Origin of the sequence: Micromonospora sp. H61, assembly GCF_018070325.1 — a bacterium.
In the GTDB taxonomy this organism is placed as follows: Bacteria; Actinomycetota; Actinomycetes; order Mycobacteriales; family Micromonosporaceae; genus Micromonospora; species Micromonospora salmantinae.
In genome coordinates this window covers 1-57,671 of sequence record NZ_JAGPXY010000033.1, presented here as the reverse complement: position 1 = coordinate 57,671, position 57,671 = coordinate 1, and the positions used below count along the sequence as shown (strand labels likewise).

Below are 57,671 nucleotides of genomic sequence, written 5' to 3'. Positions count from 1 at the left end.
GGAGCGCGTTAGACCGTTCAGTCGGCGGCCAGGAAGCTTGACTCGACCTTCGGGATAAACTGGACTTCTCGCAAGTCCTGCGCCTACGGGTCGTTCGATGGCAACTCGAACGAGTGTTCCGATAGCCGGTCCCAGTAGTTTGGCGAGATCCACTGCCCAGCCTCCATGAGTTTGGCTCACCATTGTGCACTGGTTGAAGCCGGGCGTCACTCGCCAGTCAGCGGAGTTCGGTCTACCAGGACGCTGAGTCAGGGATCCGACAGGTGTTGCTGTTGCCTGGATGCTGGTTCGCCAGGCCAAGTCATGGATGATCTTGCGCGGCCCTTATTTATCTACGCAGCCACATGCCTGTCACCCAGCCAAAGGTGCATGAGGGGGCGATGTAGTCGGCGGCGAGGATTTTCATCCTGGCCGAAGGCTCAGTTCTGATCCGCAGAGTGTGCTGCGTCCGGATGGGCGGCCGCCGCTCCCCGGCGGCCGCCCAAGCCTCGGTCAGCTGGCGTAGACCTCCAGCGTCGACAGTTGCCCAGCCGGCCAGCCGGTGTTTCCGGTGACGGCGATCCGCACGTAGCGGGCCTGCGCAGCGCTGAAGGTCAGCGTCACCTGATTACCAGTGGCCGGGTTGAAGGTCCGCCCCGCCGATCCGACAAGCGTGCCGAAGCTCCCCCCATCAGCGCTGCCCTGCACAGCGAGGGTCTGCGTCCGGCTGCCCCACGCCGACGACGGCGGCAGCTTCAGCACCACCCGCCCAACAGTGCGCGACGAACCCAGATCAACCTGAACCCACTGCGGGAACGCGCTGTTGGCACTCTCCCAGTAACTGTTCGCGTCACCGTCGACAACGTTCCCCGACCCGTAGGTCTGGACGTGGCTACTCTCGCTGGTGGACCGACCCCGGGCGAGGTCCGAGTTCGCCGCGGCGTCAGTCGTGACGATGACCGCCGAGGACGCGCTGGAGGTGTTCCCGGCGGCGTCGCGGGCGGTGACGGTGAAGGTGTACGCGGTGGACGGGCTGAGCCCGCTCACCGTCGCAGTGGTGCCCGTGACGGTGGCGACGACGTTGCCGCCCTGGCGCACCTGATAACCCGTCACTCCGGTGTCGTCGGTGGAGGCCGTCCACGCCAGGGACACGCTCGTCGACGTCTTGCCGGTGACCGTGAGGCCGCTCGGGGTGGTCGGCGGGTTGTCCGGGACGGTGGTGCCGGCGTACACCTCGACCTGGGCGAGTTGGGCGGCCGGCCAGCCGGTGTTGCCGCTGATGCTGAGACGGACGTGGCGGGCCGTGGTGGTCGTCAGCGTGCGGGTGACGGTGTTGCCGGTCGCCGGGTCGAAGGCGAAGGCGGAGGCCCCGGCGATGGTGGCGAAGGAGTTGCCGTCGACGCTGCCCTGCACGGTGATGGTCTGGGTGCGCGCGCCCCAGCCGGCGGGCAGCCGCACCACGAGTTTGTTGACCTGGTGGCTGGCGCCGAGGTCGACCTGCCACCAGTGCGGGAAGGAGCCGCCGCCGCTCTCCCAGTAGCTGCCGGCGTTCGAGTCCACCGCGTTCGACGCCGGGAACCCGCCGCCCTGGCTGCTGGCCGAGGTGGGTCGGCCGGCGGCCAGGTTGCCGGTGACCGGTGGCGGGGTGCCGACCATCGGCGGGGTGGGGCGTACGGCGGTGAGCGCGAGTTGCCCCTTGAGCATCCGGCCGCCGTCGGCGGTGATCCGCAGGTAGTAGTCGGATGAGCAGGCGACGCCGTCCTCGTCGAGGGCTCGGATGTTCGCGCCGGCCGGGGTGGTGGCCTGGGTCTCGGACGTCTTGGCGATCTGGTTGCCTTCGTTGTATTCGTCGAACATGGACACGTACAGGCCCTGGGAGCCGAGTCGGACCATGTTGTAGATGTGCCGCCAGTAGAAGTCGCCGTGTTTGCGGTGGCCCCCGGCGAGGTCGCCGGGCATCACGCAGGGCAGGTAGTCGATGCCGCGCGCCGCGCAGTCGGCCATGTCGCCGACGTTGACGTTGTTGTAGTAGGAGTCCAGCTCCTCCACGGTCCTGGCCCGGTAGACCATCCACGGCGAGATCGCGTGGAAAGCGTGGTAGACGTCGAGGAAGCCGGGGCGGGAGTCCTCGATGCCCTGCCGCCACCAGGTGGGCACGCCACCGATGACGTAACAGCCCTGGGCCTTGAACCAGTTGATGACCTCCAGGCAGGGCCCGGGGGTGAAGGGGCGGCTGGGCTCGCTGAAGCCGAAGCCCCAGATGCAGACGACCGGTTTGCCGTTCTGTCGGGCGTACGCGGAGGACGCGGTGTGCGCGGCCATCTTCGTCGTCCAGTCGGTCTTGATCTCCGATTGGAAGGTCAGCCAGTCGGTGACGTCGTACATGATGTAGAACTTGCGGTTGTGGCGCTCGGCGGCGGAGCGGACCTTCTGGGTCATCGCGTCGCGGGTGGGGCCCTCGTCGCCCATCGGGTTGAACCGTTGCAGCGCGGCGGTGTCGCAGCCGTTCTCCTGCATCCAGCGGAAGTGGGTGTCCACCGTCTGCTGGTCGTACGAGGAGAAGAGGGTGGCCGGCTGACCGTTGCCCAGGTTGGGGTACGCGGTGGGGTAGGTGCGGGTGTACTCGCGCATGTCCGGCCAGGACACGATCGTGGTGTTGGCGGGTGAGGGCGGTTGGAACCGGTCGCGGCCCCAGTGCCACCAGCCGCCGATCGGCGCCCCGTCGCCGGGTGCGCTGAACCAGCCCTGGTAGCCGACCGTCACCTTGCCGACCACGTCCCCGGGAGGGCTGGCGGCGTGCGCGGGGCTGGACATGCTGGTGAGCAGCTCGGTGGTGGAGGCGGTGGCGAGGGCGGACCCGGCCAGCACCGATGTGACGAACCTGCGGCGGGAGACCGCCATGACGACCACTCCTTCGGGACGGAAGGCATTGACGGCCATCGTGGCAGCAGTGGATGCCGACCCGCAAGAGTGAGACTGATCTATGAAAATCCCGATCAGATGACGGGAATTACGCGCTGAGCCGTCACTGGCTGACGGCGCGCTCCAGCGCCCACACCGGAGACAGGATCTGACTTGGGGCTTGGCGGCGGCGGGCGTCGCGCACCGTCATCCGTACGCCCTCGATGAAGCCGATCTTCGGGTACCACCCGAGCAGCTCGCGCGCCTTCCTGGTGTCCAGCGCCATGTTGCGCACCTCGCCCGGCCAGGGCAGCGGCTCGTAGCGGGCCACGTTGTCGACGCCGGACGCCTCCCGGACCGTGTCGTACACCTCGTTGACGCTCGTCTGCCGACCCGAAGCGATGTTGACCATGCCCACCCCGGGGTGGTGACAGGCGACCGCGATCGCCTCGGCGACATCGCTGACGTGGACGAAGTCCCGGGTCTGCGTACCGTCGTCGTAGATCACCACCTGCCGGCCCCCGAGCAGCGCGTCGACCATCAGGGACACCACGCCGCAGTCGCTGCCGTCCTGCCGGGGCCCGTAGACATTGCCGAAAACCATCGAGGTGTACGACAGGCCGTGCTGACGCCCGTACCAGTCGAGGTAATGAACGCCGGCGGCGGTGCTGACGCCGTACGGGCTCACCGGGGCGATCGGGTGGTCCTCACGGACCGGCAACTCGTGGGCGGCGACGTTGCCGAAGATGGCGCTGCTGGCCGCGTTGATCACCAGGCGTACGCCGCCGCGGGCGCAGGCGTCCAGCACGTTGACGGTGCCAAACACGTTCACGTCGGCGTCGTACAGGGGTGAACGATGGGCGGCGGGAACGCTCGGCTGTGCGGCGAGGTGCACCACCACGTCCGGCTGCCACTGGTGGATGACCTCGACACCCTCCGGCGTACGGATGTCACCCGAGATGACGTCCGCCTCGGTCAGTCCGCCGATCGCGGCGTCGGCCAGGTTCTCGAACCGGCCGGTGGAGAAGTTGTCGAGCACCCGGACCTGGCTGCCCATCAGCATCAGCCGGGCGACCACGTGGCTGCCGATGAAGCCGGCACCCCCGGTCACCAGCACGCGCCCGGGAATCAGGTCCGTCGGCGGGCCGACGCCGACGGCGGTAACGGGCAGGTCCATGTCGGACTCCTTGGAACGACGGAACGGTCGGCCCGCTGCGGCAACCGGACGGCCGGACACGACCATAGCCCACCAAAAGGCCACCAAACGGACGATCCGTCGAATGTCTTACGTAGAGATATGCGAGGTTAGTACGAATATCCCTGTTTCGCCTATTCATCACGATTGAACCTTTATCGCTAGTACTTTCTCCCCGGGGGGGTGTCCGCCGGCATGCCCTCGGAGCACCGGACGGAGAGGGAGGACGGCGTGTTGAGAGAGACTGCGGGTCCGCCGCCGCGACAACCGGGCGGTGGCGTGATGAGCGCTCCGCTGCTGTCGGTACTGCTGGTCAGCTGGAACACCCGCGAGCAGACGCGACAGTGCCTGGAGTCGCTGGCGTCGACCGCCGATCCCGATCTGGACTACGAGGTGGTGGCCGTCGACAACGGCTCGTCCGACGGCTCAGCCGACCTGCTCGCCGACCAACCCCGGGTACGACTGATCCGCAACAAGCACAACAACGGTTTCGCCGCCGCCGTGAACCAGGCGTACCGCCGGGCGAACGGGCATCTGATCCTGCTGCTCAACAGCGACATCCGGTTCCACCCGGGCGCGCTGTCCCGAATGGTCGACCATCTGCGGGAGCGGCCGGACGTCGCAGGGGTCAGCCCGCTGTACCTCAACCCGGACGGCACCTTTCAGCAGCACTACGTTCAACAGCCCAGCTTCGCCGCCACCATCGCGCTGGTGACCGCGCTGCGTCGGCTGCCTGGGTTCCGCCAGGCGCTGCACCGGTTCCAGATGCGGGGCGAGGACTTCAGCCGTCCCCGGCAACTCGCCTCGGGCAGCTGCGTGCTGCTGCGCCGCACGGTCCTCGGGCAGCAGACCATCTTCGACGAAACGTTCCCCGTCTACTGGACCGACGCGGTCCTCGCGCGGCAGCTCGACCAGGCCGGGCACGAGCTGTGGATGCTCCCGGACGCCGTGGTGACGCACAGCCGGGGCGCTTCCTGCCGGCTGCTCGGGCCGACCATCCGCTTCCGACACCTGTTGGGCAGCCTGGTCGGATATCTGCGGCTGACCCAGCCCCGGTACCGGTTGCCGGTGTTCCGGGCCGCGCTGCTCGCCGACCACCTGGTCAAGCGGCTCTTCGGTCGATCCGTACAGCTGGGCCTGGGCGACCTGCTCGCCGCGCTGCGCGGCGACGTCGGCCCGCTGCCCGACGGTGACACCCGCGACTGGGTGGTGCTGTTCAGCCGGACCCGATGGTCCGTCGACGGGCATTCGACGGTGCTGGGGCAGTTGGCGCCCGGGCAACGGTTGCTCTTCGTCGACCCGCCGGGACGCCGGCCGCGCTGGCGGTGCGAGGTCACCCCGATCGGCTCGGCGGCCTGGCACGCCGTCGCACCGACCGCGCTGCCGCTGGGTGATGCGGCGCCGCTGGTGAACTGGATCAACCGGCGGATCGCGGCCGGCGCACTGCGTGGCTGGCTGGACCGGCACGCCGGCGCCCGCCTGCTGCGACTCGACGACGAGCGCGCCCGCCCGGTGCTCGGCCGCCTCGGCGAGGACGAGTTGCTGCCCGCCGGAGCGCCACGGCCGATGGAACGGTCGGGCCGTGGCTGAGCACAGCGCCGCCCGGCGCCGCGAGGTCGCCACCGGCAACAGCTGGTCGGCACGGGGTGTCCAGCTGCGTTCCCTGTTGGAGGGGTTGCCACGATGAGAACGCCGATCGTCGCGCCCGGTGTGCTGCTCGCCGGTGCCGGGCTGGGCGGCGTGGTCACTGTGGTCACCCTGCTCCCCGGGCCGGTCGGTCTGGCAGCCGCCATCGGCGTGCTGTGTGCCGGTGTGTTCCTGCTCTGGCCCTGGGCCGTGCTGCCGGTCGGCATCATCGGCGGCACGGTGGTCGGCGCCCTGCTCAGCGGCGGTGGCGTACGCGGCTACAACGTGGTGGAGGTGCTGCTGCTGGCCGCTGGCGGCGCCGCGCTGGCCGCGCGTCACCGGCTGGGTTCGAGACGGCCCCGCGACGATGGGGCCGGAGCCAGGCTGGCTCCGGCCCCATCGGTACGCCCGATCCCCGTTACGGGGTCGGATACCGGGTCAGGTAGACCGGAGCGCCGACCTTGGTCATGTCGGCAGCGTCCCCGACGCCGTTGACCACGTGGTCGATCGTGCCGGCGCTGAGGTTGACGGTCATGATGTGGTGCAGCCGCACCCCGGCCCGGTTCGGCACCTCGAAGCCGTTCTCGGTGTGGATCGACGGGTTGTTCTGGTTGAACACGTACACCCCGCCCCCGTACAGGGTGTGGTGACGCACCCGGTCACCGACCTTGTACCCGGCCCAGCCCTCGACCGCGCCGTTCATCCAGTCGGCCTGCGTCGGCGGGTCGTACGGCAGCTCGTTCTGGTAGAGGATCGTGGTGCCGTGCTCGCCGTTCCAGACCGTGTTGTAGCGCTGGAAATGCTCGACGAAGAGGCCGGTCGCGGTCACGTGGTCGCCGTTGATCACGGCCCCGTAGCGACCGGTGTTGGTACGCCAGCGGTCGGTGTCACCGTTGACGCCCTCGGTGAAGCCCTCGACGCCGTGATCGCCGCGCCACACCCAGGTGTGGTCGATGAGCACGTTGTCGCTGTTGACCTCCAGCGCGGTGTTCGTACGCCCGATGTGCGGGCCGCCGACCCGGAAGTACACGTCGGAGAGCGTGGTCGGGTTGTGCGGGCTGCTCGCGTTGCGGCCGTGCTCACGTCCGACCCGCAGCAGGACCGGCGACTCGACGAGGCCGGCGTCGATCGTGACACCGGCGACGACCACCCCGGGGACACCGGCCACGTCCAGCGGGATCGCGCCGTTCACGGCGGTCAGCGTGGCGTGCCCGATCCCCAGCACCACTGTGTTAGCACGCCGGACCTCGATGCTGCGCGCGATGTCGTACGTGCCGGGCGTGAGCAGCAGGTGCTTGCCGCGCGCCAGCTGACTGTTGATGACGCGCACCGAGTCCGACGGCTTGGCGACGAAGAAGTCGCCGATCCCGATGGTCCGCCCCGGCGTGATGCCGTCAGCCCAGGAGACGCCCCGGCTGTCGCGCTGCGCGGCGGGCACCCGCACCTGGTAGCGCCCCTTGCCGTCGACGAAGAGGTAGGGCTTCTCCCGGCTGAGCGGGGTGGTCTGCAGTGTGGTGTACGGCGGGTCGGGGAACGTGGCGTCGTCCGGCGCGCCCTCGACCCCCGCGAACACCTGGTTCCACACCGCGTTGGACCAGCTACCGACCTCGCTGTTGCGGGTCAGCCACTGTTGCTGCGAGCCGTTCGTCGTGGCCGGCAGCCGTGAGTCGGCGATGAACCCGCCGCTGGCGTACTGCGGGCCGGCGGTGCAGTAGTCCATCAGCGACAGACCGCCGCCGCCGATGTTCAGCCGGCGCATCGAGACCGCCTGGGAGACCGCCCAGAAGTTCGCCGACGACCGGCAGTCGTCCTGGCCGGCCGCGTTGATGGTGAGCGAGAGGTTGGACAGGGTGCGCCAGAAGTTGACCAGCGCGAGGCAGTTGCCGGTGCCGCCGTCGGCCAGGCAGCGGTTGTAGACCTCCAGCTTGCCGTTGACTGTGACGTCGGTGGGCGAGGCGCCCAGGCCGGACACCTCGGTGTAGTAGCCGACCTTGGCCTGCAACGGCTGCGCGGCCGTGCCGTACGTGCCGGGCTTGAACAGGTAGGCGTGCCGCTCGGTGCCCATCTCGTTGTCGACCTGCCGGGCGTGCGCCGCGTCGAGGGTCTGCTGGATCTCGCCGACCGGCATGGACGGGTCGAAGATCGTCACGTTCGGGCCGAAGTCGGGTGCGCCGTGCGTCGGGCGGCCGGCGCTGGCCGCCGTGCTGGTCATCGTGGTGGCGGTGGTCAACACCAGGGCGAGCAGAAAGGCGCGACCGGATCTCCGGCGCACGTCTCGGGACGGGGTTGTCATGTGGTTCGTCCTCTCCGCTGGCCGGGCGTACTTCCGGCGCAGCTGGGGGCGGTGAGAGCGCTCTCTGACCCTTGCCGCCGGAGGTTGGGCCGGGCCGGAAGGGGTTGAGATGTTTCTACCCGTTAATCCGCCCACACGCCACGACCACCGGTGGCGAACCTTCGCGCCGGGCCGCGACGCGAGCCCTCTCCCCGCGATCTTGCACTTTCTGCGGGCGTTACGCGGCTTTCGCGGCTTATGGCACTGCACAAAGCGCAAGATCGTGGAGTTTGGTCGGCGCGCTGACGGTTCACTTCGGGTCGCGCGTTACCGGCACTAGGATGACCGCCGTGCAGTTCGGGGTGCTCGGGCCGCTCGCCGTGACCACGGACGCCGGCGAGCCGGTGGTGGTGCCCGGCACCAAGGTGCGGGCGTTGCTGGCCGACCTGTTGGCCAACCGCAACCAGGTGGTCTCGGCGGACCGCCTCATCGACGACCTGTGGGGTGACGACGCCCCCGCCAATCCGGCCGGAGCCCTCCAGGTGCGGGTGTCGCAGCTGCGCAAGGCGCTCAACGATGCCGAGCCCGGCGCCCGCGAGCTGGTCGAGTCCCGGCCACCCGGCTACCTGCTGCGGGTCGACGCGGTCGACGTCGGCCGCTTCGACGAGCTGGCCCGCTGCGCCGACGTCGAGCGGCTGACCGAGGCCCTCGCGTTGTGGCGCGGCGAGGCGTACGCCGACGTGGCCGACGCCGAGTTCGTGCGGGCCGAGGCGGCCCGCCTCGCCGAGCAGCGCCTCGTCGTTCAGGAGCGGTTGGCGCAGGCCCGGCTGGCCCGGGGTGAGCATGACCTGGTGGCCGCGGACCTGGCCGAGTTGGTCGCCAAACACCCGCTGCGCGAAGGACTGCGGGCGGTGCAGCTGCGCGCGTTGTACGCGGCCGGCCGCCAGTCCGAGGCGTTGGAGAGCTACGCCGAGCTGCGGGCCCGGCTCGCCGAGGAACTGGGCCTCGACCCCGGCCCGGAGCTGGTCGCCCTGCACCGCGGGATCCTCGACCAGGACGCCGGCCTGAACGCCCCGCCGAAGGCGGCGGTCATCCGGAACAACCTGCCGGCCCCGCTCGACGAGTTGATCGGGCGGGACGAGGCGCTGGCCGAGCTGCGGGCGCTGCTGCCCCGGCAGCGGCTCGTCACGCTGGTCGGGCCGGGCGGCGTCGGCAAGACCCGGCTGGCCACCGAGACGGCCCGCGCGACGTCCTACCCGGACGGTGTCCGACTGGTCGAGCTGGCCCCACTCCCGGCCGGTGACGCCGGCGTCGCCGAACAGGTGCTCGGCGCTCTGGGCGCCCACGAGGCCGCCGGAACGACCCAGTCCCCCGCCGACCGGGTGGTCACGGCCCTGCGGCACCGGCAGCTGCTGCTCGTGCTGGACAACTGCGAACACGTCATCGAACCGGTCGCCGAGCTGGTCGCCCGGCTGCTGCGCGACGTGTCCGGGGTGAGCGTGCTGGCCACCAGCAGAGAGCCACTCGGGCTGACCGGTGAGCTGCTCTGGGAGGTACCCCCACTGCCGGTGCCGGACGACGGTGACCTGGACGCGGTCCGGCGCTCGGCGGCGGCCCGGCTGTTCGTCGCCCGCGCCGCCGCGCAGCAGCGCGGTTTCCGCCTCGACGGGCAGACCGCGACGGCGGTGGCCCAGCTGTGCCGCCGCCTCGACGGTCTGCCGCTGGCGTTGGAGCTGGCCGCGACCCGGGTCCGCGCGCTGGGCGTACGCGGGGTGGTGGACCGGCTCGACGACCGGTTCCGGCTGCTCACCACCGCGCAGCGGGACATGCCGCCCCGACAGCGGACGCTCACCGCGGTGATCGGCTGGAGCTGGGACCTCCTGGACGAGTCCGACCGGGTGGTGCTCGCCCAACTGGCGGTGTTCCCGGACGGCTGCACCCCGGAGGCCGCCGAACAGGTCTGCCGAACCGACCTGGACGCCCTCGCCCGGCTGGTCGACCGGTCGTTGGTGGTGCTCGACGACTCCGGCGCGGCCCCCCGCTACCGGCTGCTCGAGTCGGTGGCCGCGTTCTGCCTGGAACGCCTCACCGACGCCGACGAGGTACGCGGGCGGCACGCCAGCTACTACACCGAGCTGGCCGAACGCGCCGACCCCGGGCTGCGCGGGGCCGACCAGCAGCGGTGGCTGGCGCTGCTCGACACCGAGCTGGCGAACCTGCGGTCGGCGCTGGCGCACGGTGGCGGGCTGCGCCTGGCGGTCGCGCTGAGCTGGTACTGGTTCCTGCGCGGCCGGCTCACCGAGGCGCGGCGGGCGCTGGCGGTGCCCGGCGACCCGGAGCAGGAGGCCCGCGCGGCACCCTGGCGGGTCGGTTTCGCCCTGTCGCAGGGGGAGGTGATCGCCCCGGACGACGTGCGCGCCGCAGTGGCCGCCGACCCGAGCAGTCACGCCGCGTGGTTCGCTGTCAACGCGCTGATCGAACACGGCGACCTGGCCCTGGTGTCGGAGCTGCTACCCACCGCCGCCACCGACCCGTGGACCGAGGCCGCGGTGCTCACCTCCCTCGCCCACATCGCCCACGCCAACGGTGACCAGGCCACCCTGGAGCGCACCGCGACCCGCAGCGCCGCGCTCTTCGCCGACCTCGGCGACCGGTGGGGTCGGCTCCGGGCGACCGAGTGGGTGGGTGGGCTGGCCGACATGCGCGGCGAGCACGAGCGCGCCGCCGCGCTGCACCGGGAAGGGCTGCGCTGGGCCGAGGAGTTGGCGCTGTGGCCGCAGGTCTGCGCCGAGCTGTCCTGGCTGGCCTGGCTCGCCGTGCAGACCCGCGACTACGCCCAGGCTCGGGAACTGGCCGAACGCGCCTACGATCTGGCGGTGGAGCAGGGCTCGCCCGGCGCGCTGATCTTCGCGGAGATGAGCCTCGGGCTGGCCGCCCGCCGCGACGGCAAGCTCGACCTGGCCGTCACCCACCTCAGCCACCTCGCCGACCTGGGTCGGGGAGAGAGCCAACCCGCGCTCTACCTGCCGATGGTGCTGGTGGAGCTGGGCTACGCGATCGAGCAGGGCGGCGACCCCGACGCCGCGTTGGCCCTGCACATCGAGGCGTTCGAGGTCGCCGAGGCGATGGCGACGATGCGCGACGCGGTCGGCCCCCTGGAGGGGATGGCCGCGGCGGTGCGCTCACCCGAGGTCGCCGCCCGGCTGCTGGGCGCCGCGGCCGCCGCCCGGATCGCCACCCAGTCCCCCGCCGCGCCGGCCGAACGCGACGACACCGACCGGGTGACCGCACGACTGCGGGCCGAACTCGGGCCGGAACGCTTCGACGCGCTGCTCGCCGAGGGCGCGCGGCTGAGCCCGGGCGAAGCCCGGGCCCAGCTCTGAGCGGTGCTCAGGAGGTCACCTTCGGCTGGTACGAGGCGACGATCACGCCGCTCTTGTGCACCCGGGTGTCGACCAGGTCGAACGACCCCTTCACGTCGCTCAGCGGCGCGGTGAGGCTGGGGCCGCCCTCCAGCACCGGGTGGATCCAGAACCGGACCTCGTCCACCAGGCCCGCCCGGATCAGCTGGGCGGTGACCGAGCCGAAGCCGTACTGGATGATGTTCTTGCCCTCCTGGGCCTTGAGCGCGGTGACCGCCTCGACCAGATCGCCCTGGAGCACCTCCGTGTTGTTCCAGGTCGGGTTGGTCAGGGTGGTCGAAGCGACGTACTTCTTGACGTTGTTGAAGTACGCGGCGCCAGTGGTCGGGTCGCTCTCGTCCATGTTCGGCCAGGCGGCGGACATGCCGTCGTAGGTGGCCCGGCCCATCAGCATCGCGTCGGCCTCCTCGGTCTGCGCCCCGGCCAGGCTGGCGGCCTCCTCGTCGAAGTACGGCGCGGTCCACATCGGGTTCTCGATGACGCCGTCGAGGGTGATGTAGGTCGAGTTGATGAGCTTGCGCATCGGGATCTCCTGGGTGTGTGTCGTGCTCTCCGGTGACACCCAGAACTCTGCCGGAGGCCGCTTACGATTCGCTTCAGGTGCCCTTACCCGCGTCGTCGGCCGGGGCCTGCACCGGGTCGGTCGACGGGATCGGCAGCGCCTGCGGGGTGACAGTGCCGCCGCCGGTCGAGTGGGCCGGGGCGGGGCGGTCGCCGCCGCGGCTGTGCAGCCGTCCGCGCCCGGCCGGACCGGCCCGCCGGGTCACCTCGACGGTCACCATCCGCACCGGCGGTGGCGGCGCTGTGAAACGCCCGACGCCCCACCGCACCCAGATCGGGATCCGGCCGGCGTCCGCCTCCGCGCGCAGCTTCTGCACCGTACGGGCCCGGTCGGTGTGGTCGACCTCCACCACGACGGGCGGACCGTCGGGACGGGCACACGCCACGTCGAGCACCGAGTGCCGCTGCTCCAGCGGCGGTGGCAACGGCAGCACGCTGGGCGCGCGCCGGTAGACCCGCCAGCCCTGGGCCTCGGCCCACCGCACCACCGAGTCGATCACCCGCGCGGTGACCTCGTCGGTGTCCAGGTCGACGAAGGTCACCTCGGCCAGCCAGCGACCCAGGTCCGCGGCCAACCGCTCGTCCTGCGCAGCGACCTCCACCGGCGCAGGATAACGCCTCAGCCGACGACGGTCGCGGTCGCGGCGAGGTGCCGGGTCAGCCAACCGGTGGTGGCCGTACGGGCCGCCTCGGCGTTGGTCCGCGACAGGAAGTCGTGCCCCTCCCCGGCGAGCACCAGGTGCCCGTGCGGCACCCCCCGGTCGGCGAGGGCCTGGGCTACCTGCGCCGACTCGCCCGCCGGCACGTTGGTGTCGTTGGCGCCGTGGATCAGCAGCACCGGCACGTCCAGCCGATCGATGTGGGTCAGCGGGGAGAGGTCGCGCAGCAGGTCGGCGTCCCGCTGGGGGTCGCCGTACTTGCTGACGGCGGCGGCGGCGATCCACGGCTCGGTGCCGGCGAAGAAGGTCCGGAAGTCGGAGATGCCGCACTCGGCGACCCCGGCGGCGAACAGACCGGGGAAGTTCACCAGCACCGCGAGGACCAGGTAACCGCCGTAGGAGCGGCCCAGAACGCCGAGCTGGCCGGGCCTGGCGACGCCGGCGTCGACGAGGAAGTCGGCGCAGGCCGCCACGTCGGCGATCGCACCGTAGCGGCCGGCGAGGTTGTCGGCGGCGACGAACGAGCGGCCGAAACCGGACGACCCCCGGACGTTGGGCGCGAAGACCGCGATGCCCTGCGCCACGAGGGCCTGGAACAGTGGGTTGTAGCCGGGGCGCTCCTGCGCCTCCGGGCCCCCGTGCAGGCTGATCGCCGTCGGCCAGGGGCCCTGCCCGGCCGGGCGGTAGAGCCAGCCGGAGAGCGGCAGCCCGTCACGCGCGCGCAGGTCGACCAGTTGCGGCGCGACACCGGCATCGTCAGTGCGCGGGCCGGTGTCCGGCCGCAGCGGGCGCGGCGCCCCGGTCGACGGGTCGACCAGCCACACCTCCCGGGGCTGCACCGACCCCTGCGCGGTGAGGCAGAGCAGGCCGCCGTCGGCGGCGAAGACGGCGTCGCCGAGCACCTCGCCGGGTGCGGTGACGGCACGCTGCACACCGCTGGCGAAGTCGAGCAGGCTCAGCTCGCTGCGCCCGCCGTAGGTGTTCCACAGCAACGCCCCGCGCTGCCCGTCCGCGCTGGGCGTGACGTGTTCCAGCTCGGCGTCCGGTCGCCCGGCCAGCCGGGTCGGCGGCTGCTCCGGTCGGGCCAGGTCGACCCGTACCAGCGCGGCGAGTTCGGAGTACGCGTCGGTGCGGGCCAGCACGCTCGTGCCGTCCGGGCCGAACCAACCCTGGTCGGTGCTGCCCCGCCCGGTATCCGGGAAGAGTCGCCGGCGAACGCCGGTGGCCACGTCGAGCACCTCCAGCCAGCGGGCGTTACGGGGGCCGCGGCGCAGCAGCGCGGTGCCGGCGTCCGGGGTCACGTCCAGGAGGGTGAGCAGGTCGCCCTGGGCGAGCACCCGCCGGTGCCCGGTGGCCGCGTCGACCAGCAGGGCCTGCCCGTGCTCGTCGGTCTCGGTGACCGCCAGCACCGCGCCGTCGGGCAGCCAGCCGGCCAGCGCGGCGCTGCGGCGACCGAACCCGGCGACCTGGTGGCGTCGCGTGCCGTCCGGGCGCAACACCCACAGCTCGGTGCGGGGCGCGCCACCGGGGGCGACGACACAGGCCAACCACTTGCCGTCCGGGGACCAGCTCAGCGCGAGGACCGGCTCGTCGCCGACGGGCAGCGCGACGGGCGGGCCCGCGTCGACCGGGCAGACCCAGACGCCGGGCGTGCCCGCCCGGTCGGAGAGGAATGCCACCTGGCGCCCGTCGGGGGACGGCGCGGGGGCGAAGTCCTCGCTGATCGGCACCGGCGACGACACCGGCCGGTGGCTCGCGGGTCGGGGCCGCCGGGTGGTGCGCGGCGGCTCAATCCGTACGCTCATCTAAACCCCGATCCGCTGCAACCAGAGCTCCAGCAGCCCGAGCTGCCAGAGCGCGTTGGAGCCCAGCGTGGTCCGCTGGGCGTTCGGCGCGTCCAGCAACTCCTCCAGGTAGTCCTTGCGGAACAGGCCCCGCTCGCGCGCCGGTCGGGCGGTCAGCGCGTCCCGCACATCGTCGAGCAGTGGGCCGGAGAGGTGCCGGATGGCGGGCACCGGGAAGTAGCCCTTCGGCCTGTCGATCACCTCGTCCGGGACGATGCCCCGGCTCGCCGCCTTCAGCACCCCCTTGCCGCCCTGCGCCAGCTTCATGCCGGGTGGGCAGGCGGCGGCCAGCTCGACCACCTCGTGGTCGAGGAACGGCACCCGCGCCTCCAACCCCCACGCCATCGTCATGTTGTCGACCCGCTTGACCGGGTCGTCGACGAGCATCACCAGGCTGTCCAGACGCAGCGCCGCGTCCAGCGCGGTGTCCGCGCCGGGCGCGCCGAAGTGCGCGGCGACGAACTCCAGGCTGGCGTCGTGGTCGAGCATCCACTCGGGCGCCAGCTGCCCGCCGAGCACGTCGTGGCGACGATCGAAGAACACCCGGGCGTACGCCTCGACGGCGTCCGCGCGGGCCACGTTGGCCATCGGCGGGTACCAGTCGTAGCCGGCGAGGATCTCGTCGGCGCCCTGCCCGGACTGCACCACTGTGATGCGCTGCGAGACCTCCTCGGAGAGCAGGTGGAACGCGACGCAGTCGTGGCTGACCATCGGCTCGCTCATCGCCGCGATGGCCTGGTGCACGGCGGGCACGAACCGCTTCGCGCCGATGCGGATCTGCTGGTGGTCGGTGTCGAAGTGGCGGGCCATCAGGTCGGAGTAGTGGAACTCGTCGCCGCTCTCCCCCGCCGCCGCCTCGAAGCCGATGCTGAAGGTGGCCAGGCCGGTCTGACCCTGCTCGGCCAGCAGGGCGACGATCAGGCTGGAGTCGAGGCCGCCGGAGAGCAGTACGCCGACCGGCACGTCGGCGACCATCCGCCGTCGTACGGCGGTGCGCAACGCCGCCATGAGCCGTTCCTGCCACTCGTCGGCGGACATGGCGGGGACGGCGCCCCGGTTGAACTCCGGCCGCCAGTAGGTGGTGTCGGTGCTCCGCCCGTCCGTGGTGATCACCCGCACGGTGGCCGGTGGCAGCTTGCGGACCCCGGCGAGGATCGTGCGCGGCGGCGGCACCACCGAGTGGAAGCTCATGTAGTGGTGCAGCGCCACCGGGTCGAGGTCGGTGTCCACGCCACCGGCGGCGAGCAACGCCGGCAGGGTCGAGGCGAAACGCACCCGGCCCGGCCCCTCGGCCAGGTAGAGCGGTTTGATGCCGAGCCGGTCGCGAGCCAGCACCAGGGTGTGCGTGGCCAGCTCGACCAGGGCGAACGCGAACATGCCGTAGAACCGCTCGACGCAGGCCGTCCCCCACCGGTGGTACGCCTTGAGGATCACCTCGGTGTCCGAGGTGGACCGGAAGGAGTAGCCGGCGGCGGTCAGTTCGTCGCGCAACTCCCGATAGTTGTAGATGCAGCCGTTGAAGACCATTGCCAGACCCAGCTCGGCGTCGACCATCGGCTGGGCGCCCGCGTCGGACAGGTCGATGATGCGCAGCCGGCGGTGCACCAGGGCCACCGGCCCCTGCTGCCACCGACCCTCGCCGTCCGGGCCCCGGGAGGCCAGCGCGGGGAGCATCCGCTCGACGGCGGCCAGGTCCGGTGGCGCCCCGTCGAGGCGGAACTCGCCTCCGATACCGCACATGGCACACACCTTTCGTCGGCTGGATCCGCTGGGGGCCGCTGACCGGTCCAGGCTTGGCGGACCGGGTTGCGTCCCGATGACGGGTGGGTCAAGCGTCGGTTACGCCGACGGTTCGTCGGCTCCACCGAGCAGCCAGGTGTCCTTCGACCCGCCGCCGCGTGACGAGTTGACGATCATGCTGCCGGCCGGAGCCACCCGGGTCAGCGCCACCGGCGCGACCTCGGCGGTGTCGCCGAGGAACACGAACGCCCGCAGGTCGACGTGGCGGGGAGCCAGCGCCGTGCCGTCGAAGACCGGGTGGGTGGTCAGCGCGATCATCTCCTGGGCGATCCACCGGTGCGGGGCCGCGAGGATCTGCTCCCGGACGGCGTCCAGCTCCTCCGCCTCGGCACGCGGGCCGATCACCACCCGGTCACCGCCGTACCCGTCGACCGGCTTGAGCACCAGCTCGTCGAGCCGGCCCAGCACCTCGGCCCGCTGCTCGGGCAGCCCACACAGGTACGTCGGCACGTCCCCGAGCAGCGGTTTCTCGCCCAGGTAGTACTCGATCAGCCGGGGCACGTACGCGTACAGCGCCTTGTCGTCACCGACACCGTTGCCCAGCGCGTTGGCCAACGTGAGCCGTCCGGCGTGCACGGCGGCGAGCAGCGGCCAGCCCAGCGGCACCCCGTCCGCGCCAGGCGCGTGCAGCAGCGCCTCCTCGTCCAGCCGCAGGTAGATCACGTCGACCTCGCGGCGGCAGCCCTCGCGGACCAGCCGGACCCGACCCTCCTCCACCAGCAGGTCGCTGGTCTCGGTCAGCGGAACCCCCATCTCGTCGGCGAGCAGCCGATGCTCGAACCACGCCGGATCACCGGGGCCGCTGCTGAGCACCACCACGGCGGGGTCGTCGGCCGCGGCGGGCGCGGCGGCGACCAGCGCCCGGTACAGCATCGCCGGCGTCTCGTCGGCGGGCAGCAGATCCTCCGGCACCGGCAGCTCCGGCAGCACCGCCTGGGTCAGCCGACGGTTCTGCACCGCGTAGCCGATCCCGGAGGGCACCCGCAGGTTGTCCTCCAGCACGTACCAGCCGCCGTCCGGGTCCCGGACGAGGTCGGTGCCGGACACCTGGGCGCGCGTGCTCCGTCGGCCCATCAGCGCCCCGGTCGGGCGCAGCCCGGGTGAGGACTCCACCACCCACGCCGGAACCACGCCGTCGGCCACGACGGCCCGGTCGGCATAGACGTCGCGCAGGAACGCGTCGAGGGCGCGGGCGCGTTGCACCAGGCCGGTACGCAGGGTCCGCCAGTCGGCGGCGGGCACCACCCGGGGCACCAGGTCGACCGGGAAGAGCCGGGTGCTCGCCTCGCCGGCCACGCTGAACGTCACGCCCCGGGCCCGCTGCTCCTCGTCCCGGTCGTGTTCGCGTTGGCGCAGGGCGCCGGCTCCGAGTTGGCGCAGGGCCGCGAGCATCGGGGCGTACGCCGGTTGCGGTCCGGCCGGTCCGAAGACCTCGTCGCCGGCGTCGGCGTACGTGGGCAGCGCCGGCGGTGTCGGCGCACCCGGCAGCGGACCGCGGACCCGGCCCCGGGTCTCGTCGAGCAGCAGGTCGACCACGTCGGCCAACCGGCCCCGTCGCTCGTACGCCCGCCGCTGCCGGGCGGCGGAGCTGCCGCGTTCCAGCGCGTACCGGGTCAGCTCGCCGACCTGCTCCCAGTCCCCGGTCGCCTCCAACTGTGGGCGCAGGTCGGTCACCAGGCGGCGGACCGCCTGGGCGGCCGGCACCGGTCGGGCCGACCGGGGCAGGTCGAGCAGGTCACCTTCCAACCCGGAGCGGGCGGCCCGCCACACGGCGGCGCGCAGCACCGGTGGTCGTACGGCAGTGCGCTCCGCCCCGGCGCGCAGGGCGGCGACCTCCCGCCGGACGAGCGCCCGGAACAGGCCGGTGAGCAGGACGATGGTCTCCACGTCGGCGTTGGCGTCGGTGATCCGCAGCTCCACCGTGGGCACGTGCGCCGACGGCCGGACGTCGAAATAGATCATGGCGGGGTCGGTGATGGTCTCGGAGGAGATCAGCTCGGCGACCAGCGCCTCGTGGTCCGCGGCGCTGGTCACCTCGCCCGGGTCACCGGCGGTGGGCCAGCGCTGCCAGACCAGGGACCGGACGCTGGCATAGCCACTGTCCTGGCCCATCCAGTACGGCGAGCTGGTGGAGAGGGCGAGCAGCACCGGCAGCCACGGCTGGACCCGGCGGGTGACCGCCACCGCCAGGTCCCGGTCGGAGACGCCGACGTGCACCTGCGCGCCGCAGATCAACTGCTCCCGGGCGAGCAGCTGGTACTCGTCGAGCATCCGCCGGTAACGGGAGGTGGGGGTGACGCTGGGGTCGCCGTCGGCGCGCAGCGGCACCGTGCCGGCCGCCACGATGCCCAGACCGGCCCGGTCGGCGACCTGGACGGCCGCCTGACGCAGCCGGGTCAGCTCGGCACGGATCTCGTCCAGGGTGCGGCAGACCGCGGTGTTGGTCTCCACCACGCTGCGGTGCAGCTCGGCGGTGAACGAGGCCGCCGGCAACCGGTCGAGCAACTCTCCGGCGCGGGGCACCAACTCCCGGGTGTGCAGGTCGACGACGTGGAACTCTTCCTCCACCCCGATCGTGGCCAGGTCCGCCGGGTCGCCGTCGTCCAGCGACAGGAGCGGGTTCGTACGGGGGGTGGGCAGCGTCCGGCCGTTGCCGGACCGGCCCACCGGCTCGTCGTACGTCGGCGCGTTCGTGGTGTTGTCGGCCATGGTCACCCCGGTTCGCGTGTCGGTGGTCTCGACTGTCCGACGAGCGTTCCCAGGGTTGGTACCGGGGGTGTTTCCGGCGCGTTAAGGTGACGCGCCCGTTCTGTCCGGGCTGCTCAGCGACGCGGCGCCCGGTACTCGATGGACGCCGCGACCCGATCGGCAGTGGCGGCGCCGAGTTCCCGTTCGGTGAGCCACAGACCCAGATCGAGCCCGGACGAGAGCGCGCCAGCGGTGACCCGGTCACCGTCGTCGACCGCCCGCTCGTCGAGGACTGTGACGTCGTGGGCGCGCAACTCGTCGTACGCGTTGCGGTTGGTGGTCGCCCGCCGGCCGGTCAGCAGGCCGGCGGCGGCGAGCAACAGCGCACCGGTGCACACCGACGCCATCCACCGCGCCGATGGCGCCAACGCCGCCAGCTTCGCCGGCAGCACACCGCGCTGCGCCTGCGCCCAGGCCCCCTCGGGGGCCCGGTTCAGCCATCCGCCACCTGGGACGACCACGCCGTCGGTCTGACCCAGCACCTCGGGCACCTGAAGTTGGACACCACGCATGCTGGTGACCGGCCCCGATCGTTCGACGGCGACCAGCGCCACGTCGAAGCCGGCCATCGACAACACCTCGAACGGCCCGAAGACGTCCAGTTCGTCGAAGCCGTCGAACACCACGATCTCAATTCGCATACGGCCCAGAATCTCCTGCCGACCGGGCGGCGGCGAGTGGCATCCTTGCCATCATGCGTAAGAAACCCGCCACGCATCGGGTCGCCGTCCTCGCCCTACCCACTGTTGTCGCGTTCGATCTGACCATCGCGACGCAGGTGTTCGGCCACGAGGGCCACGGCCGGTACGCGATGAAGGTGTGCGCACTGGACGGTGGTCCGGTCACCACCACCACCGCCGGCCTGGAGCTGACGGTCGCCGCGACGCTCGACGCGCTCGACGGTGCCGACACGGTGATCGTTCCCGGATTCCGCCGTGGCCCGGCACCGCCGCGTGCTCTCGAGGCCCTGCGGCAGGCACACCGTCGTGGCGTCCGCATCGCGTCGATCTGCACCGGCGCCTTCGCGCTGGCCCAGGCCGGTCTGCTCGACGGCCGCCGCGCGACCACCCACTGGGCACACGCCGACGCGCTCGCTCGCGAGCATCCACTGGTGTTCGTGGACGCGAGTGCGCTGTACGTCGACGAAGGCGAGGTGATCACCAGCGCCGGACTCGCCGCCGGTCTGGACATGTGCCTCTACCTCGTCGGCCGCGACCACGGGCAGGCTGCTGCCATCCAACGGGCCCGCCACATGGTCACGCCGCTGCACCGAGCCGGCGGTCAGGCCCAGTTCATCCCGGTCGGCGTTCCGGGTGAGGGCGACGAATTGGCCGGGGTCATCACGTGGGCGAGCGGCAACCTGCACCGCCCGATCACCGTCGCGGACCTTGCCCGGCAGGGTGTGATGTCCAGCCGTACGCTGCACCGCACCTTCCAGAGTCGGTTCCGGATGAGCCCACGAGCGTGGTTGATCCAGCAACGGCTGCGTGCCGCCTGCACCCTGCTCGAGAACGGCGGGATCACCATCGACGAGGTCGCACGGCGTACCGGCCTGGGCACGGCGACCAACCTCCGTGCGCATTTCCAGCGGGCCTTCGCCACCACCCCTACCGCGTACCGGCGGGCTTTCACACAGTGACCCTTCGGCGGTGGCGGTGGCGTGGCCGTGGTGGCGGTCGGTGATGTCGGGGTGTCCCGCCGGCCTGGACACCCCGACATCAGCAGTCTCGATTCGATCAATCCCGGTCAAGCAGGGGCCGGGATCACCTCATGTTCGTCACCACGAACGGCGCGTGGCCGTGCAGGTAGTTGGTCCACCCACCGGTCACCGGCGCCCCCGGGCTGAGCAGATTGGTGGTGTCGGTGCCGACGTCGAGCTTCCAGGCCGTCCAGGAGATGCCGTTCGCCTTCATCCAGTCGATCCAGGACTGCGCCTCCGGCAGGCAGGCCCGACCGTCGAGGCCGCCATCGGCGTTGCTGGCGCCCCACTCGGTGACGAACAGCGCCAGACCCGCGCGGATCGCCGCGTCGCCCTTGGCGCGCAGCGACGCCCCGTGCGTGCAGGAGTAGAAGTGCAGGGTGTACATCAGGTTGGTGCCGGTGACCGGGCTGGCCGCAGCGACGTCCACGTCCTGTGACCAGGTCGGGGTGCCGAGCACGACGATGTTGTCCGGGTCGGCGGCGCGGATCGCGGACACCACTGCCTGGTGGTACGGCTTGATGACGTTGGTCCAGCTGACCTGGAGCGGCTCGTTGTAGGGCTCCCAGATGACGTTGGGCAGGTGGCCGTACCGGCGGGCCAGGTCGCCGAAGAACGCCACCGCCTGGGACTGGTTGTTCTGCGCCTCGTGCGCGTGCCAGTCGACGATCACGTAGACCCCGGCGGTGACCGCGTTGTTGATGATGGTCTCCACCTGCGCGCGCGCCTTGGCCGGATCACTGAGGTACGCCCCGGCCGGCTCCACGCCCATTGCCGCGCGGATCACCTGCAGGTTCCAGTTGTCGCGCATCCAGGTCAACGCGGAGAGGTTCTCGGCGTACGGGGCGGTCTCCCAGTTGAGCCACATGCTGCTGATGCCCCGCAGCTGCACCCGCGCGCCGGACCTGTCGCACATCGTGGTGCCGCAGACCCGCAGTTGCCCGTGCCGCTCGACCGGCGTACCGGTGGTCGGCGGCGGCGTGGTCGGCGGCGGGGTCGTGGGCGGCGGGGTGGTCGGGGGCGGGCCGCCGGCGCAGGACGCGCCGTTCACTGTGCAGTTGACCGGGGTGCCGGTGCCGTTGACGAGGAAGCCGAACGAGGTGGAGGCGCCGGCGGCGAGGGTGCCGTTCCAGGACACGTTGGCGAAGGTGTAGTGGCTGCCCGAGGTGCTCTGTTGCGCGTTCCACGACTGGCTGACGGTCGAGGAGGACGGCAGGTCGAACTCGACCCGCCAGCTGGTGATCGGTGCGGAGGTGTCGTTGGTGACGGTGACCTGCCCCTGGTAGCCGTTGCCCCAGTTGTTCGTCACGGAGAACACGGCTGTCGCCGCGCTGGCCGGCGTGGCGGCGACAAGTGCCACCCCACCGGCGAGCAGGCCGGCGACGGCCAGGGTCGTGACAAGTCTCAGTGTGCGCATACGGAACCCGCTTCGGATCGACGGTGATGGCCTGAGGCGGGGCGGCGCCTGCGCGCAGGATATAGATCAATCCCTATGGGGGCAAGATGGGGGATTGGTCCCCGCGGCGCTCAGGTCGTTGGGCGTACCCGGTAGGCCAGGTGGGTGACGCCGTCGCCCTCGACGACGCTGAACGGGCCGTCCAGCTGAAGTGGCGCGATCTTCAGGTCGGCGAAGAGCGGGATGCCGGCACCGAGCAGGACCGGGACGAGTTCGACGTGCACCTCGTCGAGCAGGCCGGCCTCGACGACCTGGGCGGCGATGGTGCCGCCGTTGACACCGACCTCCTTGTCGCCGGCGATCGCCTTCGCCCGGGCGATCGCGCTCTCGATGCCGTCGGTGACGAAGACGAAGGAGTCGTTCTCGGGTGCCCAACCCTCCGGCACGCTGTGCGTGACCACCACGACGGGCACGTCCAACGGATGCCGGCCACCCCACCCGCTGGTGATGTCGAAGAGCCGCCGGCCGACGACGAGCGCGCCGGTCCGCTCGGTGAGAGCCCGCAGGTGCCGGGCGCTCGTGGCGGAGGTCCGAAAGGTCAGCTCGGGGTCGGCCGTCGGCGTCTCGACGTCGCCGTTCTCGTACCACTGGAAGAGGTACTCGAAACCACCGTGGGACGCGTCCGCGATGTAGCCGTCCAACGACATCGTCGCCCAGGTCGTCACCTTCGTCATCGATCCACTCCTCGGTCCGTGCCGTGTCGACTCGTCGGCGAGGCCGGCTGCCTCCGGCCCTCGACCCATTGTCGAAGCCGGCGCGACCGCCCTCGACCCGTCGGTCGAGCTTCCCCCCAGTGTCAGCCTTGGCCGTCAGGGGCGCAGCGCGTTGAGCACGAGGTCGGCGTACCGGCGCCACACCGCCGGGTCGCGCTCGTCGAGCACGATGAGCTGCCGGACCGCTCCGCAGAGGATTACCCGGATGTCCAGCTCCCCGGCGTCCGGGCGAATCTTGCCGGACGCTCGGGCCGCCGCCACCAGTTGCCCGATCAGATCCAGGATGCGCGCGGCGGGCACCAGCCTGCCCTCGAAGAACGCGTCGGCGAGGACCCGGTCGCGGGCGAGGCGTCCGAACAGGTCGGGCACGAAGGAACACCACTCCCGGTACGCGTCGGCGCCGTCGAGCGCCGCGCGGGTGCGCTGCTCCAGCTCCTGAAACTGCCGCTGGACGACCGCGACGATCAGGTCTTCCTTGCTGGGGTAACTGCGGTACACCGTGGCGCGGCCCACCCCGGCCCGCTCCGCCACCTGCGGCACCGTCACCTGGAGACCCTGCTCGCTGAAGAGTTCCCGGGCGGCGGCGATGACCCGCTCCTGGTTACGACGGGCGTCCAGACGCCGGTGGGGAGCATCCGGGTCGCTCGGCGTCGGTGGGGTCATGGCCTCAGTCTGCCCGCTCGGTCTCGTCGGTCAGCAGCGGCTCGTCGCCGTAAACGGTGGTGAGTTCGACGTCGAGCACCGTGGCCACCCGGCCGAACGACCAGTAGTAGCCGATCACCTGGAGCACCTCGACGATCTCGCGCTCACTGAGGGTGTTCCGCGCCTGCTCGAAGAGGTCGTCGGGAACGCGCGGTGACCGCACCACCTCGGCGGCGAACCGGATGAGCGTCCGGTCGTACCTGGAGAGGTGCGGGTTGTCGGCGTCCCGGCTGCTGATGATCTCCCGGGTGCGCTCGTCGACGCCGGCCGCCTCGGACATCGGAGCATGCTGGGCCGCCACGAACTCGCAATCGGTGTACTCGGCCACGGTGAGGATGACCAGTTCCCGCGAGCGGGCGGGCAGCTCCAACGAGGTGAACTGCGCCCTCGCGAGCTGGATGAAGAGGTTCACCGTGCCGGTCGAGTGGGTCAGCATCTTGACCATCGGGTCGGGCGGCAGGGCGGACAGGACGTCGCGGACGTCGGCCGGAATCGCGTTCGGGTCGGGGTCGGCAAGGCGGGGCATGGCTCTGTCTCCTGCGTTGGTCGTCGAGACGGTTTCAGGCGGGCAGGTCGAAACCCGTCTCGCTGAGGTGGCGGAAGCGGCCGTCCTCGGCGTACGTCCCGAAGATGGCGATCTCCCGTCGGGCGGTCGACCCGTCGGCCAGGGTGATCTCGTAGACGTGTCGTTCGGCGTAGCGGAGACCGTCGCGCAGCTCGTCGAGGACCCGCACGGTGCCGCTGGCGATCTGACCGCGTACCCGGGTCACCATCGCGACGAATCCGGCCCGGTCGAGGGTCTCGCCGTCGCTGCGGTGGGTGTAGTCGGGGGCGTAGAACTCGTCGAGCGCCTCGGTCAGGTCGCGCGTCGGCTCGAAGACCACGGCGCGCAGGGCGTCGCTGATCCGTACCGGATTCATGGGGCTCCTCGTGGGTCGCCGTCGGGCACATCCGGACTCGTAGGTCCGCTTAGCGCCCACCGTACCGGACTCCCGAGTCCACTTCCGGTGAGAGTCGTCACGTGCCCGGGGAGCAGCCGCACCCACCACGGCGGGTGCGGGTCCGCCGGTCCGGTCGTAGCGTGGGGCGCATGCGAACCACCACGCTGGGCAGCACCGGGCCCGAGGTCGGCGTCATCGGCCTCGGCTGCATGGGCATGAGCCACGGCTACGACATCACCGGCCCTCGCGACGACGACACCTCGATCTCCGTCATCCGACAGGCACTGGACCTGGGCGCGACGCTGATCGACACGTCGGACGTGTACGGGCCGTACACCAACGAGGAGCTGGTCGGGCGGGCGCTGGCCGGCGGGCACCGGGATCGGACCGTGCTGGCCACGAAGGTCGGCCTGGTGGCCACCTCCCCCACCGGCGGCCCCGGCAACTCACCGAAGATCGGCAACAACGGCGGTCCAGAGCACATCCGAGCGGCGATCGACGACAGCCTGCGCCGGCTCGGCACCGACCACGTCGACCTCTACCAGCTTCACCGGGTCGACCCGGAGGTGCCCATCGAGGAGTCCTGGGGTGCGATGGCCGAGGTCGTGGCGGCGGGCAAGGCCCGGCAGCTCGGCCTGTCCGAGGTGACTGTCGCGCAGATCGCGCGGGCCCAGGCGGTGCACCCGGTGGCGTCGGTGCAGTCCGAGTTGTCACTGTGGACGCGCGACCCGTTGACCGAGGTGTTGCCGTACTGCGCCGAGCAGGGCATCGCCTTCCTGCCGTTCTCCCCACTCGGTCGCGGTTTCCTCGCCGGCCGGTTCAGCTCGTTCGACGACCTGCCCGCCGACGACTTCCGGCGCGGCCTACCGCGCTTCCAGCAGGACGCGCTGCGCGCCAACCTCGCCATCGTCGCCCGGGTCCGGGAGATCGCCGACCGGGCCGGCTTCAGCCCCGCGCAGGTCGCCCTCGCGTGGGTGGTCGCCCGGGGTGACCAGGTCATCCCGATCCCCGGCACCAAAACCCCGAAGTACCTGGTGGACAACTGCGCGGCCGCTGACGTGCGGCTCAGCGCCGAGGACCTGGCCGACCTGGACGCGCTGCCCGCGCCCGAGGGTGGCCGCTACTGAGGCTCCGGCGGCCCGGCACCAGGCGGCCGGGCCGCCACCGGCGGGCCGAACCTGACCCCGACACCTGGCGAGTAGAGCACGCTGACCGGTGGCCCGACCGGTGCCGGCAGCCCGGCGGCGGCCACCAACTCGTCATCCAGGTGCAGCACCTCGGCCCGGTGCAGCGGCCAGCTCGGATGCCAGTTCGGCAGGTGCAACGTGCGCCCGTACGCCCGGGTGTGCAGCCCCCAGCGGGCGGTGACGAAGTGTTCGAGCGGGGTCGGCTCGGCGATCGGCTCCCCCACCCGCACCACCATCCGGCTCGTCGCGCCCGCCGGCCCCGGCCAGCGTCGCCGGCAGCGGTAGGTGCGACGGTCGCCGTCGCGGTCCAACCGCATCGACGACCAGAGGTACGGCAGGCGCAGCGTCGCCCGCGCCACCAGCACCGGCAGCAGTCGAGACGCGTCGAGCGACCGGAACACGACGGCTCGTCGGCCGGCGTCGTCGACTGAGTAGAGCCGGACGTTCGTCTCCCAGAAGGTGCCGAAGTACGGCATCCCCGGGCCGCGGCCGAAGCCCAGCCCGACCATCCGGAAACCGATCAGGCCCACGTAGCTGATCCCCTGCAGCGTGTCCGGACGAGTGCCGGCGGGCAGCAACGGCGCGACCACCTCCGGAGCGACGGCCCAGTGCAGGAAGGTGAGGTCCTCCCAGCGCTGACGCAGGAGCGCCCAGGGGAACGCCTGCCGGGGCGCGTGGTCGACCGGCTCGGGGTGCACGCTCTCATAGTGGCCCAGGCGGTGGCCCGGCGTGGCCTCAGGCGTGCGGACCGACACTGACGGTGCCGATGGTCAGCGACGCCCTGCCCTCCAGGATCTCGCCGACCCGTTCGACCTCCTCCCCCAACGCCCGCTGCTGGGCGGCGCCGAGCGTCCGCAGCGGCTCGACGGTGACCCGGATCGCGCGGCCGGAGCGGCGTTGATGCCACACGCCGGCGACCACCCCGTCGACCAGCAGCACCGGATAGTTGCCGGCCTGGCCACCGGCGAGCGCCCGCTCGGCGGCGGCTCCGGGAAACACCCGTTCGCGGGGGTGGCAGCCGACGGCGTACGCGTCGAAGTACGGCAGCAGCCGCAACCCGGACGGCCGGTCGTCGGGGAATTCGGTGTCGTCGGCGCTCACCCAGGACCGGGTGCCCTCCACCGTCACCTCGGCCAGGTCCAGCGAGTCGAACAGCGACGTCCCCCACCCCGCCGGCACCCCGAGCCACCGGGCGAACTATGCCGGGGTGGCCGGCCCGTACGCGTGCAGGTAGCTGCGGACGAGGGCGGCCAGGGCGGCGGGACCGGGCATCGGCGCGAAGTCGGGCAGCCACCGGGTCGGGCTGGTGTACGTGCTGGCCCGACCGCGATTCGGGCCGAAGCAGATCACTCCGCCCCGGGTGGCGGCGGTCATCGCGGCGATCCACCGGGGCCATTTGTCCTGGAACGCCTCCATGACCAGGTCACCCGCCCATGGGCCGGTGCGGGCGACGATCTCCTCGGTCAGCTCGGCGGTGGTCAGGTCGGCCTCGGCAACGGCGTCGGCGATGGCCGCGAGGACCTGCTCGGTCTGCCGGGGCGTCAGCAGGACCGCACTGCGCTCCCACGAGGGGGTCGGCAACGTGGTCAGCGCGCCGACCCACATCGGCAGGTCCGCCGCGGCGAGCAGGTGCACGGTCCCGCGTGGCCCACGGGTCTTGACCAGGGTGCGGTCGGTCCACAGTGCCCGGCGCACCAGGGCGCGGGTCGTGCCCGGCACCCGCAGCCCGATGGACAGCTCGGCGGCCGACGCGACCTGGGCGTGCGCGCCGCTGATCGCCGACACCACCTCGGCGACGCGCACCGCGTCCGGTGCCGCGTCCGCCGCCGGCGTGCGGAGCCGGTGCCGCTGTAGTCGTCGGGCGGACACCTGCGCCCAGCTCAGCTCGGTCATCGCAGGCCCTCGAAGAACGCGCGGATGTCCGCCGCGTGCGCCAGCGGCTCGTCCATCGCCACGAAGTGGCTGCCCGGGTTGCCCTGCGGCCAGTGGACGATGGTGTTGTCACGCTCGGCGATGCGGCGCATCAGCGCGGAGCCGCCGCCGTACACACCGGACGGCACCCGCCGCTGGCCCGTCGGCCAGACGAAACCGCCGTCGTCGGCGACGGTGAGTCGCTCGTACATGGGCCACGACGACGTTCCCGAGGTGCCGGTGAACCAGTAGAGGCTCACATTGGTGAGCAGGTGGTCCCGGTCGATGGCCTGCTCCGGCGTCGGCACCGTCATGGTGAACTCCTTGAACTTGTGCATCATCCAGGCCAGCAGCCCGACCGGCGAGTCGTTCCAGGCGTACGAGAAGGTTTGCGGCGCCGCCCGCAGCAACGCGTGATGGTCGACGCCGCCGCTCATCCACTGCTGCATCTGATCCCACTCGGCGCGTTCCGCCACGCTCATGTCCGGCACGTCGGCGGCCGTCGGAAAGCCGAACCCGCCGTCGATGTGCACGCCGACGACCTGCTCCGGCGCCACTGCGGCGACCCGTGGCGCGATGTACGCGCCGAGGTCGCCACCCTGGGTGCCGTAACGGTGGTAGCCGAGGCGGGCCATCAGCTCGGCCCACATCCGGGCGAGCCGGTCGATCGTGAACCCGGCCGGCGGCGCCTGCGAGAAACCGTATCCGGGCACCGACGGCACCACCACGTGAAACGCCTGCGCGGGATCCCCGCCATGAGCGCGTGGGTCGGACAGCGGGCCGATCAGCTCGGTGAACTCGACCACCGAGTTCGGCCAGCCGTGCGTCAGCAACAACGGCAACGCGTCCGGCTCCGGCGAGCGGACGTGCAACACATGCACATCCAGACCGTCGATCTCGGTGACGAGCTGGGGGAAGTCGTTCAGACGAGCCTCGTGGGCCCGCCAGTCGTAACCGTTCGCCCAGTACTCGGTCAGCTCGCGCAGGTACTGCACCGGCACCCCGCGGCTCCAGCCGGTGCCGGGCAACGAGCGGGGCCACCGGGTTCGGGAGAGCCGGTCACGCAGGTCGTCGACGTCCGCCTGCGGGATGTCGATGCGAAAGGGCGTCATGCCGGAAACGCTACGGCCCATATAGGACAGGTTCTGGCACACATCGCTGGCATCCTGGGATCATGTCCGACACCCCCGCCCGACTACTGGGCCTGCTGTCGCTGTTGCAGACGCCCCGCGAGTGGCCCGGCAGCGAGCTGGCCACCCGGCTCGGCGTCAGCCTGCGCACCATCCGCCGCGACGTGGAACGACTGCGCGACCTCGGCTACCCGGTGCAGGCGACGATGGGCGCGATCGGCGGATACCGCCTGGTCGCCGGCAAGGCGATGCCGCCGCTGCTGCTCGACGACGACGAGGCGGTGGCGATCGCTGTCGGTCTGCGCACCGCCGCCGGTCACGCGGTGGCCGGCATCGAGGAGGCCTCGGTGCGGGCGCTGACGAAGCTCGAACAGGTGCTGCCGTCCCGGCTGCGGCACCGCGTCAGCGCGCTGGGGGCGGCCACCGAACCACTGCTCACCTGGGACCAACCGACTGTCGACCCGGAGCACCTGAGTGCGCTGGCCGCCGCCGTCAACAATCGTGAGCAGCTACGGTTCACCTACCGCCGTCGCGATGGCGTGGACACCGAGCGGCTCGTCGAGCCGTACAAGCTGGTGTCGGCGGGCCGGCGCTGGTATTTGGTGGGCTACGACAACGACCGCGACGACTGGCGGATCTTCCGGCTCGACCGGATCACCGACCTGCGGCCCACCCGGGCCCGGGTCGCCGCCCGACAACTGCCGGCGTCCGACGCCGCCTCGTTCATGACGGAGAAGCTGCTTGAGCTGACGCCCGTCTACCGGGCGGTGGTGACGTTGCACGCGCCGATCGAGCGGATGGCGGGCCCGCTCGGTGGCACCGGCGTCGATCTGGAGCCGATCGACGCGACCTCGTGCCGGTTACGCAGCAATGCCGACACTCTGGAGTGGCTGGCGTGGCGCCTGCTGACTCTCGGTTGCGACATGGAGGTGCACGAGCCTCCGGAGTTGATCGTGCACCTGCGGCAGATCGGCTCCCGGGCGACCCGCGCCGCCAGCTCGTCCGCAGCGTAGGACGGCCGACCGGCCCGGGGCACCGGCACGCCGCTGCGCCGTACGCTTGATGGAGCACATGCGTTCAGAACAGGCGTTTCGGGGAGGAACTGGGCGTGACGCAGAGCGACGGGGAGCTGGTAGTGCTCGCGCAGGCGGGAGACGCGGCCGCGCTGGGGGCGCTGCTGGCACGGCACGAGGCCGCGATGCGGGCCGTCGCGCTGAGCGTCCTCGGTTACGGGCCGGACGCCGAGGACGCGGTGCAGGACACGATGGTCGTCGCCCTGCGTCGCATCGGCGAGGTCCGCGACCCGAACGCCGTCGGCCCCTGGTTGCGGGCCATCGTCCGCAACAACAGCCGGATGGCGTTGCGCGGGCCCAGAGCCGTCCCGGTCGCCGAACCCGAGTGGTTCACCCGCCCCGCCGACACACCCACCCCGGAGGAGGCACTGGACCGGGCCGCGATGCGCGACTGGGTGTGGCACTCCATCGGTCAACTGTCCGAACCTGACCGGCTCGTCACCCTGCTGCGGTACTTCAGCGACGCGTCCTCGTACGAGCAGATCGCGGCCGTGTGTGGCGTGCCGGTCGGCACCGTCCGCAGCCGCCTCAGCCACGCCCGCCGGGCGCTCGCCGGCGGCCTGCGGACGGCGGCGGACGCCGCGCACCCGGACGTCGCCGCCTCGAACGACTCGCGGTGGCGGGAGGGCCAAGACATGATCACCACGGCGATGGGCGGCGACTTCGAGCGGGTGGTCCACGAGAGCTGGTGGCCGGACGCCGAGATGATCGTGCCGGGCGGTCCGCGCGGTGGCCGTGACCTGGCCATCAACGGTATGAACCGCGACCTGACCGCCGGGGTACGTCAGCGGCTGCGCAACGTGGTGGCCAGCGGCGACGTGCTGATCTGGGAAACCGACCTGATCAGCCCACCCGACGACCCGGAGCACTGCCCACCCGCGGCGCTGTGGTTGCAGGTGCTACGCGAGGGCCGGGTGCGCCAGCTCACCCTCTTCCATCCCGTCCCCGCGCTGGTCTGAAAAAACTTCTCCGACCGAGCGAACTTTCCTCCCGACCCGCGCATCTGGTCCGCGTCATTGCATCAGTCGCCGTGTCGGCCGACGCCGCGCGGGTCTCGGATCGGGAGATAGTTCATGGGTTTCACCAGCCACGACGCCAGCGCCCTCGCACCCGGCGCCCACACGTTCACAGTGGATGGCGTTCGGCAGGTCTACCACGTCGCCGGCACCGGTCCGGTCTGCGTGGCGCACTCCGGCGGCCCGGGCATCGAGTGGGCCTACCTGCGGACGCCCAGCCTTGAGACGCACTTCACAATGGTCTACGTCGAGCCGGTGGGCACTGGCGCGTCGGGGCAGCTCGACAACCCCGACAACTACCGTCTCGACACGTATGTCCGGTTCCTGCACGCCGTCGTCGAGCACCTCGGCGAACCCCGGGTGTACCTCCTCGGGCACTCGCACGGCGGTTTCGTCGTCCAGCGGTACGCGCTCGCCCACCCGGACCGGATCTCCGGCCTCGCCCTGTACGACACCTCGCCCGTCACCGGCGCCGAGTTCTGGGGCGAGGCCATAGCCGGCCTCGCCGCCTACCCGCAGCGGCACCCGGACCGGCCGGAGGCGGCAGCGGTCCCGGCTGCCTTCGCGCAGATCGGCGGCGCGACGGACGACGAGTCGTTGGGGGCCGCTCTGCGCGCCGCCCTGCCGGTTTACTTCGCGGACTTCTGGGGCCGACAGGACGAGTTCGCCCCGTTTCAGGCGGCCGTCCGGATCTGGGCGACGCCGGCCGGCGCGCAGGACCCCACGCCCTTCGACGTGCGGGAGAACCTCGGTGAGATCACCGTGCCCGTCGTGGTGATCGTCGGGGCGTACGACTTCATCTGTGGCCCTCGCTGGGCCGAGCAGTTGCACGCGGGGCTTCCGGACTCGCGGCTGGTGACGCTGGAGCGAAGCGGACACTTCGCGCACATCGAGCAGCCGGTGGAGTTCACCGACGCCGTGGCGGAGCTGCTGAAGCGGTGACCCACAGTGGCACCGCCCGTCCCGAGGTCCGTTCGTCACAGCGGGCAGACCTCGGCGGGCGGACGCGTTGCATGGTCATAGGCTGAGCGCTTTGCTGCACCGTGACGAAGAGGAGACCGCCGTGAGCCAGACCGAACGGATGGATTCCGTCGACGAGTGGAACGTCGCCGAGGACGACGGGGTCCTGGACGCCTCCGACACCCTCGACGACGACCGGGTCGGCGACCCCCTCGACACCGGCATCATCGCCGAGGACCACTGGACGGCGGCAAACCGGTTCGGCACCACGCCGGCCGAGGAACGCGCGGGCGAGTCCCTGGCGCAACACCTCGCCCAGGAGGTGCCAGATGTCGACCCGTACGCCGAGGGTGGCGACGACGAGGACGAGCTGACCCGTCGGGGGTACGAGGCGGAGGCGCGCGCCGGCCGTCTCGTCGCCTACGACGAGGGCGTCCGCGAGGACGACGAGGCCGAGTCGGTGGCGTGGGATGCCGGCATCGACGCGGGTGCCGCCAGCGCGGAGGAAGCGGCGGTCCACGTGGTCGAGGACCCGGACGGGCCCGGCGACGGTCCGTTGCGCTGACGCCGAACCGCCGCGCCCGGCACCTCACGGGGTGCCGGGCGCGGCGGGGTCGGTCAGTGGATGACGACGGGCGTCCTGACCTGCTCGCCCTGCGGGTCGTCGAGCTGCGCCGGCTGACGTCGGCGCGGCAGGAACGCCGCCGGGATGATCGTGAGCACGACCAGCGCGAACGCGACCCAGAACGTGGTCGCGAACGACTTGGCGGCGAAGTCCAGCCCACGCTCGATGATCGACGGGTCGACCGGCATCTGCTGGAGCAGCTCCGGCCGCTGCTGGGCGGCGATGGCCAGCCCGGCCTCGGTGACCGGCTTGCCGCTCTCGTCCACCAGGCCGGGGATCGGCCGGGAGCCGTTCAGCTCGTTGGTGAGGATCACCGACATCACGGCGGCGCCGACCGAGCCGCCGATCTGCTGGAGGATGTTGACCAGCGTCGAGCCGCGAGCCACGTCGTTGGCCGACAACGTCCGCAGCGCCGACGTCATGATCGGCATCATCGTGCCGCCCATGCCCAGACCCATCACGAACAACGACCCACCGAGCAGCCAGTACGAGGTCTGCGGGTCGACCTGGGTGAAACCGAAGAACCCGACGACGATGAGACCCAGCGCGAACGGGACGGTACGCCCGATCGGCACCCGGTCGGCCAGCGTGCCGGCGATCGGCATGGTGATCATCGCGCCGATGCCCTGCGGCGCCATCAGCAGACCGGCGGCCAGCGTCGACTCACCGCGCACCTGCAGGAAGTAGCTCGGGAACAGCAGGCCGGCGCCCATGAACGCGATGATGAACACGAACATCGTCACCGACGCGATGGTCAGGCTGCGGTTGCGGAACAGCCGCAGGTCGAGCAGCGGGTGCCGGGGCTTGAACGAGTAGAGCACGAACGCCACCACCAGCGCGCCGCCGACCAACATCGGGGCCCAGACCTTGGCCTCGGCGAAGGTGCCCGCCTCCGGCAGGGACGAGACGCCGTAGAGGAAGAGCGCGAGGCCCGGCGAGAGCATGAGCATGCCGACGAAGTCGAACGACTCTGACGGCTCGGGCGCGTCCTTCGGCAGCGCTACCTGCGCGTAGATCAGGGCGATCAGACCGATCGGCAGGTTGATCAGGAAGATCCAGTGCCAGCTCGCGGTGTCGATCAGCCAACCACCGAGGATCGGGCCGCCGATCGGCCCCAGCAGCATCGGGATGCCGAGGACGGCCATCAGCCGGCCGATCCGGTGCGGCCCAGCCGCCCGGGTCATGATGGTCATGCCCAGCGGCATGAGCATGCCGCCACCGAGGCCCTGCAGGACCCGGTAGCCGATCAGCTCGCCGATCGTGTCGGCCATGGCGCAGAGCCCCGACCCGATCGTGAACAGGGCCAGCGCCACCATGTAGAGCCGTTTGGTGCCGAACCGGTCCGCCGCCCACCCGCTGAGCGGGATCACGGTGGCGAGCGCGAGGGTGTAGGCGGTCATGGTCCAGGCCACGCGGGCGTAGGACGCGTCGAACTCGCTCTGGAATGTGGGCAGCGCCACGCTGACCACAGTTACGTCGAGGATCGACATGATCGCGCCAAGGACGACGACGCCCGCCACCTTGAGCACCGCGGCGTCGAGTTTGTCCGATGTCGCGAGGGATTGCTGTGTCACTAACTCTCCTGAAGTCGATTGAGCCGGCCGACAGTGGGCGGTGGCGGCGATGCCGCGCCAACCGGGCGCGGGGCGCGACGTGCCAGGACGACGGCGCGCGGAGGAAGACTAACCGCCAGCTGTGACGATTCGCCGCCGGATTTCGTGACGGCCCGGCCACGTATCCGATCGGCCGTGCGACTGTCGCCGGACGTCGGGGTGGCAATCAGCCGGCAGAGCCGCGAGCCAGGTGTTTCGCCCAGTGCGGCCCGGGGGGTCGGCTGTGCGGCGGCCAAGCGATCACCGTCGTGAGGGTTAGCGCGTCCACCCACGGCACAGCGGCGAGGTCGAGCCGAGAATCGCGCTGGCCCCGGCACGAACGAGGGAGTCGGGTACGAGATCGCGGCGGAGCTGCGTGCCGGGCCCTGCGTTGCGCGTCTCCCTCCGCGTCGGTGGACCCGCGGGCGTGGGGCCGTGCTGGGCTGGGCACTCCATTGGCCCACTGGCCGTGGGGCGTGTGGGGCTGGCCACGAACGGCCTGCTGACCGGGGTGATCGTTGTGTGCTAGTGATGCTCACGTCCGTCGGTGGTAGTGGTTGCGGCGGGGAACCTGTTCGGGGTCGAGCCAGGCCGGTGGCACGAACTCGGGGTGGCCGTCGCCTGCCAGTCGCACCGCCCAGTCGCTGTGGTGCAGGTGCCGGTGGTGGTGGCCGCAGAGCAGGACGGCGTTGGCGAGGCTGGTATCGCCGCCGTCGGCCCAGTGCTTGATGTGGTGGGCGTCGCACCAGCGCGGTGGTCGGTCGCAGCCCGGGAAGGCGCAGCCCCCGTCCCGCAGCACCAGAGCTCGCCGGAGGGAGCCGGTGATGAGACGACGTTGTCGGCCAAGATCGAGTGGTTGGCCGGCTCCGCTGAGGACTGCGGGGAGGATGGCGGCGTCGCAGGCGAGGCGGCGCACGGCCTCGGGGGTGAGGCGCAGGCCGGAGTCGAGGGCACCGCTGCCCAATTGCCGGGTCAACCCGTCGTAGCTGGTGGTGACGACGATCTGGGCGGGATCACCACTGTGCTCGGGCAACTCGCCGGTGCGCAGGGCGAGGCGGCACACGTCGCTGAGAGCGTCGTGCCGGCGTTGCCCGGGAGAGCGCTGGTCGTCAGGGCCCGACGGTGCGCTGAGCGGGTCGATGGCGGCACGGAACAGCCCAGCGGTCTCGGTGTCGAGGATGCCGGTGAGTCGCAGGCGGCCGTCGCTGAGGGTGGAGAGGGTGAGGTGGCGGTCGCGGGTGGCACGGCGGGCTTCGGCGTCCAGGGCTGCTTGGGCGGCGGCGTCGGCGATGTCGGGTGCGACGTGGGCGAGGATGCGGGTGCTGAGTTTGCGTAAGAGGGTGGGATCGAATTGCCCGGCCCACTCGATGAGCACGCCGAGGGCCTTCTGGGCAACCTCGGGACCGGCGGTGGTCTGCACGCTGTCGACCGTGTCGGCGATGACCCGGGCCTGGTCGACGGCGATGTGGCCATTGGCCAGTGCGTGGCGTACCCCAGGGTTGCCGGTTTCCAGAACCTCGGCGAGGTCGACGAGGCGGCGGGCGGCCGGGATGGTGAGGCGTAAGCGTTCGCGGAGCCAGACCGCTGTGGAGGAGGCGCCCTGCGCGGTAGGGACGCCGCGGCCGTCGAGCTCACGGATCAGAGCCAGTTTCACCGCTGCGAGCCGCTGCTCGATGCGGTACGCGGTGTCGAGTGCGGCGATCAACTCGTCCTCGTGTCGTGCCCACGTGGGCGTATCGGCGCAGGCCGCGATGGCGCCCTCTGCCTGCGTCAACTCTTCGACCACGACCCGAATCTAGAACAGGCGTACGACACTTTCAGTCATCATGATCGATCCACGCCAGCCCCGCCCAGGCGGCAAGCCGGTGACCTGGCCGCCATGACCGGCAGAGAGCTAGTTGCTGCGCTTGCTGGCGTCGAGGGCAGCCTGCTCCACTCGCTGGCGGTGGTCCAGCCACCATGACTCGTCCACGGGGGGCAGGTTGTCGTTCCTGGGCAGCAGCCCGGCCGTGCCGTCGATGAGTTCACGCACGATGTCGGCGTGGCCGGCGTGCCGTTGGGTTTCCGCGATGACGTGGACCAGGACGTGGTGCAGCGTGACCGCCGCATCGCCCCACCATGGCACGTGGCCTACCTCATGCAGTGCAAGGGCATCGATGGTGGTGTCGGCGTGGGCGATCGCGCGACGGTACAGTGCGACGATCTCCTCGCGGGTCTCATCAGCGCTCGCCCACATGTCGCCATTGGTCTCCGCCCCGTCGCCCACATAGGGCAGCTCCTGCTCGAACGGTCGGCCGAACACGACGCCGAAGTAGAGGATCTCCATGGCCGCCGAGTGCTTCACCAGACCGAGCAAGTTGGTCGCGGTCGGGGTCAACGGACGCCGGATGTCATATTCGCCGAGCCCGTCGAGCTTCCACAGCAGCGACTCGCGGCCGCCCTTCAAGTAACTGTGCAGATCCGCCTTCATCGCGGCACTATGGCATCCGGTTGGGTGTCCCCGTTGTCCCGGACGACGCGCGAAGCTCAGGATCAGTAGGTCGCGGCCCTAGGCGGTGACCACCGGCACGGCGGCGGTGAGCGCCCAGTCGTGCCCGATGTCGGCGGCCGCGCGCAGCAACCTCGGAAGGTGCTCCTCGCGCAGGGTCTCCAGCGAGGTCTCGGCGGCGTGCACTGTCACGTTGATGGCGGCGACGACCCGCCCGTCGCCGTCGCGTACGCCGGTGGCGACGGACCGGATCCCCGGCGCCAGGTCCTGGTCGGCGAGCGCCCAGCCCTTTGCCCGGACCTCGCGCAGCACGGCGTCGAGCTCACCCGGCGCGGGCTGCCAGCGCGCCGTGATGCCGGAGCGGCTGGGCTCGGCGAGGACGGTCGCCAGCGTGTCCGGTGGGAGGGCCGCGAGCAGCACCTTGCCCATCGACGTCGCGGATGCCGGAAAGCGGGTGCCGATGGTGACGCCCAGGGTGACGATCTTGGGGACGGCCACCCGGGCGACGTAGACGATGTCGCTGCCGTCGAGCTGGGCCATCGAGGTCGACTCGTTGGTCTGCGCCACGAGCTTCTCCATGTGCGGCCGGGCGACGTCCCACATGTTCAGCGCGTTGACGTACGCCATCCCCAGCTCCAGGACGCGCGGGGTGAGGGTGTGGCCGCGGCCGACCGCGCGGACGTAGCCCAGCGATTCGAGCGTGATGAGGATGCGCCGGACGGTGGGGCGGGCCAGGCCGGTGGCGGCGGCGAGCTCGCTGAGCGTCATCGAGGGGCAGGCGGGACGGAAGGAGCGCAGGACGTCGAGGCCACGGGCGAGAGCCTCGATGAAGTCGGGCCCGGCGCCCCTTCCGTTGTCACTCATGTCCTTAATGCTTCCATTGCGCCGACCCGGCGTCCCACTCGGTGTACTGGTACGGGTTCTCCAGGATCGCGGTCTCGGGGACGTCCGGGTTCATTCCCCGCTGCCACGCCTCCTCCCCCATCGTCTCGCGCAGGTGCTCGATGGTCGCGGCCGCCCTGGCCCGCGCGGCGGCGAGGTCGACGCCGACGAGGCGACCGTCCCGCTTCACGACCCGGCCACCCACCAGCACCGTGTGCACATCGGCACGCTGGGCCTGGAAGACGACGTGACCGTGCGGGTTCAGGATCGGGAACATCGCCGGCGAGGCGTCGTTCTTGATCAGGACGACGTCGGCCTGGCGGCCGGGGGTGAGCGCGCCGATGGTGGCGTCCATGCCGAGCGCGCGGGCGCCGCCTCGGGTGGCCCACTCGACGACCTGCTCGGCGCGCAGGTGGCAGTGGGTGATGGTCTCCTGCTTGGCGTGCGCCTCCAGGTGCTCCCGGGAGCGGTCGGCTCCGAGCGTGCTCCGCATCGCGGAGAAGAGGTCGCCGCTCCACCACACGCTGGTGTCCATCGACAGTGACACCGGGATGTCGTGGTGGCGCAACTGCCAGGTGGGTGGGTAACCCTGGCCGGCGCTCTGCTCACTCTCGGTCGAGACGGAGACCGAGCCGCCGGTCGCGGCGATCCGGTTGTACGAGTCCTGGGTGAGCGTCGCCGCGTGCACGTACACGGTCGACGGGTTCATGAAGCCGTTCTCGTGCATGAGCCGGATGCCGTCGTCGTTGGTGGCGCCCCACACGCCCGCGTGGGTGGTCACCGCGACGCCCAACTCCCGGGCCACCTCGAACGCGGCCCGTTCCGGAAAGGCGGGGTCGCCGGTGACGTCGAACGCCAACTGGAAGCCGGCCAGCTTGCCACCGTCGATGCGGCGGCGGTGGAAGTCGCGGAACTCCGGCGAGGTGGCCCACTCCCACGGCCCCTGCTGGATGTTGCCGTAGGCGAGCACGAACCGTCCGTCGACCGCCTCCAGGGCGTCCACGGCGGCGTCGGCGTGCTCGGGTGTCTGCAACCCGTGTGACCAGTCGACAGTGGTGGTGACGCCGGCGTCGATCGCCTCGATCGCGCCGAGCAGGTTGCCGGCGTAGACGTCCTCGGGCCGGAACAGCTTGCCCGACTCGAGGTAGTACCAGACGAAGTACTGGGTCAGGGTCCAGTCGGCGCCGTACCCGCGCATCGCGGTCTGCCACAGGTGCCGGTGGGTGTCGACCATGCCGGGCATGAGGATGCCGTCGGTGGCGTCGATCTCCAGGGCGTCGTCGGGTGCGGTGAGGCCGACGCCGACCTGCGCGATCCGGCCGCCGATGACCAGCACGTCGGCGCCGGGCAGCACCGTGCGCGCGTCGTCCATGGTGAGAACCAGGCCGTTACGGAAGACCACCGGCCGGTCAGTTGCGCTCATTCGCCACCCTCCTTTCGGAGTACGAGGGGAATCCGGACTGTTGTCCGCTGTGCGGCCAGCCCGAGTGGCGCAAGTGTGGTCCCGGTCACGAAACGTGTCAAGAGTGCGATCCCTTTCGATAGACGCACCGTTGACACGCACCGTGCGGTATCGCAAGCTGTCTCGGCGGACAGGTGTCCGCAGAACGGGCGGAAACATGGTGCAGCATTCGACAGGCCCCCTGGCCGGCCTGCTCGTCGCGGACTTCTCCCGGATCCTCGCCGGGCCGTACGCGACGATGCTCCTGGCCGACCTGGGCGCCCAGGTGATCAAAGTTGAGAGCCCCGGTGGCGACGACACCCGCACCTGGATGCCGCCCACCCGCGACGGGGTCTCGACCTACTACCTCGGCATCAACCGCAACAAGCGGTCGGTCGCCCTGGACCTGAGGAAACCCGACGACCTGGCCGCCGCGCAGGAGTTGGCCCGCCGCGCCGACGTGCTGATCGAGAACTTCCGGCCCGGTGGCCTCGCCCGGTTCGGCCTCGACTACGACACCGTCACCGCGACCAACGACAAGATCGTGTACGCGAGCATCAGCGGCTTCGGCACCGGCGCCGGTAGGGACTTCCCCGGCTACGACCTCATGGTGCAGGCCATCTCGGGCCTGATGAGCCTCACCGGCGACCCGGACGGCTCGCCGTACCGGGCCGGCATCTCGGTCTTCGACGTGATGGCCGGGCTGCACGCCAGCATCGGCATCCTCGCCGCGCTGCACCACCGTGGCGAGACCGGACGAGGCCAACACGTCGAGGTCAACCTGCTCAGCTCCGCCCTGTCCGGGTTGGTCAACCACTCCAGCGGCTACGTCGCCGGCGGCACCGTCCCGTTCCGGATGGGAAACGCGCACCCCAGCCTCTTCCCGTACGAGCCACTGCCCACCGCCGACGGCGAGCTGATCGTCATCGCCGGCAACGACGGGCAGTTCCGCAAGCTCTGCCAGGTGCTCGACCTGCCCGGCCTGCCGGACGACCCGCGCTTCGGGCGCAACCAGGACCGCACGGCCAACCGCGAACAGTTGCGGCCCCTGCTTGTCGAACGCCTCGCCAAGCGGACCAAGGACGAGTGGTTCCGGGACCTGCTCGCCGCCGGCGTCCCGTGCGCGCCGATCAACACCATCGACGGTGGTGTGGCGCTCGCCGAGGAGCTGGGGCTCGACCCGGTCGTCACCGTCGGAGACGCGCCCGGTGTCCGCAACCCCATCACCTTCTCCGACACCCCGGCCCGGTACGAGCTGCCGCCGCCGGGGCTGGACGAACACGGCGAGGAGATCCGCGCATGGCTGAAGAACTGAGCTTCCCCACCGGGATCGGCACCTCCGACCCGACCACCATCTCCCTGCTCGGGCAGGACCTGGCCGCCGACCTGATGGGCACCGTGGGCTTCGGCGAGCTGGCGTACTGGCTGGTCGCCGGCCGCCGCCCCACCCCTGGTGAGGTGCGGGTCTTCGAGGCGGTGCTGGTGGCCCTCGCCGACCACGGCTTCACCCCGACGGCGATCGCCGCCCGGCTGACGTACCTGTCCGCGCCCGAGTCGTTGCAGGGCGCACTCGCCGCCGGCCTACTCGGCGGCGGCTCCCGCTTCCTCGGCGTCACCGAGGACTGTGGACGCTTCCTCACCGACACGCTCGCCCAGGCCGGCGAGGTGACCGACTACGACGCGGTGGCGCTCGACGCGGTCACCCGGGCCAAACGGGAGCGTCGACTGGTCCCCGGGCTCGGGCACCCCGTGCACAAGGAGCAGGACCCGCGCACCCCCGTGCTGATCAGGATCGCCACCGAGGAAGGCTCGCACGGCCCGCACCTGCGGCTGTTCGAGGCGATCGGACGCGTACACCCGCAGGTGCTCGGCCGCACCCTGCCACTCAACGGCGCCGGAGTCTGCGGGGCGGCCCTCGCCGACCTCGGGCTACCGGTCGAGATGCTGCGCGGTTTCGCCCTGCTGGCCCGCGCGGCGGGGCTGCTCGGGCACCTCGCCGAGGAGCGACGACGACCGCTCGGCATGGACATCTACCGCACCGTCGACCGCAACGCCGTCTACGAACCCTGATCTCCTCCTCCACCCCCGAAAGGAGCGGGAATGGCCTCCATCGTCGCGGTCATCGCCTCCACCCACCACCCCTTCTACTACCGGGCCAGCACCGCCACCGGCGAGGACCGGCCACCGTTCGCCGACGAGTGGACCCGCAAGATCCTGGCGTTCCGGGAAACGTTGACCCGGGCCCGACCCGACGTGCTGGTGATGGTCGGCTCCGACCACTTCCACCAGCTCTGGCTGGACAACATGCCGCAGTTCCTGGTCGGCAAGGCGCCCCACTACGACGCCAACTGGTACAACGAGGAGCGCGAGTTCGGGCTGCCCCGGATGCTGCTCAAGGGCCAGGAGGACCTGTCCGGCCACATCCTGCGGGCCGGGCTCGACGCCGGCTTCGACCTCGCGTTCAGCAACGAGCTGCGCATCGACCACAGCATCACCTGCCCGATCATCACGCTGCGGCCCGAAGCCGACCTGCCGATCGTGCCGATCTACACGAACATCTTCGCGCCGCCGCTGCCACAGCCGAAGCGCTTCGTCCAACTCGGCCAGAGCATCCGCGACATCGTCGAGTCGTGGCCGTCGCACCTGCGGGTGGCGGTCATCGGCACCGGCCACCTCTCGCTGGAGCTGGGCGGCCCCCGGCAGTTCGGCCCGCACGGCCCGGACCCGGAGTTCGACCAGCGGGCCGTCGAGTGGATCGCCAACGGCGACCTGGACGAGTGCCTGCGCGAGGTCACCCTGGACAGCCTGCACTCACCGGGCAACGCCACCCACGGCTTCATGGACTTCATGCTGATGATGGGCGTGGCCGGCGCCGGCGTGAAGGCCGACTACGTGGACACCCTCGATCTGTTCCACACCATGGAGGCGTACTTCACCTGGTACCCGAACGGAGCGCCGACGTGAGCAAGTATCTGCTGAACAAGTTCCTCTTCATGGTCGACCGGGATCCTGAGCTGGTCGAGCGCTACCGCAGCGAGCCGGGTGAGCTGGTCGCCTGGTGGGAGGCCGAGTGCGCCAACACGGTGCTGAACTGCCACACCGGCGAGGCGAGCACCTGGCTGCGCTTCGACGACGTGGAACGCGAGGCGTTGGCCACCCACGACCACGTGAAGCTCTTCGAGCTGGGCGCGCACCCGTTCCTCACCCTGACCCTCTTCATCGCCCTCTTCGAGCGGGACAACACCGAGCCGCTGGAATACCAGAAGTCGTACGGCGCGCGGCTGGCCCACTTCTCGATGCCCTACCCGGACATCGCGACGTGATCCGCGCGGCAGTGCTCACCACCTGCGGCGTCGCACCGACGATCGCCGAGCGGCCGGCGCCGGTGCCGGCCGACGGCGCGGTGGCGGTCACCGTCGAGGCCGTGCCGATCACCCCGCTGGACGTGCTCTGCGCCAGCGGCACCAGCTACTTCGGGCCGCCGAGCACCCCGTACGTGCCGGGTGTGCAGGGGGTCGGTCGGCTCGCCGACGGCACAGCGGTCTGGTTCGGCACGTCGGCCGGGATGCGCTCCGGTGTCGACGGCAGCATGGCGACCACTGTCACAGTCCCCACCGTCGACGTGGTGGCGCTGCCGGCCGGCGTACCGCTGACCCTGCTCGCGGCCCTCGGCCTCTCCGCGGTCGCCGCGCACGCGGCGCTGACCCACGCCGGCGGCCTGGCGGCCGGCGAACAGGTCATCGTGCTCGGCGCCGGGGGTGTGGTCGGTCAGGCCGCCGTCCAGCTCGCCCTGCTCGGCGGCGCCCGCCGGGTCATCGCCGTCGCCCGGTCCGCCGCGGCGCGGGCCCGAGCCGAGAAGCTCGGTGCCGCCGTCTCGGTCCCGCTGCTCCCCGACGACGATGTCGTGTCGGTGGCCGACCGGCTGCGCCACGCCGCCGACGGGCCGGTCGACCTCGTCCTCGACCCGGTCTTCGGTGTCCCGGCAGCGGCGGCGCTGCGGGTGCTGCGCCCGGGTGGGCGGCTGGTCAACCTGGGTAGCGCGGCCGGCGCGACAGCACCCATCGAGTCCGCCGTGCTGCGCAGCGGCGCACTGCGGATGGTCGGCTACACGAACAACGGGTTGTCGGCCGGCGAGCGGGCCGCGGCGCTGACAGTGGTGGCCGGGCACGCGGCGGCCGGCCGGCTCACCGTCGACCACGAGACAGTGCCGTTCGACGCCGTCGCGGACGCCTGGGCCCGGCAGGGCGCCGGCACCACAGCCGGCCGGATCGTCCTCGCGCTCTGAGGGGGCCGGGCCCCAGCCAGGGATCGCGGAACCGTGGATAAACCGCACCTGGTTGGGGTTCGGCAGCGGTGCGACGGTCGGTCCATGGCACCTTCCACCTACACCGTCGCCGGCCACTGGATCGGTGGCGAGACCGTCACCGGCTCCGCCGGCACCCTTCCCGTCGTGAACCCAGCCACCGGCGAGGTCGTCGCCGAGACCCCGGCCGGCACCGCCGACGACGTCGACAGCGCCGTCGCCGCCGCCCGAGCCGCCTTTGCGGCCTGGTCGGCGACCACGCCGCAGCACCGGGCGGACGTGCTGCGCCGCCTCGGCGCCGGCCTGGCCGCCCGCACGGAGGAGATCGCCCAGGCGATCACCGCCGAGATGGGCTCTCCGATCGGTATGTCCCGCACCGCCCAGGTCGCGTTCCCGGCCGCTGTGGTCGAGTCCGTCGCCGGTCTGGCCGACGACTTCGCCTGGGCCGAGGAGGTCGGCAACTCGCTGATCGTCCGCGAGCCGATCGGCGTGGTCGGCGCGATCACGCCGTGGAACTTCCCGCTTCAGCAGATCGTCTCCAAGCTGGCGCCGGCCCTGCTCGCCGGCAACACGATGGTCTTCAAGCCGTCCGAGAACGCCCCGCTGACCGCGCGCGTCCTCGCCGAGGCCGCCGCCGAGGCCGGCGTACCGGCGGGTGTCTTCAACGTCGTCTACGGCACCGGCGCGACCGTCGGTGAGGCGATCTCCGCCCACCCGGACATCGACATGATCTCGTTCACCGGCTCCACCCGGGCGGGGCAGCGGATCTCCGCGGTGGCCGCGGCGACCGTCAAGCGGGTCGCGCTGGAGCTGGGTGGCAAGGGCGCGAACATCATCCTCGACGACGCCGACCTGCCCGCCGCTGTCGAGCGGGGTCTCATGATGGCGTTCAGCAACGGCGGTCAGGTCTGCGGCGCGTGGCCGCGGATGCTGGTGCCCGCCTCCCGGCAGGACGAGGCCGTGGCGTTGGCCGTCGAGGCCGCGAAGCAGTACACCGTCGGCGACCCGGGCGACGAGGCCACCCGGATCGGCCCGATGGCCTCCGAGGCCCACCGGCAGAAGGTCGTCGGCTACATCGAGCGGGGCATCACCGACGGCGCCCGGCTCGTGTTCGGCGGCCCGCAGCGGCCCGAGGGGCTGACCGTCGGGGCCTACGTCCAGCCGACGATCTTCGCCGACGTCGACCCGGCCTCCGCGATCGCCCAGGAGGAGATCTTCGGCCCGGTGCTGACGATCATCCCCTACGCCGACGAGGAGGAGGCCGTGGCCATCGCCAACGGCACGCTGTACGGCCTGACCAGCGGCGTCTTCGGTGAGCCGGAGCACGCGCTGGCGATCGCCCGGCGGCTGCGCGTTGGCCAGGTCGACGTGAACGCCGGCCACTGGAACCCGCTCGCCCCGTTCGGCGGCTACAAGCACTCCGGCAACGGCCGCGAGTTCGGCCGCTTCGGGCTGGAGGAGTTCCTGGAGACCAAGTCCATCCAGCGCTGACGGCACGGGACGGCCCGGGAGGCGGAACACCCTGCCGGGTCTCCCCTGTTGCACTCGATGCGCCGGTCGACAGCCGGCATGCAGTGATCGGAGAAACCGTGGACCGCGCCCAACTCGCCAGCTTCCTGCGCACCCGCCGAGAGGCGCTCCAGCCCGAGGACGTCGGGTTGCCCCGGGGCCCGCGCCGGCGCACCGGAGGGCTGCGGCGCGAGGAAGTCGCCACGTTGAGCGGAATGTCCACCGACTACTACAGCCGGTTGGAGCAGCAGCGCGGGCCGCACCCGTCGGAGCAGATGCTCGCCGCCCTGGCCCGGGGCCTGCGGCTCTCCCTCGCCGAACGGGACCACCTGTTCCAGCTCGCCGGTCACGCCGTCCCACACCGCGCGGTCCGGGCCGACCACGTCAACCCGGGGATGATGCGCATTCTCGACCGGATGCACGACACTCCCGCCCAGGTGGTGAACCACCTCGGCGAGACCCTGGCGCAGACCGCGCCGGCTGTCGCCCTGCTCGGTGACGAGACCCGGTACAGCGGGTTGGCGCGCAGCGCGCACCACCGCTGGTTCACCGACCCGACGGCACGGCAGCTGCACCCGGTGCAGGACCACGAGACGCAGAGTCGACTCCTCGTGGCACACCTGCATGCCTCCTACAGCCGCGACGGGCGCGGCTCGCGGGCCGCCGCGCTCGTCGACGACCTGCTGGCCAGGAGCCCGGAGTTCGCGCAACTGTGGCGGGAGCACCCGGTGCCCGCCGGCTACTGCCCGCCCAAGCACTTCGTCCACCCGGAGGTCGGGGCGTTGGAGTTGCACTGCCAGACGCTGGTGGATCCCGACCAGTCACAGACACTGTTGGTCTTCACCGCCGTACCCGGGTCGCCGAGTGACGAGAAGCTGCGCCTGCTCGCCGTCATCGGCGGCCAGCGCGTCTGACCCCACTCAGCTCGGGCGGGGGTAACGGGCCGGGCTGACGCCCAGGTAGCGCCGAAAGTGGCGGGTCAGGTGCGCCTGGTCGAAGAACCCGGCCGCGACGGCGGTCTCGACGGGCCGCTGCCCGGCGAGGAGCAGGCGACGCGCCAGGTCGACCCGACGGCCGGTCAGGTACGTGTGCGGTGGCACGCCGTGCACCTGCGTGAACGTCCGGACCAGGTGGGTCGGGTGGGCGTGCAGCAGCTCCGCGGCCTCCCCCAGCGTGACGCCCTCGACGGTCCGGGCGTCCAGCAGCTCCCGTAGTCGCACCGCGAGGCCGCGTCCGGGAGGCTGGACAGCGGCCGGGGAGCGCTGGCGGAGCTGGCGGCGGAGCCGGTCCAGGATGAACGCGAGCCGGCTCTCGGCCTCGAACTCGTCACCGGGTGCGGCGAGCACCTGGTGCAGGTGGTGGACCCGATCGCGCAGCTGCGGATCGGCCAGGTCCGGCTCGTCGACGGCCCGGCCGACCAGCTCGGCGTCGAGCGCCGAGGTGTCGAGGTACAGGACCCGCTTGCGGAAGCCGTCGGGTGTGGCGGAGCTGCCGTCGTGCGGCACGTACGGCGGCAGCAGGGTGACCGACGTGCGCAGCGCGCCGTGCCGGTGCCGGTCCAGGTCGAAGCGGACCGCGCCGTCGTCGACGATCAACAGCGTCCACACCTCGTGGATGTGCCGGGGGTAGGCGTGATCGACGAAATGGGCGTGGAAGACCTCGGCGACCCCGGCTACCGCGGGTCGCCACGCGCTGACGTGCGAGCCCGCCGGGCGGGTGTCCACGCTAAGAACGTACAAGACCGGTGGGCGTCGGGGCGGGCAGGCTCGACGCCATGACCGAACCGATCCGCTTTCCCACCAAGATCGCCGTACTGCTCCGCAACGACCTGGCGAGCTGGCAACGGCTGAACATTACCGCTTTCCTGGTCAGCGGCATCGCGAGCACGCTGCCGGAGCTGGTCGGCGAGGAGTACCGCGACGCGGACGGCACCAGCTACCTGCCGATGTTCGGCCAGCCGGTGCTGGTCTTCGCCGGGGACCGGGCAACCTTGGTCGGCGCGCACTCGCGCGCCCTCGCCCGTGGCCTGCGGCTGGCGATCTTCACCGCCGAGTTGTTCGCCACCGGCAACGACCGGGACAACCGCGCCGCCGTTCGGGCGGTCGGACGGGAGAAGCTCGACCTGGTGGGCCTGGCCCTGCACGCGCCGCGCAACGTGGTGGACAAGGTACTCAAGGGCGCGTCCATGCACCCGTAACGGCATCCGTGGCGACGAAGACATTGATATCGGTGTGTATGACTGTAATGATTAACACACTTTACAGTTGTTTCGCCGCCCCGGAAGGACCCCCACATGGCGCGACGATCGGCCGGGCTCCTGCCCCGCCGCCCCCGCATCAGACTGACCTCCGCGCTCGCCGCGGCCCTGCTCGCCGTACCGACCGGCCTGGTCGTCGGCGCATCGCCCGCCATCGCAGCCGCGACCGGCGCCATCACCGGGTACGGCGGCAAGTGCGTCGACGTGGCCGCCGCGAACCCGGCCAACAACACACCGGTGCAGCTCTTCACCTGCAACGGCTCCACCGCGCAACAGTGGACGGTGGCCGACGACGGCACGATCCGAGCGCTGGGCAAGTGTCTCGACATCGCCGCCGCCAGCACCGCCAACGGTGCCCGGGTGCAGATCTACGACTGCAACGGCACCGGAGCGCAGCAGTGGTCGCCCAGCGCCGGACAACTGGTCAACCCGACCTCGGGCAAGTGCCTCGACGCGACCGGTCCCAGCTCGGCCGACGGCACCCCGCTGCAGATCTGGAGCTGCACCGGCACCGCCAACCAGACCTGGGCGCTGCCCACCGGCGGCGGCACACCACCGCCCTCCGGTGGTTTCACCCACCCCGGCGTGCTGGTCAGCCGAGGCCAGCTCGACTTCGTCCGCGGCCGGGTGCAGGCCGGCGCACAGCCGTGGGCGGCGGCCTACAACCAGATGATGAGCAGCCGGTACGCCTCCCTGTCGCGCACACCGGCGCCCCGTTCGGTGGTCGAGTGCGGTTCCTACTCCAACCCGAACAACGGCTGCACCGACGAGCGGGAGGACGCGATCGCGGCGTACACCGACGCGCTCGCCTGGTACGTCACCGGCGACGCCCGGTACGCGCAGAAGTCGATCCAGATCATGGATGCGTGGTCGGCCACCATCACCGCCCACACCGGCAGCAACGCCCCACTGCAGACGGGCTGGGCCGCCTCGGTCTGGCCCCGGGCCGCCGAGATCATCAAGTACACGTACACGAGTTGGCCCAACGCCAACCGCTTCGCCACCATGCTGCGCAACGTCTACCTGCCGGTGGTGCGCAACGGCTCGAACAGCAACGGCAACTGGGAACTGACAATGATGGAGGCCGCCGTCGGCATCTCGGTCTTCCTGGAGGACCGGTCCGCCTACGACGCGGCGGTCAGCCGCTTCCTCAACCGCACCCGGGCCTTCGTCTACCTGCCCAGCGATGGCGCGTTGCCGTACACGATGCCCGGCAGCGGCCTGGACACCAGCGCGGAGATCATCGGCTACTGGCAGGGTCAGTCCACCTTCGTCGCCGGCCTCGCGCAGGAAACCTGCCGCGACTTCGTCCACACCGGATACGGGATCTCCGCCATCTCACACGTCGCGGAGACCTCCCGGATCCAGGGACGGGACCTGTACCCACAGGTCGGTGAGCGGCTGCGTCAGGCGCTGGGATTCCACTCGCGCTACCAGCTCGGCGAGGCGCCGCCCTCCTGGCTCTGCGGTGGCAGCCTCACCCGGGGCCTCGGGCCGATCACCGAGGTCGGCTTCAACGCGATGAGCACCCGGCTGGGCAACGTCATGACCAACACCCAGACCCTCACGCTGCAACAACGTCCGGCCGGAACCAACAACCTCTTCGTCGCCTGGGAGACGCTGACCCACGCCAACAACCCCAACTGACCATGCTGCCGTGGGGTGGCGCCGAAGGCGCGGCGTCACCCCACGGCGGTGCTCAGTTGTCGGCCCCCAGCGCCTCCACCGGGCTGACCCGCGACGCCCGACGGGCCGGTAGCACCCCGGCCAGCGCGGTCAGCCCGACCAGCACCACGAAGAGCCCGGCCAACGGCAGCACCGGCGCGGTCAGCGGCGCCTCGATCCCGAGGGTCTGGACCGCCAACCAGGCGTACGGAATGCCGAGCACCAGGCCGATGGTCGCGCCGATCACCCCGTACAGGCCGGACTCGACGGTCAGCATGGTGCGCAGACCGGGCCGGGACAGCCCGATCGCCCGGAGCAACCCGGACTCGCGTACCCGCTCCACCACCGAGAGCGCGGTCGTGGAGCCCACGCCGACCACAGCGATCAGCACGGTCAGGCTGACCAGACCGACAGCGATCCAGACCAGGGTGCGCACCAACGCGTCGTTGCGGTCCCGTTCGTCGGCGAGCACCGCGAGGCCCACCCCGTCGCTGCCCCCGATCGCCTGCCGCAGCGCCCGCACGCCGGCGGTACGACCGTCCTCGCCGGCCCCGGCCGCGTCGGCCAGCAGACCGGTGTACGCGGCCGGCACACCGAGCCGGTCCAGGTCGGCCGGATCGGCGAGAATGCCGGCGTGCAGCGGCCCGTCGCCGGGCAGGACCGCTGCCACCCGCACGTCGACACTGCCGGTGGCGACGGCGAGCGTGACCGTGTCGCCGGCCCGCAGACCCGCGTCCCGCGCGACCCAGCTGTTGAGCACGATCCGGCCGGGGCCACGATCGGCCAGGGTGCCCTGGGCCACGTCCAGGGCACCGGTGCTCGGCAACGCGCCCAGGTCCAGGTCGCTGGTCGGATAACCGGACTCGACGTCGCCGAGCTTGTCGCCGCCGCGCAGCAGCGTGACGTCGCCGACCATCCGGTACGGCACCACATTCGCCAGCGCGCCGTGTGCCGCCTCGGCCCGGGTCACGACGGCCGGCGGCAGCGTCCCACCGTTGCTGGTGACCTCGAAGTCGGTAGGGGCCGAGAGCGCCATCTCGCGGTCGGCGAGAATCTGCAAGGACGCGCCGCCGATGACCACCCCTGAGATCAGGGTCACGCCCAGGGCGACCACGACGGAGACCGCGGCGGCGCGGCGCGGCGTCCCGCCGATCCCGCCGACCGACATCCGCCCGACCGGCCCGAGCTGGCGCAGCGGCCAACCCACAACGGCCAGCACCGGGCGCACCAGTAGCGGGCCGAGAGCCACCAGCGCGAAGAACGCCAACGCGCCGGACCCGACCAGCAGGAGCAGCGGTATCGACGGGTCGTAGTCCGACTGCTCCGGCTTCGGCAACTGGCTGATCGTCCCGACCGCCGCCAGGATCGCGCCGACGGCCAGGAGCAGCCCGAAGACCAGACGCAGCAGGCCGATGCCGCGACGGCCGGCGGTGACGCTCGCCGCCCGCAGTGCCTCCAGCGGGGAGACCCGGGCGGCCGACAGCGCCGGTGCCAGCACGGCCAGCACGGTGATCACGACGGCGCCGATCACCACAGTGACCGCCTCCACCAGTGGCAGGCCCGGCGAGGAGACCGCGTGGCCGGCGGCGCGCATGATCGCCGGCAGCGCGTACCCGAGGGTGAGGGCGCTGGCGACCCCGACGACGCCGGCGACCAGCCCGGTCAGGGCTCCCTCGGCGGTCAAGGCCGCGACCAGTGTGGCCCGACTCGCACCGACCGCCCGCAGCAGCGCGAGCTGCCGCATCCGCTGCGCGAAGACGATGCGGAAGGTCGAGGTGACCACCAGCGCGGCCGCGACGACAGCGATGGAGACGAACATGCCGACCAGGATGAAGAGTCTCCCGACCTGTTGGGCCGCCGCCTGGGCCTCGGCCTCGCGCACCTCGGCGCCGGAGCGGATCGGCTGGCCGGCGACCGCTGCGGTCACCCGTTGACGGACCGCGTCGGTCGAGGCGCCGGGCGCCACCCGCACGTCGACGCGCTCCACAGTCGTCAGGCGCGCCCAGGCGATCAGGGCGCTGTCCGGGGCGTACGCGTCGTAGCCGGCGTCGGCGCTGGTCTCCACCACGCCGGTCACGGTGAGTGGGGCGGGCGTGGTGAGTTCACCGCCCGTGCCGCTGGTGGTGGTGCCGACCGAGAGCCCGAGCCGTTCGGCGGTGCGCGGCGTGATCGCGATCTCGCCGGGCTGATCCGGGTAGCTGCCCTCGATGACTCGGACCGTGCTCAGCGGGCCGGTGCCCGGATCGGACTGGAGGTTGAGGTACCCCTCGCCGATGGAGACCCCGGTCGAGACCCGGGCCACCGCCTCGGCCACCCCCGGCACGGCCCGGATCTGCCGCACGTCGATCACTGTGGGTGGCGGCACGTCGACGCTGCCGATCACCAGTTCGGTGACGGACGGGGTGCCGCTCAGGTTGTCCCGCACGGTCCGTTCGGTGATCTGCTGCACCAGCACGGTGCCGAAGACGACGAACGACGCGACCAGGATCGCCAGGCCGGTCAGGATCAGCCGGCCGGGCCGCCGGGCCGCGGCGGTCGTCTGGGTACGCAACACTGTCGCCCTCATCGGCGGGCCGCCAGGTCACGCAGGGCGTCGGTGACCGACACCTGGTTCGGCTTGTCGATCTCGCCGGCCAGCCGCCCGTCGGCGAGCAGCACCACCCGGTCGGCGTACGCTGCGGCGATCGGGTCGTGGGTGACCATGACGACGGTCTGACCGAGGTCGCGCACCGAGTCGCGCAGGATGGTGAGCACCTCCGCGCCGGAGCGGGAGTCGAGGTTGCCGGTCGGCTCGTCGGCGAAGACCACCTCGGGCCGCGCCACCAGCGCCCGGGCCAGCGCCACCCGCTGCTGCTGGCCGCCGGACAGCTCGCTGGGCCGGTGGTCCAGGCGATCGCCGAGGCCCAGCACCCGCACCAGGTGCGCGAGGAGTTCAGCGTCGGGCTGCCGACCGGCGAGGTCCAGCGGCAGCGTGATGTTCTGTGCGGCGGTGAGCTGCGGCAGCAGGTTGAAGGACTGGAAGACGAACCCGATCCGCTCCCGGCGTACCCGGGTCAGCGTCCGGTCCGACTGGCCGGTCAGCTCCGTGCCGCCGAGCAGGACGCGACCGGAGGTGGCCGTGTCGAGGCCGGCGAGGCAGTGCATCAGGGTCGACTTGCCGGACCCGGACGAGCCCATGATCGCGGTGAACTCGGCCCGGCCGAAGTCGACCGAGACCCCGTCCAGGGCACGGACGGCGGTGTCGCCGCTGCCGTACACCTTCACCAGGTCGACCGCGGCGACCGCGGCGTGGCTGGTCTCCGGCGGGGCGTGGGTTGTCATCGTTCCTCCAGTGGCTGCGTGGTGACCCGGAAAGCGTCGCCGCCGCCGGCGGGTGTTCGCATCGGCCCGGGGCCGGGTATCGCCGGTGCCGGGTCTGCCTTTTGGCCGATCCGCCACCTCCACCCGGCTGGCTACGCTGGGTCACCATGAGCACGCCGGATCTTCGACGACTGTGGGTACGCCTGGCCCAGGCGGCCGGGCTGGTGGCCTTCGGCCTGCTCGCCCTCTTCGACTTTGCGGCCAGCACGGCGGATGACTCCGGCATCGGTACTCTCCTGCTCCTGGTGCCGATGGGGTTGGCGGTGGCGACGGTGCCGCTGTGGCTGCCGGTGCACCGGCTGGGCTCCCGCCGGCTGCCGCTGGCCGCACTGGCACTCGCCAGCGCCTCACTGGCCGTGACCGCAGGGGTGGTGCTCCTCTCCGGAGGCGGCGGCATCCTGCTCGCCCGCACCTGGGGCCTCGCCGAGTCGGCAGGGCTGATCGGCGTGGTCTTCGTGGTGGCCCGCTGGGGCGCGCCGCGGCTCGTCCCGTGGGCCGCGGTGGCCGCCGGGCTCGCCGTCGCCGCGATGCCGCTGCGCGTCGGCACCGAGAGCCTGTTGGTGATCTTCGGCCTGCTCCAGGTGCTGGCCGCGGCCGGCGCCGCCGGGGTGGGGCTCTACCTGCGCATCGTGGCCGCCGGCCGGGAGCGGGCCATCGCGCTGGTCCGGGCCGAGCAACGTGCCGAGTTCGCCCGGGATCTGCACGACTTCATCGCCCACCACGTCACCGGCATCGTGGTGCAGGCACAGGGTGCCCGGTTCGTCGCCGAGCAGGACCCGCGACGGGTGATCGTCGCCCTGGAGCAGATCGAGCGGGCCGGCGCGGAGACGATGGCTTCGATGCGGCGGATGGTCGGCATCCTGCGCAACCCGGACGCCCCGCCGGACGCGCCGCTGGCTCCACTGGCCGGGTTGACCGAACTGGAGCCGCTGCTGACCGGGTTCAACGGCGCGGCGAACGCGCCGGCACGACTGCACGTCGACGGCGACCTGAACGGACTGCCGGTGGAGGTCTCGACGTCGGCGTACCGGGTGGTGATGGAGGGGCTCACCAACACCCGCCAGCACGCGCCGGACGCGCGGTCCGTGACCGTGGCCGTGCGGCGTACCCCGGACTGGCTGCTGGTCCGCGTCGCCGACGACGGCGCGTCGCCGCGGACCGCGCCGGCCCGCGGGCACGGCTTCGGCCTGATCGGCCTCACCGAGCGGGTACGCGCCCTCGGCGGCACGATCACCGCCGGGCCCGGCGTCGCCGGTGGCTGGGTGCTCGACGCGGCGTTCCCGCTCCAGGTGGCGGTGACGCGGTGATCCGGGTGCTGATCGCCGACGACCAGGCCATGGTCCGGACCGGCTTCGGCATGATCATTGGAGCCCAGTCGGACATGGAGGTGGTCGGCGAGGCCGCCGACGGCGTCCAGGCCGTCGAACTGGCCCGACGACTGCGCCCGGACGTGGTGCTGCTGGACATCCGGATGCCCCGCCTCGACGGTCTTGAGGCACTGCGGCTGCTCGCGGGGCCGGGCGTCGCCGACCCGATCCGAGTGGTCGTCGTGACGACCTTCGACCTCGACGAGTACGTGCACACCGCGCTCTCCAACGGCGCGTGCGGCTTTCTGCTCAAGGATTCCGGCCCGGCCCTGCTGGTGGAGGCGGTCCGCGCGGCCGTGTCCGGCGACGCGCTGATCAGCCCCTCGATCACGGTACGGCTCTTGGCGCACCTCAGCTCGCCGGCTCCGGCGCGCGACGACGGTGGCCTGTCGCCCCGGGAACTCGACGTCGTAAAGCTCGTCGCCCGCGGCCTGACCAACGCCGAGATCGCCACCCAGCTCTTCATCGCCGTGGGCACTGTCAAGACCCACCTGGCGAGCGTGCAGATGAAACTCAAGGCCCGCAACCGGGTCGAGATCGCCGCCTGGGCCTGGGAACGCCGCCTCGTCGGCTGACGGGACACCGCACCCGGCCCGATCACTGTCGTCGCCATCGACACCACCTCGGTCGAGCTGACCTGGGCGGCCTCGACCGACAACGTGGGCGTGGTCCGCGGCCGTCGCGCACGTACACCTTCTCGGTGTGGGCGCTGGACGCGGCCGGCAACAGCTCAGTGTCCAACCCGACCCTGCGGCTGACCATGCCACCGGGAGACGACCAACCGCCGAGCGCGCCGGGTCAACCGGTGGCGTACGACGTCGGCGCCACGGTGGTGTGGCTTCGCTGAGCCCCCTCGGTCGAGAACGTCGTGCTGGATCGGTACGAGGTGTTCCGGGTCGACGCCGACGGCACTCTCACCCGGGTCCGTGAGGTCTACCAGTACCCGCCCGTGAACAGTGCCCAGATCAGCGGGTTGGCGCCGAACACCACGTACACCTTCGTGGTGCAGGCCCGCGACGAGGTCGGACACCTTTCGCCCCTGTCCGCACCGGTCACGGTGACCACCCTGCCGCCGCCGAGCTGCGCGGTCCGATCCGTCGTGCGGCAGTGGTCGGACGGCTTCGTGGCGCGTCTCGTCGTCGAGAACACCGGCACCACGGCGGTCGACGGGTGGACGATGACGTGGCGGTTCTGGGCCAGCCAGCAGGTCCACGGCATCTGGGGCGCGAAGGTCGTCGACCGTGTCAACAACAGCTACCTGCGGGTGCGCGACACCGGTCGCAACGCGGTGATCCCGCCGGGTGGCACCGTGTCGCTGGGGCTCGTCGCCTCCGGCACGCAACTGCCGGAGGAGATCACGCTGAACGGCGGCCTCTGCACTGTGGCAGACGAATAACGCTCGACTCCGGGGTCTGGCGCCGGCCGCGACATCTTGCGACGCTAACGCCTGTGTATGACTACGACCTGTTGGTGCTGGGCTCCGGACCCAGCGGTCAGAAGGCCGCGATCGCCGCCGCCAAGCTCGGCAGGCGGGTCGGCATCGTGGACCGCCGCGACATGATCGGTGGGGTGTGCATAAACACCGGCACCGTGCCCTCCAAGACCCTGCGCGAGGCAGTGCTCTACCTGACCGGCCTGAGTCAGCGGGACCTGTACGGCAGCAGCTACCGGGTCAAGGACGAGATCACGGTCAGCGACCTGGCGGCCCGGACCCAGCACGTGATCACCAGGCAGACCGACGTCATCCGCAATCAACTGGCCCGCAACCGGGTCGCGATGATCACCGGCACCGGGCGTTTCGCCGACGCGCACTCGATCTGGGTGGACGGCGGCTCCGGCCGCGAGTCCAAGGTGACCTTCGACAAGATCGTCATTGCGGCGGGCACCCGCCCGGCCCGCCCGGACAGCGTCGACTTCGACGACCGGACGATCGTGGACTCCGACGGGGTCATCAACCTCCAGGCCGTACCCCGCAGCATGGTCGTGGTCGGCGCCGGCGTGATCGGCATGGAGTACGCCTCGATGTTCGCCGCGCTCGGCACCAAGGTGACCGTGGTGGAACGCCGCGAGCGGATGTTGGATTTCTGCGATGACGAGGTCGTCGAGTCACTCAAGTACCACCTGCGCGACCTGTCCGTGGCGTTCCGCTTCGGCGAGGAGGTCGCCGCCGTGGAGAAGCACCAGACGGCGGCGCTGTGCATCCTCAAGAGCGGCAAGAAGATCGTCGCCGACACGGTGATGTACTCGGCCGGGCGGCAGGGCCAGACCGACGACCTGGCGTTGGAGGCGGCCGGGCTGGAGGCGGACCGACGCGGCCGGATCACTGTGGACGCCAACTACCGCACCCAGGTGGAGAACATCTACGCCGTCGGCGACGTGATCGGCTTTCCCGCGCTCGCGTCCACGTCCATGGAGCAGGGCCGGCTGGCCGCGCAGCACGCCTGCGGCGAGCCGATCCGGGAGATGCACGGCCTGCAACCGATCGGCATCTACACGATCCCGGAGATCAGCTTCGTCGGGCAGACCGAGGCGCAGCTGACCGAGAGTTCGACACCGTTCGAGGTGGGCATCGCCCGGTACCGCGAGTTGGCCCGGGGTCAGATCGTGGGCGACTCGTACGGCATGCTGAAGCTGCTCGTCTCCCCCGACGACGGCCGACTGCTCGGGGTGCACGTGTTCGGCACCGCCGCCACCGAGATCGTCCACATCGGTCAGGCGGTGATGGGCTGCGGCGGCACTATCGACTACCTGGTCGACGCGGTGTTCAACTACCCGACGCTGGCCGAGGCGTACAAGGTCGCCGCCCTGGACGCGTCCAACAAGATCCGCAACATCATCCGCATCGACGGCTAGCCACCACGGTCCCATCTCACCGATGTCGGTGCTGCCCGCTACCGTGCCGGCACCGTTGACATGTTGAGGGAAAAGAGGCAGTGGTGGGCGCATCCGGGTGGAGCTACGTCGTCTCGTACCAACCAGACCTGGACGCGGCGTTGGATGCCCTGCGGGACACTGTCTTCGCCGAGGGCCAGTACTGGTGGGCCCGGGGTGAGACCCCGAACTCGGCGAGCGACTATCCGAACCGTCCCGCCACCATGAAAGAGTTGTTCAACGATGAATGGGTGCAGGAGTCGGGCACTCATTCCATCCTCGACGTCTACCGAGTCCTCGACGAGGGCGAACGGCCCGAATTCGGCACTGTCGAGCCGGTGAGCGCTGCCGAGGCAATGCGCCATGCCGGCACCGAGCGGCTGACCCGCGAGCACCTGCCCGCGATCGAAGGGCTGGCCGAGCAGAGATGGTTCGGCCGGTGCGCGGTCCTGCACGACGCCGAGGGCAAGCCGGAGGAAATCTACTTCTGGGGCTTCTCCGGCGACTAGGCGGTGTCTTCAAAGGATCTTGATGTCGGATGATGTAGGGCGTGGGTCGTCGCTACGAGTTGTCTGACGTCGAGTGGGAAGCCCTGTCGAGGTATCTGCCGTCGGCAGTAACCGGTGGTCGGCCCCGGACCGATGACCGGCGGGTGCTCAACGGGATCGTGTGGAAGATCCGGGCCGGGGCGGCGTGGCGGGATGTGCCAGCCCGGTACGGTTCCTGGCAGTCGATCTACACGCGTTTTCGCAGGTGGGCTCTCGATGGCACGTTCGAGCGGATGCTCGCCGGGATCCAGGCCGACGCGGACGCCGCCGGGGACATCGACTGGCTGGTGTCGGTCGACTCGACCATTGTGCGAGCCCACCAGCACGCCGCCGGCGCTAAAGGGGGCGGCGAGAATCGGACGAACCACAAGATCACGCCCTCGGTCGAAGTCGAGGTGGACTGACCACCAAGATTCACCTCGCCTGCGACGGCCTGGGTCGGACCCTGGCGTTCGTGCTCTCCGGCGGCAACGTCAACGACTGCACCCGCTTCACCCACGTCATGGCCGCCATCCGCGTCGAGCGTCCAGGTCCCGGCCGGCCTCGGGTCCGCCCGGACCACGTCATCGCCGACAAGGGCTACAGCTCGAAAGCCATCCGGGCTGACCTGCGCCGGCGCGGCATCGGGCACACGATCCCTGAGCGCGCCGACCAGCAGGCCAACCGCCGCCGACGCGGCAGCCGAGGCGGCCGACCGCCGATGTTCGACAAGCAGCTCTACAAGCGGCGCAACGTCGTGGAGCGCTGCTTCAACCGGCTCAAGCAGTGCCGCAGCGTCGCCACCCGCTACGACAAGACCGCGACGTCGTACCGGGCCACCGTCACTATCGCCGCGCTACTCCAGTGGTTGTGAACCTTTGAAGACACGGCCTAGGGCTGCGGGCGCGGGCTCCCGCAGGGGCGGGCTCCGGAGCCCGGGGCTGAAGGGCTGTATGGGTTGGCGCGCTGCCTATGGAGCTGATGCCGCA

At 71.4% G+C, this 57,671-nt stretch carries 49 protein-coding genes and 2 pseudogenes (1 of these 51 running past the window's edge); 25 read left to right on the top strand and 26 right to left on the bottom strand.

Annotation, left to right across the window (positions count from 1 at the left end; genetic code table 11):
• The 3 genes from KBX08_RS18365 to KBX08_RS18355 form a co-directional block, all read right to left on the bottom strand.
• Window positions 1-153, bottom strand: partial view of an NACHT domain-containing NTPase gene (locus KBX08_RS18365; protein ID WP_210784694.1) — the beginning only. Its footprint begins 3,090 nt before the window's first position; only the first 153 of its 3,243 coding nucleotides appear in the window; the start codon lies at window positions 151-153; the stop codon falls past the left edge of the window.
• A 339-nt stretch (window positions 154-492) separates the two neighbouring features.
• On the bottom strand, window positions 493-2,880 hold the full coding sequence (locus KBX08_RS18360; protein WP_210784693.1) for a discoidin domain-containing protein: 2,388 nt from the start codon (window positions 2,878-2,880) through the stop codon (window positions 493-495).
• 124 nt (window positions 2,881-3,004) lie between these two features.
• Window positions 3,005-4,057, bottom strand: coding sequence for an NAD-dependent epimerase/dehydratase family protein (locus KBX08_RS18355; protein ID WP_210784692.1), 1,053 nt, complete (start codon window positions 4,055-4,057; stop codon window positions 3,005-3,007).
• Window positions 4,058-4,357: 300 nt separating this feature from the next.
• On the opposite strand from KBX08_RS18355, the gene KBX08_RS18350 reads away from it, so the two are divergent.
• Both KBX08_RS18350 and KBX08_RS18345 read left to right on the top strand, forming a co-directional pair.
• Complete coding sequence (locus KBX08_RS18350) at window positions 4,358-5,665, top strand: glycosyltransferase family 2 protein (RefSeq protein ID WP_210784691.1); 1,308 nt, start codon at window positions 4,358-4,360, stop codon at window positions 5,663-5,665.
• 93 nt (window positions 5,666-5,758) lie between these two features.
• Window positions 5,759-6,196, top strand: coding sequence for a hypothetical protein (locus tag KBX08_RS18345; protein ID WP_210784690.1), 438 nt, complete (start codon window positions 5,759-5,761; stop codon window positions 6,194-6,196).
• Here KBX08_RS18345 and KBX08_RS18340 read toward each other — a convergent pair.
• Window positions 6,120-7,994: an adenylyl cyclase gene (locus tag KBX08_RS18340; protein ID WP_210784689.1), complete on the bottom strand. Its 1,875-nt coding sequence runs from the start codon at window positions 7,992-7,994 to the stop codon at window positions 6,120-6,122. The genes KBX08_RS18345 and KBX08_RS18340 overlap by 77 nt on opposite strands.
• A gap of 320 nt (window positions 7,995-8,314) precedes the next feature.
• On the opposite strand from KBX08_RS18340, the gene KBX08_RS18335 reads away from it, so the two are divergent.
• The gene (locus KBX08_RS18335) at window positions 8,315-11,356 is read left to right on the top strand and encodes a BTAD domain-containing putative transcriptional regulator (RefSeq protein WP_247669610.1); all 3,042 of its coding nucleotides are present in this window, start codon (window positions 8,315-8,317) and stop codon (window positions 11,354-11,356) included.
• A gap of 7 nt (window positions 11,357-11,363) precedes the next feature.
• On the opposite strand, the gene KBX08_RS18330 is transcribed toward KBX08_RS18335, so the two are convergent.
• The 6 genes from KBX08_RS18330 to KBX08_RS18305 form a co-directional block, all read right to left on the bottom strand.
• Window positions 11,364-11,918, bottom strand: coding sequence for a dihydrofolate reductase family protein (locus KBX08_RS18330; protein WP_210784688.1), 555 nt, complete (start codon window positions 11,916-11,918; stop codon window positions 11,364-11,366).
• Between the two features lie 73 nt (window positions 11,919-11,991).
• Window positions 11,992-12,558, bottom strand: coding sequence for a hypothetical protein (locus tag KBX08_RS18325; protein WP_210784687.1), 567 nt, complete (start codon window positions 12,556-12,558; stop codon window positions 11,992-11,994).
• Between the two features lie 17 nt (window positions 12,559-12,575).
• Window positions 12,576-14,420 (bottom strand): S9 family peptidase, encoded by a 1,845-nt coding sequence (locus KBX08_RS18320; RefSeq protein WP_210784686.1) that lies wholly within the window; start codon window positions 14,418-14,420, stop codon window positions 12,576-12,578.
• Window positions 14,421-16,199, bottom strand: coding sequence for an N-acetylglutaminylglutamine amidotransferase (locus KBX08_RS18315; RefSeq protein ID WP_210784685.1), 1,779 nt, complete (start codon window positions 16,197-16,199; stop codon window positions 14,421-14,423).
• A gap of 99 nt (window positions 16,200-16,298) precedes the next feature.
• Window positions 16,299-18,968, bottom strand: a complete 2,670-nt coding sequence (locus tag KBX08_RS18310) for a carboxylate--amine ligase/circularly permuted type 2 ATP-grasp protein (RefSeq protein ID WP_210784684.1) — start codon at window positions 18,966-18,968, stop codon at window positions 16,299-16,301.
• Window positions 18,969-19,081: 113 nt separating this feature from the next.
• Window positions 19,082-19,648: a DJ-1/PfpI family protein gene (locus tag KBX08_RS18305; protein WP_210784683.1), complete on the bottom strand. Its 567-nt coding sequence runs from the start codon at window positions 19,646-19,648 to the stop codon at window positions 19,082-19,084.
• A gap of 53 nt (window positions 19,649-19,701) precedes the next feature.
• On the opposite strand from KBX08_RS18305, the gene KBX08_RS18300 reads away from it, so the two are divergent.
• On the top strand, window positions 19,702-20,646 hold the full coding sequence (locus KBX08_RS18300) for a GlxA family transcriptional regulator (protein ID WP_210784682.1): 945 nt from the start codon (window positions 19,702-19,704) through the stop codon (window positions 20,644-20,646).
• 124 nt (window positions 20,647-20,770) lie between these two features.
• Here the strand turns inward: KBX08_RS18300 and KBX08_RS18295 are convergent, their stop codons facing one another.
• From KBX08_RS18295 to KBX08_RS18275, 5 genes are all read right to left on the bottom strand, one after another.
• The gene (locus KBX08_RS18295) at window positions 20,771-22,123 is read right to left on the bottom strand and encodes a cellulase family glycosylhydrolase (RefSeq protein WP_210784681.1); all 1,353 of its coding nucleotides are present in this window, start codon (window positions 22,121-22,123) and stop codon (window positions 20,771-20,773) included.
• Window positions 22,124-22,233: 110 nt separating this feature from the next.
• Window positions 22,234-22,836: a dihydrofolate reductase family protein gene (locus tag KBX08_RS18290; RefSeq protein WP_210784680.1), complete on the bottom strand. Its 603-nt coding sequence runs from the start codon at window positions 22,834-22,836 to the stop codon at window positions 22,234-22,236.
• A 135-nt stretch (window positions 22,837-22,971) separates the two neighbouring features.
• Window positions 22,972-23,538 (bottom strand): TetR/AcrR family transcriptional regulator, encoded by a 567-nt coding sequence (locus tag KBX08_RS18285; protein ID WP_210784679.1) that lies wholly within the window; start codon window positions 23,536-23,538, stop codon window positions 22,972-22,974.
• A 4-nt stretch (window positions 23,539-23,542) separates the two neighbouring features.
• Window positions 23,543-24,103, bottom strand: a complete 561-nt coding sequence (locus tag KBX08_RS18280; RefSeq protein ID WP_210784678.1) for a carboxymuconolactone decarboxylase family protein — start codon at window positions 24,101-24,103, stop codon at window positions 23,543-23,545.
• A gap of 34 nt (window positions 24,104-24,137) precedes the next feature.
• Window positions 24,138-24,497, bottom strand: coding sequence for a hypothetical protein (locus KBX08_RS18275; protein ID WP_210784677.1), 360 nt, complete (start codon window positions 24,495-24,497; stop codon window positions 24,138-24,140).
• A 170-nt stretch (window positions 24,498-24,667) separates the two neighbouring features.
• Between KBX08_RS18275 and KBX08_RS18270 the strand changes: the two genes are divergently transcribed.
• Window positions 24,668-25,645, top strand: coding sequence for an aldo/keto reductase (locus KBX08_RS18270; protein ID WP_210784676.1), 978 nt, complete (start codon window positions 24,668-24,670; stop codon window positions 25,643-25,645).
• Here the strand turns inward: KBX08_RS18270 and KBX08_RS18265 are convergent.
• The 3 genes and pseudogenes from KBX08_RS18265 to KBX08_RS18255 form a co-directional block, all read right to left on the bottom strand.
• Window positions 25,639-26,403 (bottom strand): YqjF family protein, encoded by a 765-nt coding sequence (locus KBX08_RS18265; protein ID WP_210784675.1) that lies wholly within the window; start codon window positions 26,401-26,403, stop codon window positions 25,639-25,641. The two genes, KBX08_RS18270 and KBX08_RS18265, sit on opposite strands and share 7 nt — an antisense overlap.
• 37 nt (window positions 26,404-26,440) lie before the next feature.
• Window positions 26,441-27,598: pseudogene (locus KBX08_RS18260) on the bottom strand (winged helix DNA-binding domain-containing protein).
• Entirely contained in the window at window positions 27,595-28,728 is a 1,134-nt protein-coding gene (locus tag KBX08_RS18255) for an epoxide hydrolase family protein (RefSeq protein ID WP_210784674.1), read from the bottom strand. Before KBX08_RS18255 ends, KBX08_RS18260 begins: the two are co-directional and overlap by 4 nt.
• Window positions 28,729-28,790: 62 nt before the next feature.
• Between KBX08_RS18255 and KBX08_RS18250 the strand changes: the two genes are divergently transcribed.
• From KBX08_RS18250 to KBX08_RS18235, 4 genes are all read left to right on the top strand, one after another.
• Window positions 28,791-29,759, top strand: coding sequence for a YafY family protein (locus KBX08_RS18250; RefSeq protein WP_210784673.1), 969 nt, complete (start codon window positions 28,791-28,793; stop codon window positions 29,757-29,759).
• A gap of 95 nt (window positions 29,760-29,854) precedes the next feature.
• A complete protein-coding gene (locus KBX08_RS18245) occupies window positions 29,855-30,778 on the top strand; it encodes an RNA polymerase sigma factor (protein WP_210784672.1) in 924 nt (307 codons plus the stop codon).
• Window positions 30,779-30,892: 114 nt separating this feature from the next.
• On the top strand, window positions 30,893-31,777 hold the full coding sequence (locus tag KBX08_RS18240; protein WP_210784671.1) for an alpha/beta fold hydrolase: 885 nt from the start codon (window positions 30,893-30,895) through the stop codon (window positions 31,775-31,777).
• 121 nt (window positions 31,778-31,898) lie between these two features.
• On the top strand, window positions 31,899-32,360 hold the full coding sequence (locus KBX08_RS18235) for a DUF5709 domain-containing protein (protein ID WP_210784670.1): 462 nt from the start codon (window positions 31,899-31,901) through the stop codon (window positions 32,358-32,360).
• 53 nt (window positions 32,361-32,413) lie between these two features.
• Here the strand turns inward: KBX08_RS18235 and KBX08_RS18230 are convergent, their stop codons facing one another.
• From KBX08_RS18230 to KBX08_RS18210, 5 genes are all read right to left on the bottom strand, one after another.
• Window positions 32,414-33,994 carry a DHA2 family efflux MFS transporter permease subunit gene (locus KBX08_RS18230; RefSeq protein ID WP_210784669.1) on the bottom strand — a complete coding sequence of 527 codons (1,581 nt, stop codon included), beginning with the start codon at window positions 33,992-33,994 and terminating at the stop codon, window positions 32,414-32,416.
• A gap of 553 nt (window positions 33,995-34,547) precedes the next feature.
• Window positions 34,548-35,798, bottom strand: coding sequence for an HNH endonuclease signature motif containing protein (locus KBX08_RS18225; RefSeq protein ID WP_210784668.1), 1,251 nt, complete (start codon window positions 35,796-35,798; stop codon window positions 34,548-34,550).
• Between the two features lie 108 nt (window positions 35,799-35,906).
• Window positions 35,907-36,482, bottom strand: a complete 576-nt coding sequence (locus tag KBX08_RS18220) for a DinB family protein (protein WP_210784667.1) — start codon at window positions 36,480-36,482, stop codon at window positions 35,907-35,909.
• Window positions 36,483-36,560: 78 nt separating this feature from the next.
• Window positions 36,561-37,364, bottom strand: coding sequence for an IclR family transcriptional regulator C-terminal domain-containing protein (locus KBX08_RS18215; protein WP_210784666.1), 804 nt, complete (start codon window positions 37,362-37,364; stop codon window positions 36,561-36,563).
• 4 nt (window positions 37,365-37,368) lie between these two features.
• Complete coding sequence (locus KBX08_RS18210; RefSeq protein ID WP_210784665.1) at window positions 37,369-38,805, bottom strand: amidohydrolase family protein; 1,437 nt, start codon at window positions 38,803-38,805, stop codon at window positions 37,369-37,371.
• A 196-nt stretch (window positions 38,806-39,001) separates the two neighbouring features.
• Between KBX08_RS18210 and KBX08_RS18205 the strand changes: the two genes are divergently transcribed.
• The 7 genes from KBX08_RS18205 to KBX08_RS18175 all read left to right on the top strand — a co-directional run bounded on the left by KBX08_RS18205 (window position 39,002) and on the right by KBX08_RS18175 (window position 45,549).
• Window positions 39,002-40,138 (top strand): CaiB/BaiF CoA-transferase family protein, encoded by a 1,137-nt coding sequence (locus tag KBX08_RS18205; RefSeq protein ID WP_210784664.1) that lies wholly within the window; start codon window positions 39,002-39,004, stop codon window positions 40,136-40,138.
• Window positions 40,123-40,893 (top strand): citryl-CoA lyase, encoded by a 771-nt coding sequence (locus tag KBX08_RS18200; protein WP_210784663.1) that lies wholly within the window; start codon window positions 40,123-40,125, stop codon window positions 40,891-40,893. The genes KBX08_RS18205 and KBX08_RS18200 overlap by 16 nt, the downstream gene beginning before the upstream one ends.
• 30 nt (window positions 40,894-40,923) lie before the next feature.
• Window positions 40,924-41,787, top strand: coding sequence for an extradiol ring-cleavage dioxygenase (locus KBX08_RS18195; RefSeq protein ID WP_210784662.1), 864 nt, complete (start codon window positions 40,924-40,926; stop codon window positions 41,785-41,787).
• Complete coding sequence (locus KBX08_RS18190) at window positions 41,784-42,146, top strand: hypothetical protein (protein WP_210784661.1); 363 nt, start codon at window positions 41,784-41,786, stop codon at window positions 42,144-42,146. The genes KBX08_RS18195 and KBX08_RS18190 overlap by 4 nt, the downstream gene beginning before the upstream one ends.
• Window positions 42,143-43,108, top strand: a complete 966-nt coding sequence (locus KBX08_RS18185; RefSeq protein ID WP_210784660.1) for a zinc-binding alcohol dehydrogenase family protein — start codon at window positions 42,143-42,145, stop codon at window positions 43,106-43,108. The genes KBX08_RS18190 and KBX08_RS18185 overlap by 4 nt, the downstream gene beginning before the upstream one ends.
• 84 nt (window positions 43,109-43,192) lie before the next feature.
• Window positions 43,193-44,617, top strand: a complete 1,425-nt coding sequence (locus KBX08_RS18180) for an aldehyde dehydrogenase family protein (RefSeq protein WP_210784659.1) — start codon at window positions 43,193-43,195, stop codon at window positions 44,615-44,617.
• Between the two features lie 98 nt (window positions 44,618-44,715).
• Window positions 44,716-45,549, top strand: coding sequence for a helix-turn-helix transcriptional regulator (locus KBX08_RS18175; RefSeq protein WP_210784658.1), 834 nt, complete (start codon window positions 44,716-44,718; stop codon window positions 45,547-45,549).
• Between the two features lie 6 nt (window positions 45,550-45,555).
• Here the strand turns inward: KBX08_RS18175 and KBX08_RS18170 are convergent, their stop codons facing one another.
• Complete coding sequence (locus tag KBX08_RS18170; RefSeq protein WP_210784657.1) at window positions 45,556-46,359, bottom strand: AraC family transcriptional regulator; 804 nt, start codon at window positions 46,357-46,359, stop codon at window positions 45,556-45,558.
• Window positions 46,360-46,409: 50 nt separating this feature from the next.
• Between KBX08_RS18170 and KBX08_RS18165 the strand changes: the two genes are divergently transcribed.
• Both KBX08_RS18165 and KBX08_RS18155 read left to right on the top strand, forming a co-directional pair.
• Window positions 46,410-46,832, top strand: a complete 423-nt coding sequence (locus tag KBX08_RS18165) for a DUF2000 domain-containing protein (RefSeq protein ID WP_210784656.1) — start codon at window positions 46,410-46,412, stop codon at window positions 46,830-46,832.
• Window positions 46,833-46,928: 96 nt separating this feature from the next.
• Window positions 46,929-48,539 (top strand): ricin-type beta-trefoil lectin domain protein, encoded by a 1,611-nt coding sequence (locus KBX08_RS18155; protein WP_247669608.1) that lies wholly within the window; start codon window positions 46,929-46,931, stop codon window positions 48,537-48,539.
• A 52-nt stretch (window positions 48,540-48,591) separates the two neighbouring features.
• Here KBX08_RS18155 and KBX08_RS18150 read toward each other — a convergent pair whose 3' ends face one another.
• On the bottom strand, window positions 48,592-51,111 hold the full coding sequence (locus KBX08_RS18150; protein WP_307850576.1) for an ABC transporter permease: 2,520 nt from the start codon (window positions 51,109-51,111) through the stop codon (window positions 48,592-48,594).
• An 8-nt stretch (window positions 51,112-51,119) separates the two neighbouring features.
• On the bottom strand, window positions 51,120-51,878 hold the full coding sequence (locus KBX08_RS18145) for an ABC transporter ATP-binding protein (RefSeq protein ID WP_210784654.1): 759 nt from the start codon (window positions 51,876-51,878) through the stop codon (window positions 51,120-51,122).
• A 146-nt stretch (window positions 51,879-52,024) separates the two neighbouring features.
• Between KBX08_RS18145 and KBX08_RS18140 the strand changes: the two genes are divergently transcribed.
• From KBX08_RS18140 to KBX08_RS18110, 7 genes and pseudogenes are all read left to right on the top strand, one after another.
• Window positions 52,025-53,224 (top strand): sensor histidine kinase, encoded by a 1,200-nt coding sequence (locus KBX08_RS18140; RefSeq protein ID WP_210784653.1) that lies wholly within the window; start codon window positions 52,025-52,027, stop codon window positions 53,222-53,224.
• A complete protein-coding gene (locus KBX08_RS18135) occupies window positions 53,221-53,859 on the top strand; it encodes a response regulator transcription factor (RefSeq protein WP_210784652.1) in 639 nt (212 codons plus the stop codon). The genes KBX08_RS18140 and KBX08_RS18135 overlap by 4 nt, the downstream gene beginning before the upstream one ends.
• Window positions 53,860-53,984: 125 nt before the next feature.
• Window positions 53,985-54,131 carry a hypothetical protein gene (locus tag KBX08_RS18130; protein WP_210784651.1) on the top strand — a complete coding sequence of 49 codons (147 nt, stop codon included), beginning with the start codon at window positions 53,985-53,987 and terminating at the stop codon, window positions 54,129-54,131.
• Window positions 54,132-54,152: 21 nt separating this feature from the next.
• Window positions 54,153-54,680, top strand: coding sequence for a cellulose binding domain-containing protein (locus KBX08_RS18125; RefSeq protein WP_210784650.1), 528 nt, complete (start codon window positions 54,153-54,155; stop codon window positions 54,678-54,680).
• Window positions 54,681-54,733: 53 nt separating this feature from the next.
• Window positions 54,734-56,137 carry a Si-specific NAD(P)(+) transhydrogenase gene (gene sthA, locus KBX08_RS18120; protein ID WP_210784649.1) on the top strand — a complete coding sequence of 468 codons (1,404 nt, stop codon included), beginning with the start codon at window positions 54,734-54,736 and terminating at the stop codon, window positions 56,135-56,137.
• Window positions 56,138-56,220: 83 nt separating this feature from the next.
• Window positions 56,221-56,664: a hypothetical protein gene (locus KBX08_RS18115; RefSeq protein WP_210784648.1), complete on the top strand. Its 444-nt coding sequence runs from the start codon at window positions 56,221-56,223 to the stop codon at window positions 56,662-56,664.
• 41 nt (window positions 56,665-56,705) lie between these two features.
• Window positions 56,706-57,556: pseudogene (locus KBX08_RS18110) on the top strand (IS5 family transposase).
• Window positions 57,557-57,671: the final 115 nt, after the last annotated feature.

Coding starts and splice junctions, on each gene's coding strand:
- KBX08_RS18360 (WP_210784693.1), bottom strand. CDS start 2,880: ATGGCGGTCTCCCGCCGCAGGTTCGTCACATCGGTGCTGGCCGGGTCC.
- KBX08_RS18355 (WP_210784692.1), bottom strand. CDS start 4,057: ATGGACCTGCCCGTTACCGCCGTCGGCGTCGGCCCGCCGACGGACCTG.
- KBX08_RS18350 (WP_210784691.1), top strand. CDS start 4,358: ATGAGCGCTCCGCTGCTGTCGGTACTGCTGGTCAGCTGGAACACCCGC.
- KBX08_RS18345 (WP_210784690.1), top strand. CDS start 5,759: ATGAGAACGCCGATCGTCGCGCCCGGTGTGCTGCTCGCCGGTGCCGGG.
- KBX08_RS18340 (WP_210784689.1), bottom strand. CDS start 7,994: ATGACAACCCCGTCCCGAGACGTGCGCCGGAGATCCGGTCGCGCCTTT.
- KBX08_RS18335 (WP_247669610.1), top strand. CDS start 8,315: ATGACCGCCGTGCAGTTCGGGGTGCTCGGGCCGCTCGCCGTGACCACG.
- KBX08_RS18330 (WP_210784688.1), bottom strand. CDS start 11,918: ATGCGCAAGCTCATCAACTCGACCTACATCACCCTCGACGGCGTCATC.
- KBX08_RS18320 (WP_210784686.1), bottom strand. CDS start 14,420: ATGAGCGTACGGATTGAGCCGCCGCGCACCACCCGGCGGCCCCGACCC.
- KBX08_RS18315 (WP_210784685.1), bottom strand. CDS start 16,199: ATGTGCGGTATCGGAGGCGAGTTCCGCCTCGACGGGGCGCCACCGGAC.
- KBX08_RS18310 (WP_210784684.1), bottom strand. CDS start 18,968: ATGGCCGACAACACCACGAACGCGCCGACGTACGACGAGCCGGTGGGC.
- KBX08_RS18305 (WP_210784683.1), bottom strand. CDS start 19,648: ATGCGAATTGAGATCGTGGTGTTCGACGGCTTCGACGAACTGGACGTC.
- KBX08_RS18300 (WP_210784682.1), top strand. CDS start 19,702: ATGCGTAAGAAACCCGCCACGCATCGGGTCGCCGTCCTCGCCCTACCC.
- KBX08_RS18295 (WP_210784681.1), bottom strand. CDS start 22,123: ATGCGCACACTGAGACTTGTCACGACCCTGGCCGTCGCCGGCCTGCTC.
- KBX08_RS18290 (WP_210784680.1), bottom strand. CDS start 22,836: ATGACGAAGGTGACGACCTGGGCGACGATGTCGTTGGACGGCTACATC.
- KBX08_RS18285 (WP_210784679.1), bottom strand. CDS start 23,538: ATGACCCCACCGACGCCGAGCGACCCGGATGCTCCCCACCGGCGTCTG.
- KBX08_RS18280 (WP_210784678.1), bottom strand. CDS start 24,103: ATGCCCCGCCTTGCCGACCCCGACCCGAACGCGATTCCGGCCGACGTC.
- KBX08_RS18275 (WP_210784677.1), bottom strand. CDS start 24,497: ATGAATCCGGTACGGATCAGCGACGCCCTGCGCGCCGTGGTCTTCGAG.
- KBX08_RS18270 (WP_210784676.1), top strand. CDS start 24,668: ATGCGAACCACCACGCTGGGCAGCACCGGGCCCGAGGTCGGCGTCATC.
- KBX08_RS18255 (WP_210784674.1), bottom strand. CDS start 28,728: ATGACGCCCTTTCGCATCGACATCCCGCAGGCGGACGTCGACGACCTG.
- KBX08_RS18250 (WP_210784673.1), top strand. CDS start 28,791: ATGTCCGACACCCCCGCCCGACTACTGGGCCTGCTGTCGCTGTTGCAG.
- KBX08_RS18240 (WP_210784671.1), top strand. CDS start 30,893: ATGGGTTTCACCAGCCACGACGCCAGCGCCCTCGCACCCGGCGCCCAC.
- KBX08_RS18220 (WP_210784667.1), bottom strand. CDS start 36,482: ATGAAGGCGGATCTGCACAGTTACTTGAAGGGCGGCCGCGAGTCGCTG.
- KBX08_RS18215 (WP_210784666.1), bottom strand. CDS start 37,364: ATGAGTGACAACGGAAGGGGCGCCGGGCCCGACTTCATCGAGGCTCTC.
- KBX08_RS18210 (WP_210784665.1), bottom strand. CDS start 38,805: ATGAGCGCAACTGACCGGCCGGTGGTCTTCCGTAACGGCCTGGTTCTC.
- KBX08_RS18205 (WP_210784664.1), top strand. CDS start 39,002: ATGGTGCAGCATTCGACAGGCCCCCTGGCCGGCCTGCTCGTCGCGGAC.
- KBX08_RS18200 (WP_210784663.1), top strand. CDS start 40,123: ATGGCTGAAGAACTGAGCTTCCCCACCGGGATCGGCACCTCCGACCCG.
- KBX08_RS18195 (WP_210784662.1), top strand. CDS start 40,924: ATGGCCTCCATCGTCGCGGTCATCGCCTCCACCCACCACCCCTTCTAC.
- KBX08_RS18180 (WP_210784659.1), top strand. CDS start 43,193: ATGGCACCTTCCACCTACACCGTCGCCGGCCACTGGATCGGTGGCGAG.
- KBX08_RS18165 (WP_210784656.1), top strand. CDS start 46,410: ATGACCGAACCGATCCGCTTTCCCACCAAGATCGCCGTACTGCTCCGC.
- KBX08_RS18155 (WP_247669608.1), top strand. CDS start 46,929: ATGGCGCGACGATCGGCCGGGCTCCTGCCCCGCCGCCCCCGCATCAGA.
- KBX08_RS18145 (WP_210784654.1), bottom strand. CDS start 51,878: ATGACAACCCACGCCCCGCCGGAGACCAGCCACGCCGCGGTCGCCGCG.
- KBX08_RS18140 (WP_210784653.1), top strand. CDS start 52,025: ATGAGCACGCCGGATCTTCGACGACTGTGGGTACGCCTGGCCCAGGCG.